This is a genomic window from Erwinia phyllosphaerae, assembly GCF_019132875.1.
Classification (GTDB): Bacteria; Pseudomonadota; Gammaproteobacteria; order Enterobacterales; family Enterobacteriaceae; genus Erwinia; species Erwinia phyllosphaerae.
On the sequence record NZ_JAHSPF010000004.1, the window covers coordinates 1 to 57,111 of the forward strand.

General features: G+C 54.6%; 53 protein-coding genes (1 of these 53 only partly in view). 16 read left to right on the forward strand and 37 right to left on the reverse strand.

Features of this window, described 5'->3' with window-relative positions:
• The 8 genes from KUE00_RS08345 to KUE00_RS08380 all read right to left on the reverse strand — a co-directional run.
• A partial coding sequence (locus tag KUE00_RS08345) for a hypothetical protein (RefSeq protein ID WP_246759312.1) occupies positions 1 to 337 on the reverse strand: 337 nt, incomplete at its 3' end.
• A gap of 277 nt (positions 338 to 614) precedes the next feature.
• Positions 615 to 2,246, reverse strand: coding sequence for a GMC family oxidoreductase (locus KUE00_RS08350; protein ID WP_246759313.1), 1,632 nt, complete (start codon positions 2,244 to 2,246; stop codon positions 615 to 617).
• Positions 2,243 to 2,755, reverse strand: coding sequence for a sorbitol dehydrogenase family protein (locus KUE00_RS08355; RefSeq protein WP_246759314.1), 513 nt, complete (start codon positions 2,753 to 2,755; stop codon positions 2,243 to 2,245). The genes KUE00_RS08350 and KUE00_RS08355 overlap by 4 nt, the downstream gene beginning before the upstream one ends.
• Positions 2,742 to 4,133, reverse strand: coding sequence for a c-type cytochrome (locus KUE00_RS08360; RefSeq protein ID WP_425523571.1), 1,392 nt, complete (start codon positions 4,131 to 4,133; stop codon positions 2,742 to 2,744). The genes KUE00_RS08355 and KUE00_RS08360 overlap by 14 nt, the downstream gene beginning before the upstream one ends.
• A 147-nt stretch (positions 4,134 to 4,280) precedes the next feature.
• Positions 4,281 to 4,991: a hypothetical protein gene (locus KUE00_RS08365; RefSeq protein WP_246759315.1), complete on the reverse strand. Its 711-nt coding sequence runs from the start codon at positions 4,989 to 4,991 to the stop codon at positions 4,281 to 4,283.
• Positions 4,992 to 5,042: 51 nt separating this feature from the next.
• Positions 5,043 to 6,182: a lactonase family protein gene (locus KUE00_RS08370; RefSeq protein ID WP_246759316.1), complete on the reverse strand. Its 1,140-nt coding sequence runs from the start codon at positions 6,180 to 6,182 to the stop codon at positions 5,043 to 5,045.
• Between the two features lie 31 nt (positions 6,183 to 6,213).
• Positions 6,214 to 6,846 (reverse strand): 3-oxo-tetronate 4-phosphate decarboxylase, encoded by a 633-nt coding sequence (otnC, locus tag KUE00_RS08375; RefSeq protein ID WP_246759317.1) that lies wholly within the window; start codon positions 6,844 to 6,846, stop codon positions 6,214 to 6,216.
• 22 nt (positions 6,847 to 6,868) lie between these two features.
• Complete coding sequence (locus tag KUE00_RS08380; protein WP_246759318.1) at positions 6,869 to 8,179, reverse strand: MFS transporter; 1,311 nt, start codon at positions 8,177 to 8,179, stop codon at positions 6,869 to 6,871.
• 214 nt (positions 8,180 to 8,393) lie between these two features.
• Here KUE00_RS08380 and KUE00_RS08385 point away from each other — a divergent pair, with 214 nt between their 5' ends.
• On the forward strand, positions 8,394 to 9,431 hold the full coding sequence (locus KUE00_RS08385) for a LacI family DNA-binding transcriptional regulator (protein WP_246759319.1): 1,038 nt from the start codon (positions 8,394 to 8,396) through the stop codon (positions 9,429 to 9,431).
• On the opposite strand, the gene KUE00_RS08390 is transcribed toward KUE00_RS08385, so the two are convergent.
• On the reverse strand, positions 9,432 to 10,130 hold the full coding sequence (locus tag KUE00_RS08390) for a molybdate ABC transporter substrate-binding protein (RefSeq protein ID WP_246759320.1): 699 nt from the start codon (positions 10,128 to 10,130) through the stop codon (positions 9,432 to 9,434).
• Between the two features lie 12 nt (positions 10,131 to 10,142).
• Positions 10,143 to 11,378, reverse strand: coding sequence for an alpha-hydroxy acid oxidase (locus KUE00_RS08395; RefSeq protein ID WP_246759322.1), 1,236 nt, complete (start codon positions 11,376 to 11,378; stop codon positions 10,143 to 10,145).
• 254 nt (positions 11,379 to 11,632) lie between these two features.
• Between KUE00_RS08395 and KUE00_RS08400 the strand changes: the two genes are divergently transcribed.
• Both KUE00_RS08400 and otnK read left to right on the forward strand, forming a co-directional pair.
• Entirely contained in the window at positions 11,633 to 12,295 is a 663-nt protein-coding gene (locus tag KUE00_RS08400) for an aspartate/glutamate racemase family protein (protein WP_246759323.1), read from the forward strand.
• A gap of 3 nt (positions 12,296 to 12,298) precedes the next feature.
• The gene (otnK, locus tag KUE00_RS08405; RefSeq protein ID WP_246759324.1) at positions 12,299 to 13,594 is read left to right on the forward strand and encodes a 3-oxo-tetronate kinase; all 1,296 of its coding nucleotides are present in this window, start codon (positions 12,299 to 12,301) and stop codon (positions 13,592 to 13,594) included.
• Positions 13,595 to 13,684: 90 nt separating this feature from the next.
• On the opposite strand, the gene KUE00_RS08410 is transcribed toward otnK, so the two are convergent.
• The gene (locus tag KUE00_RS08410) at positions 13,685 to 14,578 is read right to left on the reverse strand and encodes an SDR family oxidoreductase (protein WP_246759325.1); all 894 of its coding nucleotides are present in this window, start codon (positions 14,576 to 14,578) and stop codon (positions 13,685 to 13,687) included.
• A gap of 736 nt (positions 14,579 to 15,314) precedes the next feature.
• Here KUE00_RS08410 and KUE00_RS08415 point away from each other — a divergent pair.
• On the forward strand, positions 15,315 to 17,102 hold the full coding sequence (locus KUE00_RS08415; protein WP_246759326.1) for a glycoside hydrolase family 3 protein: 1,788 nt from the start codon (positions 15,315 to 15,317) through the stop codon (positions 17,100 to 17,102).
• Positions 17,103 to 17,493: 391 nt separating this feature from the next.
• Here KUE00_RS08415 and KUE00_RS08420 read toward each other — a convergent pair whose 3' ends face one another.
• The 11 genes from KUE00_RS08420 to KUE00_RS08470 all read right to left on the reverse strand — a co-directional run bounded on the left by KUE00_RS08420 (position 17,494) and on the right by KUE00_RS08470 (position 30,800).
• Entirely contained in the window at positions 17,494 to 18,174 is a 681-nt protein-coding gene (locus KUE00_RS08420) for an ATP-dependent Clp protease proteolytic subunit (protein ID WP_246759327.1), read from the reverse strand.
• A 137-nt stretch (positions 18,175 to 18,311) separates the two neighbouring features.
• Positions 18,312 to 18,986: a two-component system response regulator KdpE gene (gene kdpE / locus KUE00_RS08425; protein ID WP_246759328.1), complete on the reverse strand. Its 675-nt coding sequence runs from the start codon at positions 18,984 to 18,986 to the stop codon at positions 18,312 to 18,314.
• Positions 18,983 to 21,646: a two-component system sensor histidine kinase KdpD gene (kdpD, locus tag KUE00_RS08430; RefSeq protein ID WP_246759329.1), complete on the reverse strand. Its 2,664-nt coding sequence runs from the start codon at positions 21,644 to 21,646 to the stop codon at positions 18,983 to 18,985. Before kdpD ends, kdpE begins: the two co-directional genes overlap by 4 nt.
• Before the next feature lie 9 nt (positions 21,647 to 21,655).
• Entirely contained in the window at positions 21,656 to 22,228 is a 573-nt protein-coding gene (kdpC, locus tag KUE00_RS08435) for a potassium-transporting ATPase subunit KdpC (protein WP_246759331.1), read from the reverse strand.
• A 10-nt stretch (positions 22,229 to 22,238) separates the two neighbouring features.
• A complete protein-coding gene (gene kdpB, locus KUE00_RS08440) occupies positions 22,239 to 24,272 on the reverse strand; it encodes a potassium-transporting ATPase subunit KdpB (protein ID WP_246759332.1) in 2,034 nt (677 codons plus the stop codon).
• On the reverse strand, positions 24,269 to 25,954 hold the full coding sequence (gene kdpA / locus KUE00_RS08445) for a potassium-transporting ATPase subunit KdpA (protein ID WP_246759333.1): 1,686 nt from the start codon (positions 25,952 to 25,954) through the stop codon (positions 24,269 to 24,271). Before kdpA ends, kdpB begins: the two co-directional genes overlap by 4 nt.
• On the reverse strand, positions 25,954 to 26,043 hold the full coding sequence (gene kdpF / locus KUE00_RS08450; protein WP_246759334.1) for a K(+)-transporting ATPase subunit F: 90 nt from the start codon (positions 26,041 to 26,043) through the stop codon (positions 25,954 to 25,956). Before kdpF ends, kdpA begins: the two co-directional genes overlap by 1 nt.
• A gap of 200 nt (positions 26,044 to 26,243) precedes the next feature.
• On the reverse strand, positions 26,244 to 26,783 hold the full coding sequence (locus KUE00_RS08455; RefSeq protein WP_246759335.1) for a GNAT family N-acetyltransferase: 540 nt from the start codon (positions 26,781 to 26,783) through the stop codon (positions 26,244 to 26,246).
• Positions 26,768 to 27,061, reverse strand: coding sequence for a type II toxin-antitoxin system TacA family antitoxin (locus KUE00_RS08460; RefSeq protein ID WP_246759336.1), 294 nt, complete (start codon positions 27,059 to 27,061; stop codon positions 26,768 to 26,770). The genes KUE00_RS08455 and KUE00_RS08460 overlap by 16 nt, the downstream gene beginning before the upstream one ends.
• 142 nt (positions 27,062 to 27,203) lie before the next feature.
• Positions 27,204 to 29,165 carry a methyl-accepting chemotaxis protein gene (locus KUE00_RS08465; RefSeq protein WP_425523572.1) on the reverse strand — a complete coding sequence of 654 codons (1,962 nt, stop codon included), beginning with the start codon at positions 29,163 to 29,165 and terminating at the stop codon, positions 27,204 to 27,206.
• An 87-nt stretch (positions 29,166 to 29,252) separates the two neighbouring features.
• Positions 29,253 to 30,800, reverse strand: a complete 1,548-nt coding sequence (locus KUE00_RS08470) for a methyl-accepting chemotaxis protein (RefSeq protein ID WP_246759338.1) — start codon at positions 30,798 to 30,800, stop codon at positions 29,253 to 29,255.
• A 452-nt stretch (positions 30,801 to 31,252) separates the two neighbouring features.
• Between KUE00_RS08470 and KUE00_RS08475 the strand changes: the two genes are divergently transcribed.
• From KUE00_RS08475 to KUE00_RS08485, 3 genes are all read left to right on the forward strand, one after another.
• On the forward strand, positions 31,253 to 32,566 hold the full coding sequence (locus KUE00_RS08475; RefSeq protein ID WP_246759340.1) for a CitMHS family transporter: 1,314 nt from the start codon (positions 31,253 to 31,255) through the stop codon (positions 32,564 to 32,566).
• Positions 32,567 to 32,752: 186 nt separating this feature from the next.
• Positions 32,753 to 32,962: a DUF2767 family protein gene (locus KUE00_RS08480; RefSeq protein ID WP_246759341.1), complete on the forward strand. Its 210-nt coding sequence runs from the start codon at positions 32,753 to 32,755 to the stop codon at positions 32,960 to 32,962.
• Positions 32,963 to 33,060: 98 nt separating this feature from the next.
• The gene (locus KUE00_RS08485) at positions 33,061 to 33,456 is read left to right on the forward strand and encodes a YgiW/YdeI family stress tolerance OB fold protein (protein ID WP_246759342.1); all 396 of its coding nucleotides are present in this window, start codon (positions 33,061 to 33,063) and stop codon (positions 33,454 to 33,456) included.
• A 135-nt stretch (positions 33,457 to 33,591) separates the two neighbouring features.
• Here the strand turns inward: KUE00_RS08485 and KUE00_RS08490 are convergent, their stop codons facing one another.
• Entirely contained in the window at positions 33,592 to 34,092 is a 501-nt protein-coding gene (locus KUE00_RS08490; protein WP_246759343.1) for a CinA family protein, read from the reverse strand.
• Between the two features lie 96 nt (positions 34,093 to 34,188).
• Positions 34,189 to 34,512 (reverse strand): hypothetical protein, encoded by a 324-nt coding sequence (locus KUE00_RS08495; RefSeq protein ID WP_246759344.1) that lies wholly within the window; start codon positions 34,510 to 34,512, stop codon positions 34,189 to 34,191.
• A gap of 620 nt (positions 34,513 to 35,132) precedes the next feature.
• Between KUE00_RS08495 and KUE00_RS08500 the strand changes: the two genes are divergently transcribed.
• Positions 35,133 to 35,306 (forward strand): con-10 family general stress protein, encoded by a 174-nt coding sequence (locus KUE00_RS08500; RefSeq protein ID WP_246759345.1) that lies wholly within the window; start codon positions 35,133 to 35,135, stop codon positions 35,304 to 35,306.
• A 635-nt stretch (positions 35,307 to 35,941) separates the two neighbouring features.
• Positions 35,942 to 36,181, forward strand: coding sequence for a hypothetical protein (locus tag KUE00_RS08505; protein WP_246759347.1), 240 nt, complete (start codon positions 35,942 to 35,944; stop codon positions 36,179 to 36,181).
• Positions 36,182 to 36,574: 393 nt separating this feature from the next.
• Here KUE00_RS08505 and KUE00_RS08510 read toward each other — a convergent pair whose 3' ends face one another.
• Entirely contained in the window at positions 36,575 to 38,971 is a 2,397-nt protein-coding gene (locus KUE00_RS08510) for a membrane-bound PQQ-dependent dehydrogenase, glucose/quinate/shikimate family (protein WP_246759349.1), read from the reverse strand.
• Between the two features lie 616 nt (positions 38,972 to 39,587).
• Between KUE00_RS08510 and KUE00_RS08515 the strand changes: the two genes are divergently transcribed.
• Genes KUE00_RS08515 through KUE00_RS08525 form a run of 3 tightly spaced genes read left to right on the forward strand, consistent with a single transcriptional unit; the run spans position 39,588 to position 42,102 of the window.
• Positions 39,588 to 40,610 carry a methionine ABC transporter ATP-binding protein gene (locus KUE00_RS08515; RefSeq protein WP_246759350.1) on the forward strand — a complete coding sequence of 341 codons (1,023 nt, stop codon included), beginning with the start codon at positions 39,588 to 39,590 and terminating at the stop codon, positions 40,608 to 40,610.
• On the forward strand, positions 40,603 to 41,271 hold the full coding sequence (locus KUE00_RS08520; RefSeq protein ID WP_246759351.1) for a methionine ABC transporter permease: 669 nt from the start codon (positions 40,603 to 40,605) through the stop codon (positions 41,269 to 41,271). The genes KUE00_RS08515 and KUE00_RS08520 overlap by 8 nt, the downstream gene beginning before the upstream one ends.
• Positions 41,272 to 41,289: 18 nt before the next feature.
• Complete coding sequence (locus KUE00_RS08525; RefSeq protein WP_246759352.1) at positions 41,290 to 42,102, forward strand: MetQ/NlpA family ABC transporter substrate-binding protein; 813 nt, start codon at positions 41,290 to 41,292, stop codon at positions 42,100 to 42,102.
• Positions 42,103 to 42,167: 65 nt separating this feature from the next.
• Here KUE00_RS08525 and KUE00_RS08530 read toward each other — a convergent pair whose 3' ends face one another.
• The 3 genes from KUE00_RS08530 to KUE00_RS08540 form a co-directional block, all read right to left on the reverse strand.
• The gene (locus KUE00_RS08530) at positions 42,168 to 42,536 is read right to left on the reverse strand and encodes a VOC family protein (RefSeq protein ID WP_246759353.1); all 369 of its coding nucleotides are present in this window, start codon (positions 42,534 to 42,536) and stop codon (positions 42,168 to 42,170) included.
• Positions 42,537 to 42,623: 87 nt separating this feature from the next.
• A complete protein-coding gene (locus KUE00_RS08535; protein WP_246759354.1) occupies positions 42,624 to 43,307 on the reverse strand; it encodes a helix-turn-helix transcriptional regulator in 684 nt (227 codons plus the stop codon).
• A 42-nt stretch (positions 43,308 to 43,349) separates the two neighbouring features.
• Positions 43,350 to 44,045 (reverse strand): B3/B4 domain-containing protein, encoded by a 696-nt coding sequence (locus tag KUE00_RS08540; RefSeq protein WP_246759355.1) that lies wholly within the window; start codon positions 44,043 to 44,045, stop codon positions 43,350 to 43,352.
• Positions 44,046 to 44,088: 43 nt separating this feature from the next.
• Here KUE00_RS08540 and KUE00_RS08545 point away from each other — a divergent pair, with 43 nt between their 5' ends.
• Positions 44,089 to 44,694, forward strand: coding sequence for a helix-turn-helix domain-containing protein (locus tag KUE00_RS08545; protein WP_246759356.1), 606 nt, complete (start codon positions 44,089 to 44,091; stop codon positions 44,692 to 44,694).
• Between the two features lie 37 nt (positions 44,695 to 44,731).
• On the opposite strand, the gene KUE00_RS08550 is transcribed toward KUE00_RS08545, so the two are convergent.
• The 6 genes from KUE00_RS08550 to KUE00_RS08575 are packed head-to-tail and all read right to left on the reverse strand — an operon-like array spanning position 44,732 to position 50,176.
• On the reverse strand, positions 44,732 to 45,769 hold the full coding sequence (locus KUE00_RS08550) for an ABC transporter substrate-binding protein (RefSeq protein ID WP_246759358.1): 1,038 nt from the start codon (positions 45,767 to 45,769) through the stop codon (positions 44,732 to 44,734).
• A 34-nt stretch (positions 45,770 to 45,803) separates the two neighbouring features.
• Positions 45,804 to 46,955 carry an amidohydrolase gene (locus KUE00_RS08555; RefSeq protein ID WP_246759359.1) on the reverse strand — a complete coding sequence of 384 codons (1,152 nt, stop codon included), beginning with the start codon at positions 46,953 to 46,955 and terminating at the stop codon, positions 45,804 to 45,806.
• 9 nt (positions 46,956 to 46,964) lie between these two features.
• Positions 46,965 to 47,774, reverse strand: coding sequence for an amino acid ABC transporter ATP-binding protein (locus tag KUE00_RS08560; protein WP_246759360.1), 810 nt, complete (start codon positions 47,772 to 47,774; stop codon positions 46,965 to 46,967).
• Positions 47,774 to 48,721, reverse strand: a complete 948-nt coding sequence (locus KUE00_RS08565) for an amino acid ABC transporter permease (RefSeq protein ID WP_246759361.1) — start codon at positions 48,719 to 48,721, stop codon at positions 47,774 to 47,776. The genes KUE00_RS08560 and KUE00_RS08565 overlap by 1 nt, the downstream gene beginning before the upstream one ends.
• Before the next feature lie 9 nt (positions 48,722 to 48,730).
• Positions 48,731 to 49,240, reverse strand: coding sequence for a GNAT family N-acetyltransferase (locus tag KUE00_RS08570; RefSeq protein WP_246759362.1), 510 nt, complete (start codon positions 49,238 to 49,240; stop codon positions 48,731 to 48,733).
• 15 nt (positions 49,241 to 49,255) lie between these two features.
• Positions 49,256 to 50,176, reverse strand: coding sequence for an ABC transporter substrate-binding protein (locus tag KUE00_RS08575; protein WP_246759363.1), 921 nt, complete (start codon positions 50,174 to 50,176; stop codon positions 49,256 to 49,258).
• Positions 50,177 to 50,406: 230 nt separating this feature from the next.
• Between KUE00_RS08575 and KUE00_RS08580 the strand changes: the two genes are divergently transcribed.
• Together KUE00_RS08580 and KUE00_RS08585 are read left to right on the forward strand one after the other, a co-directional pair.
• On the forward strand, positions 50,407 to 51,318 hold the full coding sequence (locus KUE00_RS08580) for an MsnO8 family LLM class oxidoreductase (protein ID WP_246759365.1): 912 nt from the start codon (positions 50,407 to 50,409) through the stop codon (positions 51,316 to 51,318).
• A 9-nt stretch (positions 51,319 to 51,327) separates the two neighbouring features.
• On the forward strand, positions 51,328 to 52,647 hold the full coding sequence (locus KUE00_RS08585; protein ID WP_246759366.1) for an LLM class flavin-dependent oxidoreductase: 1,320 nt from the start codon (positions 51,328 to 51,330) through the stop codon (positions 52,645 to 52,647).
• Positions 52,648 to 52,892: 245 nt separating this feature from the next.
• Here the strand turns inward: KUE00_RS08585 and KUE00_RS08590 are convergent, their stop codons facing one another.
• Entirely contained in the window at positions 52,893 to 53,840 is a 948-nt protein-coding gene (locus tag KUE00_RS08590) for a sulfonate ABC transporter substrate-binding protein (protein WP_246759367.1), read from the reverse strand.
• A gap of 314 nt (positions 53,841 to 54,154) precedes the next feature.
• Between KUE00_RS08590 and KUE00_RS08595 the strand changes: the two genes are divergently transcribed.
• Positions 54,155 to 54,565 (forward strand): Exc2 family lipoprotein, encoded by a 411-nt coding sequence (locus tag KUE00_RS08595; protein WP_246759368.1) that lies wholly within the window; start codon positions 54,155 to 54,157, stop codon positions 54,563 to 54,565.
• Between the two features lie 102 nt (positions 54,566 to 54,667).
• Here the strand turns inward: KUE00_RS08595 and KUE00_RS08600 are convergent, their stop codons facing one another.
• Together KUE00_RS08600 and KUE00_RS08605 are read right to left on the reverse strand one after the other, a co-directional pair.
• The gene (locus tag KUE00_RS08600; RefSeq protein ID WP_246759369.1) at positions 54,668 to 56,806 is read right to left on the reverse strand and encodes a beta-glucosidase; all 2,139 of its coding nucleotides are present in this window, start codon (positions 56,804 to 56,806) and stop codon (positions 54,668 to 54,670) included.
• Between the two features lie 9 nt (positions 56,807 to 56,815).
• Positions 56,816 to 57,111, reverse strand: the 3' end of a protein-coding gene (locus KUE00_RS08605) for a glycoside hydrolase family 15 protein (RefSeq protein ID WP_246759370.1). The gene runs 1,522 nt beyond the window's last position; only the last 296 of its 1,818 coding nucleotides appear in the window; the start codon falls outside the window, past its right edge — the gene reads right to left on this strand; its stop codon occupies positions 56,816 to 56,818.

Sequence of the window (57,111 nt, forward strand, 5' to 3'; positions counted from 1 at the left end):
CCAGCTCAGTGAAATCGCTTTTTGTCGCGCAGTTATCCAGACGCGCCGCCAGCTCATTAAAATCGCTTTTTGTCGCGCAGTTATCCAGACTCGCCGTCAGCTCAACGACATCGTTTCTGGTTGCAAAGGTATCCGCCCGACTATCCAGTGAATCAAAGCGAGTGGTCAGGACGGCCAGATCGATCTTTATCTGATGCGTATCCTGTGCAAGCCGTTCAAAACGGTTAATCCTTTTATCCATTTGCGCTACTCTCCCGTTGACGCTATTAGCCCTGTCGATAAATTCCTGGCCAGAAAAGGGCGGCATGTTTCTTTGCAGACTTTTTTCCTGGTACATAGACAATACTCCATTTCTTCCTTGCGGCTGATATTACGCCGCTGCGGTGAGAAAAAAAACAGGAAAAGAACGATCGCGGCATGAAAACGGGGGTTTATTTTCGAGTATTTGAAGCTCGTTCCAGCCTGGCGTTAGTTTTATGTAAGTTGCATTTTTTTTCAGAGATGCATCGCATAATTATACCAGGCGAACGCGTAATAAAAATAAAAGAGAATAATAAAAAGGCAGGCTAAAATTCGCCTGCCGAAATGAATAGCGATAACGCTAATGCGTAACATCAAACTTTAACTGTTTTCAGCATATAGTCAGCAAGCCGCAGGCTTAACGCCGCGCCGGTAAGCGTGGGATTCATGCAGGATGCGGAGGGCATCACGCTGGTTCCGGCGATAAACAGGTTAGGGTGATCGTGGCTCTGGCAATGACGGTTAACGACCGAATCTCTCGGGTTGTCACCCATAATCGTGGTACCCATAATATGCTGTCGATCCTGATAGCTCGTATCAATTTTTGATATTTTTGCATTTAGCAATTGAGCGAAATTATCAAAGTCTCTTAACCCCTGAGCTTTCCCGGCATGCCAGTAATCGGTTACGCTATAATAGATTTCCGGTACCGGAAGGCCTATCGCATCTTTTTTATTTTTACTGGGGATAATGCGGTTTTCTGCTAAAGGTAATGTTTCAAAGTCGATGGCAAAATTAAGCGATCGGGCTGACATCAGCTTTAATTGCTCATCCAGCCTGGAACCCAATACGCCTTTGGCAATTAATGAAGCGGCATAATCCGCAGTCGGTACTGTATTACGTACCTTAATTTTATAACTGGGGAAATCTTTGCGGAAATCACCATCGCGATTATTCAGATATACCAGCAGTTCGGTAGGTCCCTGGCCAGGCCAGACGTCTTCGTTCATCATGACGTTCATGCTGATACCGGTATGGCCCATCAGATTGCGGCCCACCTGATCGGAACCATTCGCCACGCCGCGGGGATAGCGTTCAGAGCTGGACATGAGCAGCAGCTTGGGCGACTCAATGCCGTAGGCGGCCAGCACAAAATAGTTAGCGGTCAGATGATGGTCAGAACCGTCGGGTTTGCGATACCAGATGCCGCTAATTTTCCCGCTGTCGTCCGCTTCAATTTTATAAACCACCGAATTATCCAGTAATCTTGCGCCGTGCCTTTCCGCCTCATCAATATGCATTGAGCCATCATATTTAGCGGCAATCGGGCAGACCGGGTTGCAGTTATTGTTGCCAGCGCACGCCGGGCGCTGGCCATAAGGACGCGTTGCCCGGCCGTTAGGCTCCATTACCGGGTTATAGCCGCCTTTGCCCAGGAGTTCAGAGAGCCTTTTAAACAGATAGCTCGGCTCCAGACCTTTCATCGGAAACGGCGTTGAGCGCGGTGGCCAGGCTTCGCCGCCGTGTCCGCTTTCATCCTGACCATCCATGCCGGAAACCCCCAACTCCTGCTCCGCTTTGCCATACCAGGGTTCAAGCTCCTCATAGCCAAAAGGCCAGTCGCGACCACGGCCATACAGACTTTGCAGTTTGAAATCGTTTGGGATCATGCGCCATAAAGCGGAACCAAAATGCCAGGTTGTGCCGCCCACTACGCGCAGATATTTTGTAGGATATTTTACCGGGCCGCTTTGCTGAAGATAGTCGCCATAGGTAGAGGGCACGTGCGGCAGGTCGGGATAGGGCGAGCCAACGCCCTGCAGTTTCATATTGGTCAGGGACATCTTAAAAGGCGAGTTGCGAAAGCGTTCAACAATATCCTGTCGTTTGATACGCGGCCCGGCTTCCACAATAATCACTGATTTTCCCGCTTTTGCCAGCTGCGTGGCGACCAGTCCACCCATGACGCCAGAACCAATAACAATCACATCTGCATCCACTTTCATACTGACCTCCCTGAAGGGTGTGTGTCGGGATTGTTGCCCCAGGAATCCGGGCCGCTGCCATAAGTGGGCACGACCAGAATGCCGCGCGTAGGTTGATACATCAGCGCGTCGGCGTAGGCGATCAGCTCGCTGTTGGCACCGTCGCCGACCACGCCCGTATACCAGCTGCCGATAATCAGCGAGGCGGTCTGGAACAAGGGCGATGCCATGGCTGTCGCCTGCAAAAAGTCATCAACATGCGGGAAACGTTGCGCGCGCAGATAATCTGCCAGTGCCGCCAGCCGCTGCGGAAAATCAGCGTGGTGATGCGCTAAGGCGGCGTAATAACGCTGGCTGAGTACCGCACTGACGGCACGGCTGACCAGAAACTCAGAAACGGCTGTAAAATCCGCAGATGCCACGGGTTGAGCGGCCAGACGCCCGGGGAATAAGGTGGCGCAGAGGGCGCTTACCGACAGCGCCGCCATGCCTTTAAGTAAGCGGCGACGGCTCAGGTTATCTGGCTGCATATAGCCTCCTTTTTCGGCGGATAAAGAAGATACCTGGCGCTATCACAATGATGACAGCGAAAGAAATCAGCACGGATGGTTGTGTTAGCTTAATCAGTAACGGCGTATCACCACCTTCGCGCAGTTTTTTGACGCGTTCAGCGGTAACGGTAACGGCCGGATTACCAAAATTCTTCAGGACGTAGTTACTGACGTCGGCAATCTGCCGATCGCTTAGCCGGTTGGCGAAATCGGCGTCCGGGCCAAAAGCAGGCATGGCTACGCTCTCGCCATTAACCGTACGCTGCACGCCAAATAAAATAGCGGCAACCAGGTTATCGGGCTGCCCGGCACCGGTAGCACTGTTATGAAACAGAGAGGGGTAGCGCGTATTGCCCTGACCTTCGGGCTGGTGGCAGTTGGCGCAGCTGCCGCTGAACACCTGCCAGCCTGCGTCCGTTTCTGCCGTCTGTCCGCGTAGCCGCTGTTCGGCATCGGAGGCCTGGCCAAAACCATCGCGTGGCCGGGCACTGTCGGTGTTGACGACCGGTAACTGGCGCAGGTAAGCGACCATTGCCCGGATATCCGTATCGCTCAGGTACTGGAAACTGTGCTCAACGGCTTCCGCCATTGGCCCGGCTGCCTGAGCTTTCGCGATATGGCCGGTTTTCAGATACTGCACCAGCTCGGCGCTGCTCCAGCTGCCGATGCCGTTTTGTGCTGGGGTAATATTGGGCGCGTACCAGCTGCCCAGGCTGCTACCGGAAAAAGCGCGATCGTTTTGCTGAGCCATCAGAAAATTACGCGGTGAGTGGCAGGTATCGCAGTGCGCCAGCGCATTAACCAGGTAATCTCCACGATTAACCTCAGCCGATTTGCCCGTTGCAGGCACAAAGCGCTGGTCGTCAGCGAACAGCAGATTCCAGACCGCCATAGAAGCGCGAATGCTGAACGGAAAAGGCAGATGCGTTTGCGGCGCGGCAACGTCCACCGGCGCGACGCCCTGCATAAAATAGCGATAAAGCGCATGAATATCTTTATCGCTAATTTTGTTATAGGCGGTATAAGGCATGGCCGGGTAAAGATGATGACCCTGCTTATCAATGCCTTCCCTGACCGCGCGCGCAAATTCCTGTTCGCTGTAATCGCCAATGCCATAACGTTTCGAAGGCGTGATATTGCTGGCATAGATAGTGCCCAGCGGAGAATGGATGCCGTAGCCGCCGGCCATGGGGGCGCCCTGAAGAGGCGAGCTATGGCAGGCACCACAGTCGGCAGCCGTAGCCAGATATTTTCCCGCGGCGATAAGATCTTTATCAGCGGAATCAGGCGAGGTAGCGGACGCCATTCCGGTCATAAGGATCAGGCTCATCGTCCAGGATCGACAATAGCGTCTCACTTGACATGCTCCTGTAAAATAAAGAAAAAGTTATTTTTATAATGTAAAAAGCCGCATCCATGGGTAAATCCCGGGCGGGCCGCCCGCTGGCAGGCGGCCTGTAAGATTAACAGTGATAAGTCCGGCGCTTAATCTACGGGGCTGGCCTTAAAGCAGTTCGTAATCGTTGAAAATCAGCGGCGTTTCACCACCGTTGGTCAACTCGACTTCGCCTGGCTGGGTCAGTACGGCATCGCCGCGATGCAGCCAGACTTCTTTATTGCGGTTCGGCTGGCCGGGAATCGAGGTCAGCAGGCGGCCTTCGGTAAAGAAAACCCGTACGCCAGGTCCGTGTTGGGTGTAGAGCGTGGTACTTTCGCCCGGTTGCAGCGTAACCTTCCAGCCTTTGACCGTTTTTTGATCCAGCACCTGCTGGAAGGCGGCATTAGCGGGACGAGACGCGCCGCCGAAGTTTTGCGGGCCATGCTGCTTGATTTCAAAAGCGACCTGATGATTCAGCGTGGTGCCGGTATTGGTGACTTTATCGGTTTCGGACTTATCCTGATGCGCGCCAAACTTCACGTTGCCGCTTTTCATCTCGGAATCTTTAGCCGGTTTATCGGGATAGGCGCTGCGTACCAGGCTGCCGTCGATATGGGTGTTCACATAGTCAAGATGCTGTTCATGGAACAGCGTGGACTGGCCCGGACGGATCATTACGCGCATGACGGTAACGTACTGGTTTTCCAAGATGACGTGATGCAGCGGCTCCAGATTAGTTGCGACCACTTTTTCCGCCGCGCTGACCGCGGGGGAAGCCGCAAGCGTGAACAGGCCCGTGGCACAGAGCACGGAAAGTAGGGGGTGTGTGCGTTTCATAAAGTCTCCAGTTATTGCCTGCCAGGCCGGGCCATCCGGCCCGGCATTAAATTACTCGACCAGCGTCACCCAGTTAGCGCCTTTTCCGGTGGGATAGCGGCCCGCCAGCGACAGCGCGCCGGTTGATTTATCAATGGTATAAAGGGAAAGCTGCGTTGATTTTTGTCCGGACTCAATCAGAAACTGACCACTGTTATCAATGGCAAAGCCGCGCGGCTGCTGCTCTGTTTTAATGCTGCTCAGCCAGGTCAGATGCCCATCGTCCGGGCTGACGGAAAAAGAAGAAAGGGTACTGCTGGTGCGCTCCGTCGAGTAAAGGAAACGCCCGTCCGGGGTGAGATGGATATCCGCCTGCCAGATACGCGGCTTGTGGGAAGGCGGCAAATCGTCATCGCCGGTTAACGGTCGTGCTTCACCACGCTGCATATCTTCCTGTGGCGAAACGGAATTGACTACAGTAGCTGGCGTCGTGGTGCCGTTAGCGTTGAGCGTCAGCTGGCTGATATTGCCCGCCATCTCCGTCAAAATATAGACGCTGCGTTTACCCTGTTTATCGGTATTGGGCGCAATAACAAAATGTCGTGGGCCGGTTGCGGCTTCGCTTTGAATATTTACAAACGGCGGATCGTTTGGCGTTACCTTGCCGCTGGCCGCATCAAAGCGATACTGCAAAAGCTGATCGGCACCCAATAAAGTGACAAACAGGAAGTGGTTAGAGGGATCGACCTGAATCGCATGCGCGCGTTTACCGGTATGGACAATCTGCACCGGTTTGGCTTCAACTTTACCGTCGCTATCAATGCGGTTGATGCTAAACAGATCGCCGCCGTAGGACGCGCTCAGTAAAAAATGTCCCTGTCTGTCGGTAGAAAGGTAAGCCATGCTTTCCGGCAGCGGCGACTGGCTGGCTTTAACCAGCTGCCCGTCGGGCTGAATATGATACGCCACGACGCTATAAGGTTTGCTGCGCACGGAGACATACAGCATTTTTTTATCGGGTGAAACCACGGAGGACATTGCTTTTGCACCAGCCGGAAAGCTGCCAATCGGCACCAGCGCTTTTTTGCTTTTATCCAGCTGATAGCCGGTAACGGTGCCGCTGTCGGCGTTAGAGACATAGACCAGGCTTTGCGCCTCTGCCGAGCCTGCCAAAGCCGCCAGCGAGAGCAGCATGCCACAGATTTTTTTCATTATTATTTCCTTTGTAGGGGAGAGAAGTTTGTTACCAGCGGGTGGAAAAGACCTCGCAAAGTTCCGCTACATCGCTATCCGCCAGCGGCTGGGGTTTGCTTACCGCCTGCCGCCATAACCTGGCGGTCTCCTCCAGCTCTTCCAGCGCAAAACAGGCGGTCAATACAGAAGCCCCCCAGACCACCGGGCCAAGCCGTTCGAGCATGACGCCGCGAACTTCGCAGGCCAGCGTGGCGACCTGTTGTGCAACCTGCGGTGCGCCGGGCCGGCAATAGCCAATCAGCGGAATGCGACCCACTTTCATCACCTGGTAAGGGGTGATCGGCGGAAGGATACTGTCTGTTTGCCAGACGCCTTCCAGCGTCAATCCCACCAGGTTGGTGGAATGAGTATGCACCACAGCGTGAACTTGCGGATTACGATCGTAAACCTGGCGGTGCAGCAGCAGCGTTTTGGATGGCTTATCGCCGGACAGCCACTCGCCCGTGCGGCTGACCTTTGCAATCTGCTGTGGTTGCAACCGCCCCAGACAGGCGTCGGTTGGCGTAATCAGCCAGCCATCCTCCAGGCGGGCGCTGATATTTCCGGCGGTGCCGACGGTATAGCCTCGTGCATACAGGCTCTGGCCCGCCTGACAGATCTCTTCGCGTAGCTGTTGTTCCATTTTTCTCTCCGGCTTACTCGCGTTAAACATCAGAATCGGCAGCGGCTGCGCCAATCGTATTCACTTCTTTGATCGCCAGCGGCTCAACTTTACCCATTATGAACATGAAGTTAAGCGCGCCGAACAGGCAGATACCGCCGGCCACCAGCAGCGGCACCACGAAAGAGCCGTGGCTGAGGGTCAGCATCAGGCCGGTAAAGGAAGCGGTAACGATACCGGCCAGATTACCGGCGAAATTCTGGATGCCGCCGAGCGTGCCGACATAGCCTGAATGGGGTGCGACGTCCGCCGGTAACGTCCAGATATTGGCGGCGGTGAAGGCCAGACCGGCGTAGGTCAGTGAGAAAAGCGTCAGGATCAGCGCGACGCTATTGGTAAAGGCCGCAAAGGCGATCACGGAGGAGAGCAGCATCCCGGCAATTAAACAGGATTTGCGGGCCGTGGTAAGCGAGAAACCTTTGCGATAGAGCCAGTCCGAGGTGATACCGCCCAGCAGACTGCCGGGAATACCCATCAGCGCGGGAATAGCGCCCAGCGTGCCCAGCTCTTTGAGCGAGAAGCCGTGCGCCATGGTCAGATAGGTCGGGAACCAGGTCACAAAAAAGTAGGTGGCAAAGTTCATGCAAAAAAAGCCAATCATCATTCCCCATACCGTGCGGTAGCGGAACAGGCCGAGAATATTAACCTTTTCGCCTTTACCCTGCGCTTGCGCGCCACGGTCGGCCAGCAGGTTTTGACGCTCATCCTCCTGCACATTTTTCATTTTTTCCGGTTCGCGGTAGAACAGCAGCCAGATGGCTACCCAGACCAGGCCTAACGCGCCGGTGACGACAAAAGAGGTTTCCCATCCCCAGGTGCTGATTAGCCAGCCGACCAGCGGCAGGGCAAGGGCGCTGCCCGCGCGCGGCCCGGCATCAAAAATACCGCTGGCGGTAGCTCGCTCTTTTTTCGCAAACCAGGAGTAGACCACTTTTGCACAGCCCGGATTACCGCCCGACTCGCCCAGCCCCAACATCAGGCGCGAGAGGAATATAGAGGTGAAGCCCCGACCAAAGGCGGTAAAGACGGTGAACAGCGACCACCAGCCAACGGCAATGGCCAGACCGGCGCGCGCGCCCATCCGGTCAATCAGCCGGCCTGCGGGGATCTGCATTAACGCATAGGTCCAGAAAAAAGCGCCTAAAATCAGCCCCATGCTGGTGTCATCCAGGCCAAGATCTTTTTTAATATGGGGCGCGGCAATAGCCAGATTGATACGATCGATATAGTTGATGGCGATGGCGAAAAAGCAGAACGCTATCATCAGCCAGCGGATTCGTGGGTATCTACGCATACTGAATTCCTTTATTATCCCGATGCTTTTCCGGACGGCAAGGTCCGGGCGATTGTTATGGTTTGGTAAAATTTCTGCGGTTTCTGATAATATGATGTTAAAAGTAAGCGATTACAAAATTCAGTCAAGTAAAAAGTAAGCGCTTTCAATTTGGCTTTTTATCTGTCTGCGAATTTTGTGGGCGGTATCACTAATTTCACTCTGGAGTCTGAAGATGTCCGATAAGCCTGCGCTGTCTGGCCGCGTATCGCTGGAAGATGTTGCCCTTCTGGCGGGCGTATCCACCGCCACGGTATCAAGAGTGCTGAACGGCAGCGCCACGGTGCGCCAGTCGCGCCGGGAGGCGGTAGAACGAGCCTGTGAAGAGCTGGGCTATGTGATTAACCGGGCTGCCCGCACGCTGGCTTCGCGCCGTAGTATGTCTATTGGCGCAGTGGTGCCAACGCTGGCGACGGAAACCTTTTCCCGCCCGCTGGCCGCCTTCCAGCAGAAAATTCACCAGTCTGGCTATACCCTGCTGCTGGCAAATTCAGATTTTGATCCCGATACCGAGCTGAAAGAAGTTAACAAGCTGGTGGAGTACGGTATTGATGCGCTGATGCTGGTGGGCAACAGCCACCATCCGCGCCTGTGGGAGCGGATTGAGCAGCAGGCTATTCCCTGTATACAGACGTTTTCCGTGGATGAGCGCTACCCTGGCGTAGGCTACGATAACGAGCAGGCCGCAGGCGTGTTAACGACGCATTTGCTGGCGCTGGGTCATAAAACGTTTGGCGTGATTGTCGGTACGCCGCCATCAAACGATCGCGTTTCGGATCGCCTGACCGGCACGCGGCAGGCGCTGGCAGCAGCCGGGCTGAACCTGCATGAAGCCAATCTCATTAACTGCGCGTTTACCATGAACCAGGCGCGTCAAGCGATGTTCCGGCTGCTGGACGGGCCGCATCCGCCGACGGCGGTTATCTGCGGTAACGATCTGCTGGCGTTTGGAGCGATGCGTGCGGCCAGCGAGCGCTATCTGCGTATCCCTGGCGATATTTCGATTACCGGCTTCAACGACTATGAATATGCCGAACATCTGGAACATCCTCTGACCACCATGCGGGTGGAGCTGGATCGCATTGGCGAGATTGCCGCCGACTATCTGCTGGCCACGCTCAATGGCGAGCCTGCCGCGCGGCAGACGCTGCTGCAACCGGAACTGATCGTGCGTGGCAGCACCGGCTCTGCGCCCCGTGCCGCCATCCGCTAATCAAACGCGCGCCGTCAGCCCCCAGGCGTTAAAAGCCTGCATCGCTTCCGGCGAACGCAGAAAATCGAGCAGGGCGGCAGCCTGCTGTGGCCTTGCTGCCCGGGTAAACACGCCGCCGGAAAAGGAGAGTATTTTCTGCGCGCCTTCCGGCAGCGGGCCGATGACTTTGATGCCTTCGACCATCAGCAGTTCGCTTATCTGCTGCACGGCAATATCCGCTGTTCCATCCAGCAGCTGAGCGGCAGTGAAACCTTCGTTAATGGTAGTGGCGCGCGCGTTGATCTCCTGCTCAATAGCCAGTTCTTTCAACAGCTTTTGAAAATAGATGCCGCTTGCGCCGCCCAGCGAGTAGGCCACGGATTTTGCCTGTAGCAATGCCTGCTTAAAAGCGGCCACGTTGCTGATATCGGGCGCGACGGCATCGCGCAGCATGGCCAGCCCCAGCGGCGAGTCCACCAGCTCAACCCGGCTGCTGGCCGCGACATAACCCCCTGCAATCAGTTTGTCCATCGCTTCAGCAGTCACGATTACGGCATCTGCCGTTTCACCTGCGGCAATCTTTTTCTCAATCACGGAGGTCGGATTCCAGTCGATAGCCAGCGGCAGGTTGCTGTGTGTGCTTTGCCAGTTTTTTTCCAGCCCGACAAAGGGCGCGCGTATCGCCAGTACGCTAAACAGGCGGAGTGTACTCTCTTTCATCACGTTTTCCTTTTAGCTTATTTTTCGTAGGTAGCTGGCATCGAGTTCGCCCGGCGTTCGCACGCCAATCAGCGCCAGATCGCGATCGATCTCGTCACGTAGAATATGCATGGCGTGTTCCACGCCAGCCTGGCCGCCAATGACCGCGCCATACAAAAAAGGCCTGCCCAGAAAAACGAAGTCCGCACCCAGCGCCATCGCTTTCATTACGTCAGTACCGCGCCGGATGCCGCTGTCGATGATGACCTTCATCGATCCTTTTTTCGCTGCGATTTCAGGGAGCGTCACCAGCGGCGGCACGGTGTGATCAAGCTGGCGTCCGCCGTGGTTAGAAAGAATCACCGCGTCCGCGCCCAAATCACGAGCGATAAAGGCATCCTCCGGCGACATCAGCCCTTTAACGACCAGGTTTCCCTTCCATTTTTTGCGAATCGCCTCGACATGTTTCCAGCTGAGTTTGTCACGCGCGTTGGTATTGCGTACTTTGCTCGACATCATCGGCGGGCCACGTTCCGCATCGGTGTTTTCAAAGTGTGGCGCGCCGTGACGCAGGAAAGTTTGCGCCACCGTGCCCAATAGCCAGCGCGGGTTCATTGCGCTTTGCAGCGCGACTTTAGGCGTGATCTTAATCGGCATGCTGAAGCCGCTGCGGGTATTGTGTTCGCGGTTGCCCAGCATTGGCGTGTCGCCAGTGACCACCAGCGTCCTGTAACCCGCGGCGGCAACGCGATCCAGCAGGCGATCGATACGCGGCTGATCGCCCGCCAGATAGGCCTGAAACCAGGCGTCAGGATTGGCCGCGTGGACATCTTCCAGTTTTACCAGCGAAGAGGCGCTAAGGATCATCGGGACATTCATGGCTTTTGCCGCTTTTGCCAGTGCAATATCCGCCTGATAGGCGACAAAAGAAGCGCCGCCAAGCGGGGCAACGCCAAAAGGATGGTGATAAGCGTGGCCAAACAGCGTGGTGTGCTGATCGCGGCCTGAAACGTCGCGGAACATGCGCGGGACAAAAGTGTACTGACGGTAGGCTTCAAAATTACCCGCGATACCGCGTCCCGTTTCGACGCCGCCAGCTACGTACTGGTAAATCATCTCCGGCAGTCGGCGACGAGCATGACGTTCAAAATCGTCCAGCGCCAGCAGATCGCGAAAATGACGCGGTACTTTTTTCAACGCGGGATTCCCCACGGTCGGTGCCGCGCCGGGTATGGCGTGCAGTGAAGAAGAATCAACAGGTGAAGTCATAGGCGTTCTCGCTTCCGTAGAGGGGTTAACACACAGCGCCATGAATAAGCATGACGAATAACGCACTTTATTTTGTAAGCGCTTTCAATCATGGCTAATACCTTCTAACATTTCAATAACAGTTCGGCCAGCACAGAACGGTTTTCTGTGATCAACTTCACTTTACAACCGCATTTGTAAGCCCTTACATTTGCATATAACCGTTCAGCCCGTTTGCTGAACTTCATCGGGCATATGTCTTTCAGGAGATCAGGATGAGCAGAATTGTATTACTCCACGCCACGCCGGTAGCGATGGCGCCTATTCATACCGCCTTCAGCGAGGTCTGGCCCGAGGCCGAAACCGTTAACCTGCTGGATGATGGGCTCTCTCTGGATCGTGCGAAAGAGAGCACGCTCTCTGAGGGGATGATCGATCGTTTTGTCAGGCTGGGCCGCTACGGCTATGAAATGCAGGCACAGGGTATTCTGGTGACCTGTTCCGCTTTTGGGCCAGCCATTGACCAACTGGCGCAGACGCTGCCGATTGCCGTACATAAACCAAATGAAGCGATGTTTATGGAGGCGGTAGCCCAGGGGAAAAATATCGGCATGCTCGCAACCTTTGGCCCGGCGGTGGAAACCATGACCGAGGAGTTTAACGACTATGTTGCACAGCACGGCTCACCGGCAAAACTCACCACGCTGCTGGTGGCCGACGCTATCGATCTGCTGAAGAAAGGTGATGCAGAAAGCCATAACCGTCTGGTTGCAGCCCGCGCGCGTGAGCTGAAGCATTGTGATGTCATTATGCTGGCCCATTTCTCTACCTCGCGCGCGGCGGCCAGCGTGCGCCAGCTGGTTGATATTCCGGTACTGACCGCGCCGCACGCGGCGGTAAAAAGAATGAAGGCCAGCGTGCTGGCTACAAAGGGGTAAGCTATGTTGATTGGCGTAATAGCAGATGATTTTACCGGTGCCAGCGATATTGCCGTAACGTTGGCGAAAGGCTTGCCCGGCGAGGGCGGCCTGCAAACCACACAGTATGCGGGTATTCCCTGTGAACCCGCAGCAGCCGACGTTGAAGCAGGCGTTATCGCGCTTAAAAGCCGCTCAATTCCGGCCAGCAGCGCGGTTGAGCAGGCGCTGGCCGCCTGTCGCTGGCTGCTGGAGCAGGGCTGTGAACAGATCGTTTTCAAATACTGCTCCACGTTTGACTCTACCGACAGCGGCAATATTGGCCCGGTGACGGATGCGCTGGCCGAGTTGCTGGCGGTACAGAGTGTGGTCATCTGCCCGGCTTTCCCGGCTCTGGGCCGTACGCTGTATCAGGGACATCTGTTTGTGCAGGATCGCCTGCTTAGCGAATCCGGGATGGAACATCATCCACTAACACCAATGAAGGATGCGGACGTGCGTCGCGTACTGCAACGGCAAAGCGTTAATCGCGTTGCGCATATTCCGTGGCAAACGGTGGTTGCTGGCAGTGCCGCGCTGCAAAAAGTGCTTAATGACCAGCCGGTGCGTACTTTGCTGGTGGTTGATGCCATTAGCGAGCACGATCTTACGACGATTGGGCGGGCCTGTAAGGGCGCCAGGCTGGTTACCGGCGGGTCAGGAATTGCGCTGGCGCTTCCCCATAATTTTATTGCGCAGCGAAGAGCCTCTGGCAAACAAGCCCGTGCGCCGCTTATTGAAGGGCCTGAAGCTATTCTGGTTGGCAGCTGTTCCGGCGCAACCCGGCAACAGATCCTTGAGCATCAAAAAGCCCATCCGGTCATGAAAATTGAGGTCAGAGACGTACTGGAAGGCAACGTCGGGCCGGAGCAGCTAACCGCTTTTATTCATCAACATCAGGGTAACGCGCCGCTGGTTTACTCTTCTGGCGATCCGGCTGCCGTACAGAGCATTCAGCAACAGTATGGCCGTGAAAAGGTGGCTGAGGCGCTGGACAACCTGTTTGGCAAGACGGCGCAAAAACTGGTGGCCGAGGGCACGCGCCGTATCGTGGTTGGCGGCGGTGAAACGTCGGGTGCGGTGGTCAGCGCGTTAGGTTTGGTTGCGTTAACGATTGGCAAAGAAATTGATACTGGCGTACCGGCGATGGTCTCACCAGGCGATAAGCCGCTGGCGCTAGCGCTAAAGTCGGGAAATTTTGGTGAAAAAGACTTTTTTGCACGCGCGGTAGAAGCGCTGCGGGGGAGCGCAGAACGTTCTGCCGTTATAAATCAGGCATAGTTAGCAGGCAACCCAAAAGAAACCCCCGGCAAGCCGGGGGTTTCAAACTGCTTATAAATCTAAAGCAATAGGGTATGCAGCTACGCTAAATTACAGCGTGCCGGTACCACCATCGGAACACCATACCTGACCGGAAGAGTAGCTGTTTTCAGTCGAAGCAAGGGTTACATACAGTGGAGCGATTTCGGCTGGCTGGCCAGGACGGCCAAGCGGAGCAGTACCGCCGAACTGTTTCACTTTTTCCTGTGGCTGACCACCACTGGACTGCAGCGGCGTCCAGTATGGACCTGGCGCTACGGCGTTAACACGAATACCTTCTTCACCCAGCTGCTGCGCCAGCGCTTTAGTAAAGGCGGCAATAGAAGCTTTGGTCTGCGCATAGTCCAGCAGGATAGCGCTTGGGCTATAAGCCTGTACGGAAGAGGTATTGATGATAGCGCCGCCGCGTGGAATATGATCTACGGCCGCTTTAGTGATCCAGAACAGCGCATAAACGTTGGTTTTAAACGTAGCGTCAAAATCTTCCGTGCTCAGGGTACGGATCGATTCGTTGTACTGCTGGCGTCCGGCGTTATTCACCAGAATATCAAGGCCGCCCAGCTGGCTTACGGCATCGCTGACCAGCTTCTTACAGAACTCTTCGGAACGGATATCGCCCGGCAACGCAACGGCTTTACGACCTTCTGCTTCAATCAGCTTAATCACTTCCGCCGCATCTGATTCTTCTTCAGGCAGATAGCCAATAGCCACGTCGGCACCCTCACGGGCATAGGCAATAGCCACCGCACGGCCGATACCAGAGTCACCACCGGTGATCAGCGCTTTACGACCCTGCAAGCGGCCGGAGCCACGATAGGTTTTTTCACCATGATCGGGCTGTGGGATCATTTTACTGGCAAGACCTGGAGCCTGCTGCGGCTGTTCCTGGAACGGAGGTGCCGGATAATCAACGGTCAGTAACGATTTTTTTGTTTGTTCGCTCATGATGTGCTCCTTCATCTTGGTTAATTCACTCAACAAGCCTGGCACAAATGTGATGGTTGTCACGTTAGACGACGAAAAAAATCAAAAGGGAAAAAATGTTTTTGCTGTAATTTATATTTTTAAAGTAACGTTTTCTGGTAATATCCCCGCCGGATTAGTAAACCTAAAATAAAAAAATTCTTATATTTCACTAATGGCAACCCGCTGTTAACTATTATTAACTTTTTGCTAAAGACAGGTTTTCCAGGTTAAAAATGTATGATTGCAAAAAAAGGGATAACCCGGGGTTTGACGACGCCGCTGCGCGCTCGCTTACTATTTTGTTAAGTTGGCTTAATCTTATTGTTCATTTTGTTGCGATATTTAGTGTATTGAATAACATAACCTACAGCGACGCGTTCCTTTTACCGCTGACCATTGTTATTCTTACGTTAGTTATAGCGTTAACGCTACTGGCTTTTTGTTGTCTGGATATCAAAAGATTAACATTCAGAATCAAGGGTTTATTTGGTATTATCCCTTCGCTGGTTATTTTGGTTTCTTCACTTTATATGCTGTTTGTACTTATTGATTTAATTTTATATTAATTTATTTCGCCAGCAATGTTAGCGTTTGCAGGTGGATTTATCGAACGGTAGCGCAATTTTATGTAAAAGAGAATCATTATTAAATAACCGGATGGCTTCTTCCATGTTGGCTGCTGGATGATGGTTGCTAAATGAAAAGGATAGCGGAAATGGATATTAAAGAAAGAGTGCGGGCTATGTCTCTGGAAGAGAAGCTGGGACAAAAAATAATGTTGGATTTTCGTTATTGGAACGCATCCGCTCACGTGCCGATAGCAATGACGCAACCGGAAGCGGATATCGCCGCTATTCTTCTTGATCATCATATCGGTGGCATCATTCTGTTTGCCGATAACCTGATAAATAAACAACAAATAGCCACGCTTACCGGTTGGTATGCCGCGTTAAAAACAGCTGGCGCGATCCGGCTGTTTATTGCAACCGATAACGAAGGCGGTGCCGTTTTTCGTTTGCCTCGCAGCGACTACGCTTCCTTTCCCGGTAATATGGCGCTGGCCGCTGTGCAGGACTGTACAGAGAAAAAACTGGCATTTGAGCAGGGAGCCTGTATGGCCCGGGATATGCTGTCGCTGCATATTAATACCAATTTTGCGCCGGTAGCGGACGTGAACAGCAATCCTGCTAATCCGGTTATCAACGTGCGCGCCTTCGGTGATAGTGTGTCACAGGTAACTGCGCTGGCACAGCAGGTAGCTGCGGGCATGCAGCAGCAGCAGTTAATGGTGGCTTATAAACATTTCCCCGGCCACGGCGATACCGCAACCGATTCCCATACTTCACTACCGCGGGTCAACCGCAGCCGGGAAGACGCACTGGCTATTGATATTGCCCCTTACAGACAGGCGATAGCGTCTGCTACGCCGCCGGATATGATTATGACGGCGCATATCCAGTATCCGGCGCTTGATAACAGTCTGGTCACAAACCAGAACGGCGAGAAAATTATTGTTCCGGCCACCATGTCCAGAGAGATTCAAACCGTTATCCTGCGCGACCAGCTGGGTTTTCAAGGGGTAACCGTTTCTGATGCGCTGAACATGGGGGCGATCGCAGATAATTTTAATCAGCAGGACGCGCTGCTGAAGGTTTTTGCCGCAGGGGTGGATATCGCTCTCATGCCCGTGAGCGTGACGTCGTCTCAGCAGGCAAAAAACCTGACGGCGTTAATCGCCAGCGTGGTAAAAAAAGTACATGAAGGCGTGATTAGCGAGGCGGAGATTGACCGTTCCGTTGAGAGGATTTTGACCTTAAAGCAGCATTATGGCCTGCTGGCGGATGAAAAAACGTCGCGGGGCGTTGATGGCAATAAGGGTCGCGAGCTGGAGAAGCAGATCGCCGATGGCGCTATTACGCTGGTAATCAATAAGCAAGCAGCCCTGCCGCTAAAGCCGACGCAGCGCTGCTTTATTCTTACGCCCGCGCAGGAGCAAGGCGCAGGCATTGCTGCCGTCATGGCTGAACAGGGTTATCAGGTGACGGCAGCGGACTTCAGCAGCCTGAACGAGGCGAATATCAGAGCGCAAATCGCGAGGTGTGACGTCTTTCTGTTTGGCACGCTGTCAACCAGCTATACGCCGGTTGAAGCCAGTGCCGATCGTATCAACGCGGGCGGTAACGGCGTGTCCGGCTGGCTGAATTACGCTGCGGAACAGCACAAAAAATGCGTCCATCTTTCGCTACGCGCGCCTTACGATATCGCTAACTATGCCGATCGAGTGGATGCCGCGCTGGCGGTTTATTCTTTCTATGGACTGGATAACGGCGTCTGGCGCGGCCCGGCCATGCGTTCGCTGGCTGAAATCCTGACGGGAAAGCGCGAGCCGCAGGGCAGGCTGCCCGTTACCGTGTGGAAAGAATGGGATGCAGCAACCGGCAGTGGTACCGTGGCTTTCCCACGAGGATATGGGCTTGGCTGGGAGCATCAGAACAAGCTATAAGATACGCTTTGTTATACGTTAAACGGCCTGTCCTTTTTAGCGTTATACGTTAAACGGGCTGTCCTCTTCGGCGGGTACGGCAAGCCGGAGCGCGCTACAGCGTTATCCGGCTACCCGAATCGGCGATTGTTTAGTGCCAGATATTACTTTTTAAGCGGTCGCGATCTGCCAGGGATGGTTACTTCGCTCCAGTCCGGCTTTCCGCCCGACATAATAGCTTCACGCTGCTGCTTGCTGGGTTTGGCGTTAATGACTGGCTGAGAAGGTGGAGAGCCTGGCCGTACGCTTTCCGGCTTAAAATTTTCTATAGCGCAGCCGGAAAACAGCCAAGGGGTAAACACTATGACGGAAAAGAAGCATTTCATTCAGTTATCCTTATCTGAACGTAGAGTTATTTTTTTTCATCGCTAATGGTGAGCGAAATATCTGCCTGTTTTAAAACGTCCGTGATGCCGGTAGCCATTTTCTTTGCTATAGCCTGTCTGGCATTTAACAGGACGCTTGACGATTCGCTGTAAACCAAAGCATCTGTTTCGCTATCGCTTAAATTAGTACACTTCTTATAAACGCTTTTGAACAGCTGGTTGCTCCGATCGTTCATTTCTTTTAATCGCGCAAGCTCATCAGGTTTCAAATACTGCCGGTTGATATTTTCTACCGAAGCCGGGTGGAGTAAAAACATAGCAGCAGGCATCACGAGACGCTGCTTTGCTGCACAGTACATCAGCGTGGCGGCGGAGGCCGTCATTGACAGGTTTACGGTAACAACTGGAATAGCGGAACTTTTAACGGCCTGAAAAAGCATATAGCCACTGTCCATGTCGCCGCCATAGCTATTGATGTAAAGGGTAATATCCTTGAGCGCCGGATAGTTGTGGTTCAGTTTTTCAAGCGACTCAATCAGCTCGAGAGAGTTATCGGCTTCGATGGAACCGTTGAAAATTATTCGGGCGTGCGTAAATTTGGCAGGTTTAATATCCGTTCGTTGCGAGAAGGAAAGCGCCGCGTTGGCGATGGAGGTAAAAGTGAGGATAAGGCCGGAGATGGTCGCTATGGTTGTTTTCCATTTCATATTAATCCTTAAAGACTTCTTTTTTAGCATCCAGTTTCGGGTGCAAAAGAGTAGCATTGAAGCGTTAATATAAAGTGTGATGGCGAGCCAATATTATTTTTTCTTTGTATTGCTGTGGGTAACAATAGCAGGTGATGCTAAAGCATAAAGCGATAGCCTATGCCTGTTTCCGTAAGTAAATGGCGCGGCCTTGCCGGATCGGTTTCCAGCTTCTGCCTTAAATGGCCCATATAAATACGCAGGTAGTGGCTGTGTTCGGACGCGTTAGGTCCCCAGACCTGTAATAATAGCTGGCGCTGGGTCAACACTTTGCCATGATTATTTAACAAGACGGTTAGCAGCCTGAATTCGGTCGGTGTTAAATGTAGCTCCTGCCCGGCGCGAGTAATACGCCGTGCGGCCAGGTCAACCTGCACATCGGAGAAGGTATAAAGCGGGTCCTGCGTATCGGAAAACGTGCGGCGCAGCGCCGCGCGTAGCCTGGCCTGCAACTCGCCAATGCCGAAAGGTTTACTCAAATAGTCATCTGCGCCAGCGTCCAGCGCGGCAATTTTATCCTGTTCGTCACTGCGGGCAGACAGAACAATCACTGGCCGCTGGCTCCACTGACGGAATTCCCGGATAAAAGTCAGGCCGTCGCCATCCGGCAAGCCTAAATCAAGAATGACCAGATCGGGTTTGCGGGTGGCGGCTTCCAGCAGGCCACGTTGCAGGGTCGGCGCTTCAACGACGCGCATCTCGTCATTTTCCAGCGCGATGCGCAGAAAACGGCTTATCTCTTTTTCATCTTCAATAATTACAATGGTTGTCACAGTTCTTCACCTGGGCTGGCAAACTCCGGTAGCGGCTCCTGCGGCAGCGTAATAACAAAGCTGGCGCCGCCCTCGGGTCGATTATGCGCGACAATAGTGCCGTTGTGTACTTCTACGATTGCCTGACAAATTGCCAGCCCCAGCCCGACGCCAGGGATCGCGGATTCCTTATCGCCCCGCGAGAATTTTGCAAACAGCGCCTGTTCCTGTCCCGGCGGCAGGCCGGGGCCGCTGTCCCACACCTCAATCTGCATCTCGCCCGCGCGGGTATAGCCTCTGATACCCACGCGGGCCTGTGGCCCGGCGTATTTCAGCGCGTTCTCCAGCAGATTCAGCAAAACACGCTCAAACAGCGGCCCGTCAACGTGGATCAGCGCCAGCGGGTCGGGCATCTCCAGTTCAATGTTATGGCTGCTGCGGCCCGGATCCAGCGTCGCCAGCGCGCTGCCCAGCATCTCTTCAAGCGTTAGCCACTCCTTGCGCAGATAGATGCCGCCCGTTTGCAGGCGTGCCATATCCAGTAGATTGTTAACCAGGCGCGTCAGCCTCAGCACGTACTGACGGATCTCGCTGGCCTGTCTGGCGTGAACAGAGCCTTCAGCGGCCAAATCCAGCGTCAGAATTTCCGCCTGGCCAAACAGTACGGTCAGCGGCGTACGTAAATCGTGAGAGAGCGCCGCCAGCAGCGAATGGCGCAGCTGTTCTCGCTCACCGGTCATGCGCGCCTGCTCTTCGCTGGCGGTAAGCTGTAATCGCTCCAGCGCGCTGGCGGTCAGCAGGATAACGGTATCCAGCAGCCGTACCTGTTCCGGGATCAGCTGCGGCTGCCTTTTCAGTTCAATCACCAGCACGCCAAAGGTCTTTCCCTCCGCACGCAGCGGCAAGATTTGATAAGAGACGCCGGGCAGGGTGTCGGTTCCCGCCCCGGCTGGCTGACCATGCTCATAGCTCCAGCGGACAATACCTTCATCCCACTGCAGATCGGAAGGCGGCGATTGCGGCACTAAACGGTCATGTTCATCAGGCAGCAGCAGTTCGCTGGTGGCCTGAAAGAGGGTATAGATAGCCTTCTGGCTTGCCGTGGCGATAGCCTGCGGCGCACGCGCTTTCGCCAGCGAGCTGGAAAGTTCATAAAGTTGCCAGGTGCGTCGTTCCCGATGGCGGGCGATGCGGGCCTGATAGCGCACGCCCGCCGTCAGGTTCCCTACAATCAGGCCGATGCTTAGCATCACGCCGAAGGTAAGCAGATACTGTGCGTCAGATACGGCCAGCGTGCCTTTTGGCGAGACAAAAAAGAGATCGAAACTGGCCACGTTGATCAGCGAAGCAAATACCGATGGCCAGCGACCGGCCAGCAACGCCACAATCACTACCGCCAGCAGATAGAGCATTACCAGGTTGGCGGGGTCGAAGGCGGATAGCCACCGGCTGGCGACAAAGGTTATTAACGCGCAGAGCAGCACCGCCAGCAGACAGCCGCGGATCCCTTCCTGCCATTTCTGGGCCGTCCTTGCCGTATTTTTTAAGCCGGACGAATCGACCGTTTTCTCGCCGGGCGCAACGACGATCAAATCCAGCTCGGGCGCGCGGGACGCCAGCCGTTCGGCCAGCGAAAGTTCGAACCAGCGTGTGCCGCCGCGCCCGATAACGACTTTGCCAAGATTATGCTCGCGTGCGTAACGCGTTATCGCCTTGTCCGCAGAGGTATCGGCCAGCACGGCGCTTTCCGCACCGAGCTGGCGGGCCAGCTTCAGCGCATCAAGCGCGTTGCTGCGCTGGTGTCTCGATCGCCGCCAGCCAGGGGTTTCAACGCAAACCGCATGCCATTCGCTGCCCAACTTCGCGGCAAGTCGCGCCGCCGTACGCACCAGCTTTTCATTGCCCTGGCTATGGCTGACGCAGAGTAAAATGGCATCTCGCGTATGCCACACTTTGTCCTGCACGCGCTCATCGCGCCAGGCCTGCATCTGGTTATCTACCCGTTCGGCAGTTCGCCGCAAAGCCAGCTCGCGCAGGGCGATAAGATTGCCTTTGCGAAAGAAATTTTCGGCGGCCTTGTCGGCGCGTTCGCCGCTATAGACTTTGCCCTGCTTAAGACGCAGCAGCAGATCGTCCGGCGGTAAATCGACCAGGATAACTTCATCCGCCGCATCGAAAACCGGATCGGGCAAGGTTTCCCGAACCTGAATGCCGGTTACGCCGTTGACCACATCGTTGAGGCTTTCCAGGTGCTGAACATTAACGGTAGTCAGCACGTCAATCCCGGCGGCCAGTAGCTCTTCCACATCCTGCCAGCGTTTGGGATGACGAGAACCGGGCGCGTTGCTGTGCGCCAGTTCATCCATCAACATCACCGCAGGATGGCGAGCCAGCGCCGCATCAAGGTCAAACTCTTCCAGCACGCGCTCACGGTACAGGCGCTGCCGGGCAGGCAGGTGGGGCAGGCCCTGAAGCAACGCCGCCGTTTCCTGGCGGCCATGGGTTTCCACTACGCCGATTAACACGTCCAGCTGTTGCGCTCGCAGACGCTGCGCTTCCTGTAACATTGCCCAGGTTTTCCCTACGCCAGCGCAGGCGCCAAAGAAAATTTTTAGCCTGCCGCGCTGGCGCTCGGTCTGTAGCAATAGCCTGTCGGGATTGGGGCGGAGCGAATCAGCCATGCCGGTTCCTTATTTTGCCTGGAGCGTATCCAGCGCCAGATTCAGCTCGGCTACGTTGACAAAAGGCTGGCCGCTGAAGCTGAACAAAGGATAGTGGGTATGGGCGGCGATCAGGCCGTTAAGTGTCTCTGGCGTCAGCTGACGGCTCTGCGCCACGCGCGCCACCTGCCAGCGAGCCGCTTCAGGCGAGATACCGTTATCCAGCCCGCTGGCGGAAGCGGTCACGAGGTCGGCTGGTACGCGACCAACGGCATCCGGATTCTCCTGGCGGGCGCGGGCGATGCGTTCGGCAATCATTCTGTTCAGCGCCGGATTGCCGACGGATAAATTACTGCCGCCGCTTGCCAGCGGATTATACGGGCTATCGGCGGTAACAGAAGGGCGGCCGTGAAAATATTTCGCTTCGCTGAAGGCCTGGCCGAGCAGGCTGGAGCCGCGAATGCCGTGCTGCTCCAGCAAAGAGCCGCCAGCCTGATACGGAAAAAACCACTGCCCCAACTGGGTGGTAAGCAGCGGATAGAGTCCGCCAGTCAGTAGCACCAGCAACAGCATAACCATCAATGCAGGACGTAATTGCGTCATGGAGAACTCCCTATAGCTGTAGCAGCAGATCGATAAGTTTAATGCCGACAAACGGCACCACCAGACCACCCAGACCGTAAATTGCCAGGTTACGGCGCAGTAGCGCGGCGGCGCTAAGCGGTTTATAGCTGACGCCTTTAAGCGCCAGCGGGATCAGGAAGATAATGATCAGCGCGTTAAAGATCACCGCGCTCAGGATAGCCGAGGAGGGCGAGTGCAGATGCATCACGTTCAGCGCCGCGAACTGCGGATAGCTGGCGGTAAACGCAGCCGGAATAATGGCAAAGTATTTTGCTACGTCGTTGGCAAGGCTGAAGGTCGTCAGCGAACCGCGCGTCATCAGCATCTGTTTGCCGATATGCACCACTTCGATAAGTTTGGTCGGACTGGAGTCCAGATCGACCATGTTGCCCGCTTCCCTGGCGGCCTGCGTACCGGAGTTCATCGCTACCGCCACGTCCGCCTGCGCCAGCGCCGGGGCATCGTTGGTGCCGTCGCCGGTCATCGCGACCAGCCGACCTTCGGCCTGATACTGGCGGATTAGCGCCAGCTTTGCTTCCGGCGTGGCCTCGGCCAGGAAATCATCCACGCCTGCTTCGGCGGCGATAGCGGCTGCGGTCAGCGGATTATCGCCCGTGATCATCACAGTACGGATACCCATTTTGCGCAGTTCGGCAAAGCGCTCCCGAATGCCGCCTTTAACGATATCCCGCAGAGCAATAACGCCCAGCACGCGGCAATTTTCCGCCACCACCAGCGGCGTACCGCCCTGGCTGGCAACGCGCTCAACCAGCTCGTCAATTTCTGCCGGAAAGGAGGCGTCGTTAGCGGTAACGTGGCGGCGAATAGCGTCCGCCGATCCTTTACGAATGCTGCGCTCCGGCAGGTTAATACCGCTCATACGCGTTTGGGCCGTAAAGGGGATAAAAGTAGCCTGTAGCTGCTCCAGGTTGCGTTCACGCAGCGCAAAGCGCTGTTTCGCCAGGATGACGATACTGCGGCCTTCCGGCGTTTCATCCGCCAGCGAGGCCAGCTGGGCCGCATCGGCCAGCTGTTGCTCTTCCACGCCTGACGCGGGAAAGAAGTCGGAGGCCTGGCGATTGCCCAACGTAATGGTGCCGGTCTTGTCCAGCAGCAGAATATCCACATCGCCTGCCGCTTCCACCGCGCGACCGCTGGTAGCGATAACGTTAGCGCCGAGCATGCGGCTCATTCCGGCCACGCCGATAGCCGACAGCAGGCCGCCGATAGTGGTAGGGATCAGGCAAACCAGCAGCGCAATCAGCACCGTGACGTTGACCGGCGTTCCGCTCCAGCCGGAAAAAGGCCATAGCGTTGCCGTTGCCAGCAGAAAGACCACCGTCAGCGCAATCAGCAAAATAGTCAGCGCGATTTCGTTAGGCGTTTTACGGCGGTTGGCTCCTTCGACCATCGCGATCATGCGGTCCAGAAAGGTTTCGCCGGGGTTAGCGGTGCAGCGAATGACCAGCCAGTCGGAGAGAATGCGCGTGCCCCCCGTCACCGAAGCAAAATCGCCGCCGGACTCGCGTATCACGGGAGCCGATTCGCCGGTGATCGCGCTTTCATCAACGGATGCGCCACCTTCTATAACCTCGCCGTCGCAGGGAATAATTTCGCCCGCGCTGGCCAGCACGATGTCACCTTTACGCAGATCGCTGGCGGCAACCTGTTCAGAAGGGGCGTCATGGCGGCCCTCCTTTAAGCGACGGGCAAACGAGGTTTTTTGCACGCTCTTCAGGCTGCTGGCCTGCGCTTTACTGCGGCCTTCCGCCAGCGCTTCGGCAAAGCAGGCAAACAACACGGTAAACCAGAGCCATACGCTGACGGCGGCGGTGAAAACGGCGTCGCCAGCCATGCCGCAGGCCATAGCCACGGCCAGCAGCGTGGTCAATACGCTACCGATCCAGACGATAAACATCACCGGATTTCGCCACTGCGCGCGCGGGTCGAGCTTACGCAGCGCATCAAACAGCGCCCGGCGCAGCATCGCAGGTTCAGGCAGCGCCTTTGGTTGACGACTCATCGAACAATCTCCGTATTCAGCAGGTGATCCGCAATCGGGCCTGAAGCCAGCGCGGGAATAAAAGTCAGCGCGCCCGTTAAGAGCACGGTGCCAACCAATAGCCCGATAAACAGCGGGCCGTGCGTGGGCAGCGTACCGGCGCCCACGGGCTGATGTTTTTTCGCGGCCAGCGAGCCGGCCAGCGCCATCACGGGAACAATCACCAGAAAACGGCCGGCCAGCATGCAGAACGCCAGCAGCAGGTTCCAGAACGGTGTGTTGGCAGACAACCCACCAAAGGCGCTGCCGTTGTTGTTGGCGGCAGAGGAAAGGGCGTAGAGCACCTCGCTGAAGCCGTGCGCGCCGGGGTTGAGCATGCCCGCACGCCCCTCAGTGGTCATCATCGCCAGCGCGCTGCCGCACAGCACCAGCGCGGGCGTGACCAGGATCGCCAGCGCCGTCATTTTCATTTCGCGGACGTCGATCTTTTTGCCCAGATACTCCGGCGTACGGCCAATCATTAGTCCGGCAATAAATACCGCCAGCAGGACAAACAGCAGCATGCCGTAAAGGCCGGAGCCAACGCCGCCAAACACCACTTCGCCAGTCTGCATCAGCCACATCGGCAGCAGGCCGCCCAGCGCGGTCAGCGAATCGTGCATGGCGTTGACCGCACCGCAGGAGGCCGCCGTGGTCACAACGGCATAAAAAGCGCTGGCAAGAATGCCAAAGCGGCTCTCTTTCCCTTCCATGTTGATATTCACCGCGCCAGCCTGGACCAGCGCCGTATTGCCCTGGCTTTCGGCCCAGAAGATGGCGGCGGCGCAAACAACAAAAATAATGGTCATGGCCGCGAGGATTGCCTTGCCCTGGCGTATATCCTTCACCACTCTGCCAAAGGCAAAGCAGAGCGCGGCAGGGATCAGCAGAATCGCCAGCATCTGCATAATGTTGCTAATGTCCGTCGGGTTTTCAAAAGGATGAGCAGAGTTGGCATTAAAGAAGCCGCCGCCGTTAGTGCCCAGCAGTTTAATCGCCTCCTGCGAAGCCACCGGCCCCATTGGCAACTGCTGGCGTGCGCCTTCAATGCTGGTGAAGGAAAGATAGGCAGAAAAATTCTGGATAACGCCTTGCTGAATAAGCAGTAGCGCAAACAGCAGCGAAAGCGGCAACAGCAGCCACAGCGTAATGCGCACCAGATCTTGCCAGGCGTTGCCCAGCGTAGTGGCTGACTGGCGCGAGAAGGCGCGCATCAACGCAAAAGCAACGGCAATGCCGCTGGCGGCCGAAAAGAAGTTTTGTACCGTAAGTCCGGCCATCTGGCTGAAATAACTTAGCGTCGACTCACCCGCATAGGCCTGCCAGTCGGTGTTAGTGATAAACGAAACGGCGGTATTCAGAGCCAGGTCCCACTTCAGACCGGGAAAATGCTGTGGATTGAGCGGAAGGTTCCCCTGAAAAAGCAGAATAGCCAGCAGCAGCAGAAAACCCAGCGCGTTAAACAGCAGAACAGCCAGCAGATAAGTTTGCCAGCGCATCTCACCGCGCAGGCCAGCTATGCGCCAGATAGCGGCTTCAATACGGCCCAGCAGCGGCAGCGGCCTGACGTCCACCAGCCGGGCGATAAGCCGTCCCAGCGGCCAGGCCAGCAGCAACAGCAGCAGCAGATAACTGGCCACCAGTAAAAATGCGGAAGCCGCCATCAGAAGGCCTCCGCATAAATCAGGGCATAAATCAGATAGGCCAGCAGCGTTACTACCAGCAGGACGCCGATGATTACTTCAGCACTCACGGTTCACCTCATTATTAGAAACCATCCGGTGAGTGTAAAAATCGGGCTGCAAAGATGTTGTAAAAATAAAAGGAGGGAATATAAAAAAAGTATAAAAATGCGGGGTGAGCGAAGATTGGCAGGTTAATATAGTTCAGGCATAGCTCAGACATTACCTGGCCAAATAAACATCATTTAATTTTGGCCAACATGCGCTGGAGTCAGAAAGGGAATCGTGATGCCAGACCGGAAAGTGTATTAGTGGGATAGAAATACATCAGGCGTGAGTCAGTCGTAGCGATTTTGATAAAACCAAGCTTTGCATAAAAAGCGCCGGCATTTTCATCCTTAGCTTCAGCAAAAAGAGAATAAACACCGATAGCCTGAGCCGCCACATAGGCTGTTTTTGCGGCATGCGCGACTAAAATTGCCCCTATCCCTTTACCCTGAAGCCGCCGGTCAACAGCAAGCCGACCTAAAAGGATGCAGGGCGTATTTTGGTAAGGTACCTGGCGCTGACGCGTTCCGCTCATACCCGACTTTTCATAAGATCCACTGGACAGAGTGTAATACCCCATGATTTCGGGAATGGGATCGTCAGAGAGAATGACCTGAGCACGCAGCATATTATTATTTTGCTGTCGCGCCAGACCAGTTTGCAAAAAGGTATCCAGTTCAGGACGACCACAGCTGAAATTGTCAGTGTTATAATGGGCCGCCGTGTTATAAGGGAAAATGCCGCGTTTTAGTTGTCGTTCCATTTCCAGGTTGATTCCTCATCCATGCGTTCAACTGCACGTTGAAAACGTTCATTAGGTGCCGGCATGCTATCAATTGCATGCATAACCTTATTCCATGATTCTTCCGTGAGCTTAATCCGACCGTTCTCTTGAATAACGGTTTCCGCACGCTCAATCGCTGACTCTGCAACGAATTGCGAAACAGTAACGCGCCGAAGGCTGGCCGCAGTCTCTATGCTGGCTTTAGAATCAGCAGATAGCCGCAGTTCAAGACGCTCTTTTTTAGCCAAAGCAGGCATTTTATGTACCCCGTGGTATAGAGATGACTCAAAGTATGTACGGCACTTTGCCGTACATACTCATTCTATGCGAATTGTCTAAACCGGGGCAAGATCTGTTGAGGATTTAGCCAAAGAGTGGCGTAGCCTCATCCTTAACGCATCAAGAACGAACCAGCTCCTGAAGAACCGTCAGCTGCGCGACAGCTCTGTGCATCGCATCCATACCGTCGGCGGCGTTCTTTAACCGATCGATATTCTCTGCCATGCCGTTACGTTCGGCGCTGTTTTGCTCGCTGAGGGTCGCAATCTGGCCGCGAGCGGAAAGGCTTTTTTGCGCCATATCTTCGGTAGTCGCAACGGTTTTAGACGCCGTTTTTTTAATCCGTGCGATGGTGGCGACCGTTTCGTTGATGCTGGCACGGGTGGCGTCAGCCTGCTCTTTCGACGAGCGGGCCAGGCGACGAACTTCTTCCGCCACCACGGCAAAGCCGCGTCCGGCTGAACCGGCGCGTGCCGCTTCTACCGCTGCGTTCAGCGCCAGTAGGTTAGTCTGGTCGGCAATGGTGCTGATACCGCTGGTGATCTGCGTAATGCCGTGCGAGATCTTCTCCAGCTCGCCAATTTCCCAGCCCAGCTCGTCCTGCGCCTGTAGCGTCACCGTAGCCGCATCGCCAATTTCACCAATATTGATCCCGGCCATATCCAGCGCTTCGCTCTGACGGCTGGTAGCTTTTTCCAGCAGCGGGAAGGTTTTAATAACCGGACTGATCTCCTGCTGATAGTCGATAACCTTATCAATAACTTCTGTTTGTAGCGTATGTAACGCTTCCCAACGGCGCAGAGAGCGCTGGGCGTAATGCCCTGCGTAGTCCGCATACTCAATAGGAAAGCGGCTCATAGCCTTAACGTCATGGTCGAAGAAGGCGAGGGCGGAAAGCGTCTGGTTGATCGGCACGCCAAAAATTTCGCCAAAGCTGGAGAAACCGGCAGCCGGTACGCCGTCGAACAGTTCCGCCGCAGGCAGGCTTTCCGGGTTGTTCAGTCGGCGCAGCAGACAGTCATTGAGCAGCAGACCCACAGGTTTCCCTTGTTTCGCCACAAACTTATCCCAGTCTTTACGCGTGGCGGCAACAAAATCGCCCGCTTCCAGCAGGTAAAGGCGATCGCCGAACTCCAGGTCACAGAAGAACGACAGGCTATCCGCATCGATTTTGGCGACAGAACGGATAAAATATTCGTCCGCAACCTTCACGCCAAAAGTTTTGCCCCTGAGCTTTTGCTCCAGCTGTTCCGGCTGGCAGCGCAGGTATTCTGCCAGAACTTTAGTGACCGGCTGCTGGCGGCCCTTAGCGTCAAACAAAGAGTTTACCGTACGTGCGACCGGATCGGCTTCCGCCACCAGCCAGCTTTGCGAAGTGGGCTGGAAGTTCTGGCTTTTAAAGGGTGCAAAGGATTTCCCTTTCGCCATCTGGCAGAAAACGATGACCGCTTTGTTTTGCAGCAGCTGGTTACCCGTCGCCATCCAGGTATCCTGGAAATCGGTGCGTCCACCGGCTGAACCGCCAATGGCCAGGCAAGGGAAGCGCCCGCTGTCATACCAGGCCTGCATTAAAAAGCCTTCTGAAGAGGAAAGACCATCGCAATAAATCATGGCAAACGTCTGCTCTGCGGAAAGCGGCATACTGACCTGCAGGCGGTCGAGCTGAGCGCGGATCCCGGCAATACGCTGGCTGACGCCCGCGCCGCGCGGGGCCTGCAGGTCAATGATATGCACCTCATGACGGGCGACGATCTGTTCCGGCAGCCACAGCCAGCTTCCCTGCGGGCCATTGGTGGCGCAGTAGGCGGAGCGGCCTTTCTGCGCACAAAGCGCGCCGGTGGAGGAAATAGCCATAACGGTACGGCCGGGCGCACTCAACTTTTGCCAGGCATCATTCACTTTGGCGAAGTTGGCTTCAGGCGGGACAAAGACCATCATCAGGCCTTTTCCCGCACCCGCGCCCAGCTTGCCAAAAGAGGTTGGCAGCTCGCGGCAGTCATAGGTTTTACTGACTGGTCGGGCAGCCAGTGGATTGATTCTTTTCGGAATCAGAGCGTTCCAGAAATCAGACAGTTTAGCCATGGTGGTCTCTTAAAATAGATGGCCCGTGACGAGCGGAGCCTGTTGTTATAGTCAGTACCCGGCGATGCTCTGCCGGGGCAGGTAAAATTAAGCGTCGGCAAGGCGGAAAGTGGAAACCGAATGGTTAAGGTGATGAACCTGCTCTTCCAGCGAGGCGGAAGCCGCTGCCGACTCCTGCACCAGCGCCGAGTTTTGCTGGGTCACGCTGTCCATCTCGGTGACAGCCTGTTCAATCTGGCTGATACCGCGACTCTGCTCGTCAGAGGCCGTAGAGATATGCTCCATCAGTACGTCAACCTGGCTAACAGAGGCGATAATTGCGCCAATGGCTTCGCCCGTACGGCTGACCTGTTGCGAACCCGCTTTGATATTAATGACCGATTCGGCAATCAGGTTTTCGATCTCTTTGGCCGCCACGGCGCTGCGCTGCGCCAGGTTGCGAACTTCACCAGCAACGACGGCAAAGCCGCGTCCCTGTTCGCCCGCGCGCGCCGCTTCTACCGCCGCGTTCAGCGCCAGGATATTGGTCTGGAAAGCGATGCTGTTGATCACGCCGGTAATGTCTTCGATCTTCTTCGAGCTGTTGTTAATCAGCCCCATGGTGACGATAACCTGTTCCGCGACCTGTTCACCGGTTTTGGCATTTTTCACCGCTTCGCTGGTCAGGCGGCTGGCTTCAAAGACGTTTTCAGTGTTCTGCTTAACCGTTGCGCCCAGCTCTTCCATACTGGCAGCGGTTTGCGTTAGCGCGGCCGCCTGCTGTTCGGTACGGGATGCGAGATCAACGTTACCTGCCGCAATCTCCTGCGAAGCATGCGCCACGGTCAGCGTAGAGTTACGTACCTGGCTAATAATGTCGGTCAGCGAACGGCGCATCTGCTCCATAGTGCGCATCAGATCCTGAATTTCACTGCGGGAGGAGGCCTGCACCGGCACCGGCGTATCCAGAATGCCTTGGGCAATCTGGCTGCAGTGCGTTTTGGCGCTGTCGAGCGGGCTAAGCACATAGCGTTTCAGGAACAGCAGCACGCCCGCGATGACCACCAGAAACAGCACGCCAAACGCGATAATCAGACCAATACCGAAGGTAAAATGCTCTTGCGCTTCGCTGTTCAGGCGTTTTGCATACTGCTCATGCAGCGCCAGCACCTTGTCGAGCACGATTTCATATTGCCTGTCGAGACTAATCACCACAGGAATCTGCGCCTTAAAGCGTTGCTGATCGTTTGCCCTGGCGGCGTCCATCATCGGATCGATACCCTGATGGCGATAGGCTTCATAAGTGGTGCGGTACTCATCAGCCAGGCCAGCCTCGTCAGCCAGTTTTGGCGCGGCCAGATAAGCCTGGAAAGCTTTATCCGCTTTGCCCAGCACCTCGTTTAGCCCGCTCATAGTCTGTTCAGACTGCAGGTTGCCGCTGTTTTCCATCGTTTTCATATATTCCATCAAACGCACGCGCAGCGTTCGGCTGTGGTTGATAGGGTCGATGATGGAAAGTACAACACGAATCTCTTTATTCACCGCATCAAGCGACGTATTGCTGCGCGTCAGCAGCCAGACGTTGGCAATCATGCTGGCGAAAAAAATCACAAACAGGAATGAGAGCACCAGCAGTGATGATCTTTTTAACGACATCTTAAGAACCTTAAAAGGGGATTTGATGCCTTGTCTATCGGCATATTGCGGCAAAGATTTAGCCAGACAGCGTGTTAAGCAGAAGAATATATTGCGTATTACGTATTATCAGGGATTTAAGCAACGATGACGCCGTCGCAGAGGGGGGTTAACACGGATGGGCAGTGAGGGCGTTACGGGGTTAACGACGTCGCTGTTGATCCTTATCACAATAACGGGCTCTGGCGACGTAGAAAGCCGATCCACATCACCCTTCTTTGTTAAAAAAATGATGAAATTTTATTACAGATTATTATCAGGTTTTACAGGGTAGAGCCTTAAAACAAGGCGTTACCTGATAAGGAAGTAACAGAAATCGTTTGTTTTTACATCTTATTACGTCTGACCGATAACTTTTACTGATGGTAACCAGGTCGGCAGATTTTATGAGCATCCGCAAGAGGGGAAGTAATGTGCTGACCATACTGGGTTTTGCGATGGTGACCTGCTTTATGTACCTGATTATGACCAAACGTATGTCGGCGCTGATTGCGTTGATCATCGTGCCGACGGTGTTTGCGCTGGCGGCAGGTTTTTATCACGGTCTCGGGGAAATGATGCTGAACGGCGTAAAAGCGCTGGCGCCGACGGGAGTGATGCTGACTTTTTCTATCCTCTATTTTGGTCTGATGATTGATGCCGGCCTGTTCGATCCGCTGGTACGTTTTATCCTGAAAATTGTGCGTGGCGATCCGCTTAAGGTACTGGTGGGAACGGCAATCCTGACGCTGCTGGTTTCGCTGGACGGCGACAGTTCCACTACCTATATGATTGCCGTGGCGGCTTTTTTACCGTTGTACCGCAAGCTGGGGATGAACGTGCTGGCGATGACTTGCCTGGTGAATCTGGCCAGCGGCATTATGAATCTGTCGCCGTGGGGCGGGCCAACGGCGCGCGCGGCTGCCGCGTTGCGGATCGATGCGCTGGATATTTTTATTCCCATGCTGCCAGCCATGTTTCTTGGCTGTATGACGCTGGTGGGTATGGCAGTACTGTTTGGCCTGCGCGAGCGCAAACGGCTGGGCGTGATAAAGCTTGATAGCCAGCATCTGGAAAATATTGAGCTGGGACTGGGCGATGCGCAAGAGTGCGCAGCCAACAGGCGGCCAAAAATGTTCTGGCCTAACTTTATTTTGACAACGGTACTGCTGGTGCTGTTAGTCATTGGGCTGATGCCAATTCAGATTCTGTTTATGCTCGCTTTTGCGATAGCGGTGATGCTGAACTATCCGTCGCTGGAGCAGCAGAAAGCGCGCATCAATACGCATGCGGGCAACGTACTGGCGGTAACATCGCTGATTTTTGCCGCCGGTATTTTTACGGGCATTCTGTCCGGGACCGGCATGGTGGATGCGATGGCGAAAAGCCTGCTGGCGATTATCCCTCACAGTTTCGGCCCTTATCTGGCCGTGTTTACCGCGCTGGTGAGCCTGCCTTTTACCTTTTTTATGTCTAACGATGCCTTTTATTTTGGCATTCTGCCGGTTATTGCCCAGACGGCGGCAAACTATGGTATCTCGGCAGAAGAAATTGCCCGCGCTTCGATTATCGGCCAGCCTTTTCACCTGCTCAGTCCGCTGGTGCCCTCGGTCTACCTGCTGGTAGGGCTGGCAAAAGTGGATATTGGCGATCACCAGCGCTTTGCCATCAAATGGGGGATTCTGGTCAGTATGGCTCTGCTGGCCGGGGGCTTACTTTTCGGCGCTTTCCCTTTCTATAATCGCTGAGTTTTATGGTTGTGAAGCCGTTATTTAAATAACGGCCTCCGCTATCGCCAGCTGAAGATGTGATCTGCCTCACACCATGCAGGCGCAGTCAGGCTGGCAGATGGCGGCATTGCTTCACCGGCGCAATACTTTTGATTGGTTTTCTTCTGCTAAGGGAACCACGAAGGTAAAATTCAGCGAGGCGCTATGAAACGTGACGTATTAAGTGAAGAGTATTATGACGAAGTCTGTCGGGTAATTGGCGATGCGGCTATCGTGCTGTCGGAAAGCGGCTATAACACCAGCCGGGACGTGCTGGCGGAGCTGCTGGTCAGAACACGCCACGATCGTACCGATGCGGATCGCGATGAACAGAAGGTTCTGGAGCACGCTATCCGGTTGATAAAACCTGATTAATTTCAATTTTTTTCATTTATTACCAGAAAATTGGCTGCTTTCTGCCAGGCTTATCTCATGAAAGGTTTAATCGGATTGTCATGTAGAAAGGAGTTACGATGAAAAAAGTGCTTACGCTGGCCGCACTGCTTGCCCTGAGCCTGAACGTAATGGCAGAAGATAAAGGTGGTTTTAAAGCGGGAGAGACGCCGCCGCCGCCGCACAAGCAGGATGCGGGTTATAAAGGTTCTGAAGATACTAACGAGAGCCAGATTAAACAGATCCATGCGCTAAAAGATGGGTCGTGGGTGACGCTGGAAGGTAACGTCATTAAGAAGGTGGCGGGTAATACCTATGCCTTCCAGGATAAATCAGGAAAGATTAACCTGGTGATCCCCGATACCGCCTGGGGCGGGAAAAAATATGATGCCAAAGATTTGATTCGCGTCAGCGGTTATGTGAAACACAAAGGCAAGCATACCGAAGTGGCAGTGAAAGAGATCGGCGATCCTTGATCGGGGCATAAGAGGGCGGTTTAAGGCCGTCATCGGTTTTTGCTTAAAGCTAAAAGGCGAGCCTTCGGGTTCGCCTTAATTTTGGGGCAACAGTCTGGAACATAGACGCCTTGTCATCTGTGAAAACATTTTCTGTTACTGGCAATTATTGCCGCCCAGCAGTTCTGTGAGATGCTCTAAAGCAAAAAGGGCGGCCTGGTTGACGACCTCTTCACAGTCGCCGGTAAAATGGCGCTGCAAGCTGTAAACTTTCGCGTCAGGCAAGCCCCAGCCAAACCAGACGGTACCGGCCGGGGTGCCGTCTTCGCCGCCGTCAGGGCCGGCATAGCCGGTCACCGCTATACTGACGGCCTCACCTGATACCTCTTTTGCCCCCGTCGCCATTTCCCGAGCGGTGGCCTCGCTGACTGCTGTATGGACCCGTAGCGTTTTCTCGCTAACGTGCAGAATGCGGTGCTTGGCGCTGTTCGTGTAGGTTACGAATCCGCTGGTGAAATAGCTGCTGCTGTCGCCTGCCGCCCCTAAAGCGGAGCTGATCAGGCCAGAAGTACAGGACTCGGCTGCGGCAACGCAAACGTTTTTTTCTCGCAATAGTTCGCCGAGCTTTTCGGCTGCATTTACCAGTTCCTTATTCACTCAAATCCCCCCACTTGGTCTTGATGAGTTCAGCGTACGCAAAAAGTATAGATAATTTTTTCTGATATCCCTGGCGGGTATAGGGCAAAATGCGCCTCAGGTAACCAATCCCGCCGTTTTCTTCGGCTCCAGGCTAAGCCATTCTTCAGGCAGAAAAATCTCGGTTTCCTGTAGCTCGCGTGACGGAAACCCATAATTTAGCTGAAATTCTGTTAGCCAGACGCTGTAACGGGCAAGCGCCGCTTCGCTCTCCTCGACAGGCACGGAGCCTACAAAAAGCCAGCAGGGGGGATCGGCGCTATCGCGCACGTAGAGTTCGGGGTAGGGTTTACCAGTATTTCCAGAAGGAATCAGACAAAGGTCTGTAAACCGGATTTTAGGCCATTTGCCCATCAGGGTAAAAAAGCGCTCTTTATCCATGCTTCACCCGCTTCTGCACAGTTAAGGGACTGGCCTCAAAGCAATAAATGCCGAGGTCAGCGTCGCTATTCCCTGGAGCAAGCCGGCAAAGCCGGTGAAAAAGAGCAAAAGTCGTTGTTCGGCTGGCCAGAGGCCAGCATGCGGTATGGCGAAGATAGTGTAAGAAGACGTTAATCAAGTCCAGCTGTTTGTGAGGTTTTTATCAGTTTCAGGAAATTTCTGAAAACATTTCTATGGCCTTAATTACGCTGCCTGAACTGCCTAAAAAACGCAGGAAATAAAAAAATGACGAAGCGGCAAGGGGTTATAACGAAGCGGCAGCGCTTGCTCTCCTTAATCTTTATTTAAGCAAATAGTTATTCAGCTAATATATAAAGCAACAAATTAGAGTTTGCCTGTATTAATAAAATAGTCTCCATGTGATTTTATTCCATTAATATGATACTTATCAACGGGTTGGGTGGAGATAATTTTTTCTTATATTTCTTCTGCCGTTTCCTTGCATTTATAAGCGCGACTGCTAGATTTAAATACGCAAGACGTTCACTGATATTTAACTCCCTGTGGGATTTATTTTAAAAGAAATCAGTGGGTTTATTTAACACGAAGAGGACATATGTATGACTCAGCATCGTGGTAATTCAAATTCGGGTAATTTTTCTGAAGATCGTGAAAAGGCGTCAGAAGCTGGTAAAAAAGGCGGACAGAGCAGCGGTAGCGGTAATTTCAAAAATGACCGTGAAAAAGCGTCTGAAGCCGGTAAAAAAGGTGGCGAGAAGAGCCATCGCAGCTAAAGAGTAAAGCGCCTGCCAGCGGGCAGGCTCACCGTCATCGCGTGACTCTCACGCGATGACGGTTAAGAGGTTTCCCTCAACGTTTTCTGCCACACTTTCCTGCCCTGATTCGTCTGCTCGTTCACATTTGCTATTCAGCTTACTTCTTCGATTCGACTCACTCTTTCTACAGAATTCGCTCTGTTGCATGCTTCGCTCTTCCTGCATGGCTTGCTCTGTCACATGTTTCACTGTTTATGCATCACTTACTCTGTTACGTGCTTAATTTTTTTTGCATAACTTACTCTATTGCATGCTTAATTTTTTGCATAACTCACTCTGCTGCATGCTTAATTTTTTGCATAACTCACTCTGCTGCATGCTTAATTTTTTTGCATGACTTGCTCCGTTGCATGCTTAATTCTTGTTGCATGACTTGCTCTGTTGCATGCTTAATTCTTTCTGTATGACCGACGCTGTAGCCTGCTTTACTCTTTCTCCTGAACGCACTTTACCCGGGCAGCCCTTGGGTTAGCGCCCGGCCTCCGCCGCTTCGTTTTCGCCAGGTTACGCTATACTTCGCATGCTATTAAGTGCGCAGAGCAGAGCGCGAGGAAATATGGGCAACTATCAGGCCCTGAAACAAGGAGCACAGAATGCTGAAAATGATCGCCAGCCTGTTTGCCAGCCCGGAGAGGTTGTTGAACGTAATGTCGCGGAACGATATGCAGGAAGCGAAGGATGATGGCGAGCGGATACTGATTGATGAAGATGGTGCCGCCTCGGTAAACCTGCAAAGCGCCGAGGTGCATGAAGACTTCGCCCGTCATGTCGAAATGCTCAGGCACACGCGCAAGACACCGCTTGACGACAATGACCAGCATCACGTTGAGTAACACCCAGGCTATACCTGAAAAAGCAGGCTATAGCAGCCAGTCATCTTGTCTTCTTGCCAGAGCCGCTACAACATCCTGCCTGCCTGCCTGCCTGCCTGCCTGCCTGCCTGCCTGCCTGCCTGCCTGCCTGCCTGCAGGCGCAGTAGGTTTCGTATAGCTTATGTCGTCCGCCAAACTTACTAGCGGTAGCGTTCGGCATTAGCTGCAAAAATTTGTTGTGCGGTTTATAGGCAATTCTGCTTTGTCCCCCCTTTGAAAACTAAAACCTCACGTAAAAAGTGAGGTTTTAGCTACTACTGCATTTCGGGTTTATTACAGGCTGACCTAAGAAAACATGCGCAGTCAGCCTGCGAAGCTAAGCTCTCCATCGGGAAGCTTCACCCTGATTAATAATCAGCTTTTCGGGAGCGCATAGGCGACCAGCGCATCGCCCGAGGTGGTGCCAAGGCCACCGTGACCACCCGCAGCAATGACCACATACTGACGACCATCTTCGCCAGTATAGGTAATTGGCGTTGCCTGGCCGCCCGCAGGAAGCTTCGCTTTCCACAGCTCCTTGCCGGTTGCTTCGTCAAAGGCGCGCAGGTAATTATCCGCCGTTGCGCCCATAAAGATCAGGCCGCTACGGGTAATGATATTGCCACCCATCATAAAGATACCGGTCGGCAGCGGGGCGTTGGTATGCGTGCCGAAGATATTCATATTCCGTGTGGTGCCCGCTGGTCTTTCCCAGGCGATTTTACGGCTGTTAAGATCGATAGCCACCAGCTTGCCCCACGGCGGTGCGCTACAAGGCGCGCCCAGTGCGGTCAGCCAGGGTTTGACTACCGCAGCCCAGCCGGTGCCATACTGCGGGCCGACAGCAAACTCTTTAGGTTTTGGATAGGACTGCCCGCTGGCCCAGCCAGCCCACTGCTTCATTAACCCCTGTTTGATAGCCTTATCGTGCGTCATCATCTCCATAAGGAAAGGAATGTAGCTGGTATTGGCAATCAGCAGGTGACGCTCTGGATCTACCGATGCGCCATACCAGTCCATCACGCCGTCAAAAGCGGGATAGGCGATAGAGGTACCTTCGGCTGGCGGCGTATACTGCCCCTGATAGCGATAGCGATGAAATTGAATACGGCATACCAGCTGATCGACTGGCGTGGCACCCCACATATCGGTATCTTTCAGGTTCGGCGGCGAAAGGTTCGGCATGCCGACAGAGTCTGGCTGGGTGGGTGAAAGGTGCTCGCCGGGCAGGGAAGGCGAAGTCGGAACCGGTTTCTCATTAACCTGCGCCAGTGGTTTTCCGGTGCGGCGATCCAGCAGGAACAGCTGACCCATTTTAGTGGTCTGCACCAGCGCCGGCACGGTTTCGCCGTTTTTACCCGGCAGGTCTACCAGCGTCGGGCCAATCGGTAAATCAAAGTCCCATACGTCATGGTGCACGGTCTGGAAATGCCAGCGCTCCTGGCCGGTGTGGGTATCCAGCGCCACCAGCGAAGTGGAGTACTTCTCGTCAAACGGACGACGTTTGCCACCGTAATAGTCCGGCGTTGCGTTGCCCAGCGGAATATAGATCAGCCCCAGCTTTTCATCAGCCGTATAGGTGCCCCAGCCGTTTGGCGTGCCGTGCGTGTACTCTTCGCCCGGCTTCAGCGGTGCATTTTGCGGCGTCCTGCCTAAATCCCATGCCCAGGAAAGTTGGCCGCTGTTTACGTCATAAGCCCGCACCACGCCGGACGGTTCGCCGGTGGTTTGATTATCATAAATCCAGCCGCCCAGCACAATTCGGCCATCCATCACCATCGGCTGCGAGGTAATAAAGTGGAAGCCCGGTGGCACCTGGCCCATATGATCGGTCAGGCTCACGTAGCCCTTATCGCCAAAGGAAGCACAAGGCTCACCGGTCTGCGCATTCAGCGCCACCATCCGCGCATTGCTGGTGGTGGTGATGATTTTTTCCGGACAGGTGGCGTCATCTATCGCCTTGCTGTAGGCCACGCCACGACAGGCGAGGTATTCATTAGCCGAAGTATCGACTTTAGGATCGAACTTCCAGCGCTGTTTGCCGGTGGTGGCGTCAAGCGCTATCACTTCACGGTGCGGCGTACAGATAAAGAGAGTGTTGTTTACCTTAATCGGCGTGACTTCAAAGCTGAACTCACGGCCCGCTTTGTCTTCACCTTTACGCATGGTGTCGCCGGTATGGAACTGCCAGGCGGGCTGAAGCTTGCTGACATTGGCGGGCGTAAGCTGCGTTAGCGGCGAAAAGCGCTGGCCTTCGGTCGTACGGCCGTAGTGCAGCCAGTCGTTACTGGTATCCGCTGTTGCTGTGCCGGTTGCTTGCGGTACGGCTTCGTGATGCACAAAACGAGTGGCGGTAACGTGCCAGCCAGACCAGAAAATGCCAACGATGGCGAGCAGATAAACAATGCCGGCGAGGGTTGCGGCACGGCGTTGTCCATGCATAACCGGACGAACAATCCACGGCATACTGCACCAGACGCCCAGCACGGCAAGCGCAAACAGGCGCGGCATTAGCTTCCAGCCGTCCATACCGACTTCATACAGTGACCAGGCTACGCAGATAAGGAAGGAAATCAGATAAAGCCACAGGCCAGCAGGGCGGCGTTTAACCATAAAAATGCCGCTCAGGAAGAAACCGGCACCAAAAACTACATACCAGGGCGTGCCGCCCAGCGCCGCCAGCCAGCCGCCGAGGATCAGAAAGGCCAGCCCAAACAGGCCGACCACAACCCCGGTAACGGATGGCCACGAAAACCATGAATTTTTTTGCATAGCGTCTTATTTAATGAGTTACAGGTAAATCAAGGATATAGCGTGAAAAGATTTGCAAAGTTACGTGGCGGCAAATAGTCGGGTTTTTGAAAAAAAAACACCAAAGAATCAATAGGATATTTTGTAAAGATTATTGTCTCAAAATCTTACGGTACGCTTAACGGCCGTTGATAGAGAGTGAATGGCCGCGGGCGTGGATGCAGTCAAGATGAGCATTTATGGCCGAACGCCATTTGTTCAGCCGCGCTGTCTGCACTACAAAGATTATCTTCATGGCGTCATTGCCTGTAAGTCAGCACCCTGAGCACTTCCGTGGCGGTTTTTTCGGCATTTAAGCCACTTATGACGCATTTCTGCCCAACTGATAGCCGTCCGGATGGCAATAACCTACAAAGCAAACGATTTACTGGTAACATTGCGCGTCGGTTAGCGCCACTTTTGGCAGGAGACTTCTAATCAATTCCTTTTGGTTATATGTCATGAGATTTGAATCTTGCACAATTCGGGACGGGCTAACCCGCATCACGTATTATACGCTTCACCAATAATATATTAAAAAATAGTCAGTTTATTACTCAGCTAAAGGCTGAACAACACGGGAAAAAACAGGCGACAAATGATAGTTTTGCGTAATGTTTCCAAAACCTTTGATGCCGCTACTGGCCCTGTGACGGCGGTTGATAACGTCAACCTGCAGGTGGCGCAAGGTCAGATCTACGGCATTATTGGCTACAGCGGCGCGGGCAAAAGCACGCTTATTCGCCTGCTGAACGGCTTAGAAAAACCGACCTCCGGCAGCGTGGTCATTGCCAATAAAGATATCGCGCAGGCTAAAGGCGAAGCTCTGCGTCAGGCGCGGTTAAAGATCAGCATGGTGTTTCAGCACTTTAACCTGCTCTGGTCGCGTACCGTCAGCGAAAACATCGCGTTTTCGCTACAGATTGCCGGTGCGCCAAAAGCCGCAATTAAAACGCGGGTGCAGGAACTGATTGAGCTGGTTGGCCTGAAAGGTAAAGAAAACGCTTATCCTGCTCAGCTCAGTGGCGGACAGAAGCAGCGCGTCGGCATCGCTCGCGCGCTGGCGAATAACCCGGAAGTTCTGCTGTGCGATGAAGCAACGTCAGCGCTGGATCCGCAAACGACCGACGCTATCCTCGATCTGCTGCTGGATATCAACCGCAAGCTGCAGCTGACTATTGTGCTGATCACGCACGAGATGCACGTGGTGCGCAAAATCTGTCATCGCGTGGCGGTAATGGAAGCGGGCAAAATTGTGGAAGAGGGCGAAGTGCTGTCGGTATTTACCCATCCGCAGCAGCCGATCACCCGCCAGTTTGTTAAGCAGACGACGGAATACAGCAACGCCGATACGCCTTTCAATCCTGAGCTGATTGACCGTGCGGCGGGCAGCGTGCTGAAGCTGACCTTTGTGGGTCAGAACACGCAGCAGCCGATTGTTGGCGCGCTGACGCTTAAGTACGGACTGCCGTTTAATATCCTGCACGGCAAGATGACGCAAACCACCAACGGCACCTTTGGCGAGCTGTGGTTACAGGTTGCCGCCAGCGGCGACAGGCTGACAGCTATCCTGGCCGATTTACACGCCCACGCCATTACGACCGAGGTGGTTCATGATTGAGACTCTTTTTCCACACCTGAAGCTGGACCAGCTTTGGGACGCAACCTGCGAAACCCTGTACATGACCGCGTGGTCCGGCGTGGCAACTTTTGTGCTGGGGATTATTTTTGGCCTGGCGCTGTTCCTGACCGCGCGCGGTGGACTGTTTCAGAACCGCGCGGTCTATTCCGTGATCTCGGTGCTGGTAAACGTTTTCCGCTCTATTCCTTTTATTATCCTGATCGTATTACTGATTCCGTTCACCAAAACGCTGATCGGCACCATCCTGGGTGCGAACGCGGCGCTCCCGGCGCTGATTGTTGGCGCGGCGCCATTTTATGCGCGTCTGGTGGAAATTGGGCTGCGTGAAGTGGATAAAGGCGTTATTGAGGCCTCTCGCTCGATGGGCGCACGGCTCAGCACGCTGATTTTCCGCGTTCTGCTGCCGGAATCTTCTCCGGCGCTGGTTTCCGGTATTACGGTAACCCTGATCGCGCTGGTCAGCTACAGCGCAATGGCTGGCGTTATTGGTGCAGGCGGTCTGGGGAACCTGGCTTATCTGGAAGGTTTCCAGCGTAACCACAGCGACGTTACGCTGGTGGCGACGGTTATGATCCTGGTCATCGTTTTTATTATTCAGTTTCTGGGCGATTTCATCACAACACGGCTCGATAAACGCTAACACTTGAAGGATTAAATAATGAAAAAAACACTGACGCTGCTGGCTGCGGCAACGCTGGGCGCACTGAGCCTGAGCGCATGGGCTGATACCCTGACCGTTGGCGCATCTAACGTGCCGCACGCGGAAATTCTGGAGCAGGCGAAGCCGATTCTGGCTAAGCAGGGCATCGATCTGGAGATTAAACCTTTCCAGGACTACATCCTGCCAAATACCGCGCTGGCCAGCCACGATATCGACGCCAACTATTTCCAGCACGTGCCGTATCTTAACAGCGTGCTGAAAGATCACGCCGACGACAAGAGCTATGACTTTGTCAGCGCGGGCGCTATCCACATCGAGCCAATCGGTATCTACTCTAAGAAATACAAGTCGCTGAAAGACCTGCCGCAAAACGGCAAGGTCATTATGCGCGACGCGGTAGCTGAAGAAGGCCGTATCCTCTCTATCTTTGAGAAAGCAGGCGTGATCAAGCTGAAGCCTGGCGTAAGCAAAGTTGACGCGCGTATCAGCGATATCGTTGAAAACCCGAAACACCTGAAGTTCCTGGCGAACGTCGAAGGCGCTCTGCTGCCGCAGATGTATAACAACGACGAAGGCGACGCGGTGGTGATCAACGCTAACTACGCCATTGACGCGGGTCTGGATCCGGTAAAAGATCCTATCGCGGTAGAGAGCGGTGAGAACAACCCGTATGCCAACATCATTACCGTGCATCGCGGCGATGAGAACAAGCCGGATATTAAAGCGCTGGTAACCGTGCTGCACTCTAAACAGATTCAGGACTGGATCCGCACCAAATATAAAGGCGCGGTGATCCCGGTTAATAACTGATTATTTTAAAGAAAGGCCGGGAAACCGGCCTTTTTTATCCCGCTCGCTTTACCTTTAGCGCACTTTTATTCCAGACAACAAACCCGAATCCGCTGCCCATCGGGATCGATAGCCACAAAGGTATAGCCAAAATCCAGCGCAACCGGCTTTTGAATCATCGTAACCAGCTTGTTTCCCCATTCGATAAAAGTGTCATCAACCTCTTGTCTACTGCCTGCCGTAATAAACAGCTCGCCAGAACTTTCCTGCCTCTGCGGAGCCAGCGGCTCGGCGGTGTATTTTGACCACAGTCCCAACTGAAAGCCGCCTGGCAGGGTTATCTGACAAAAGGTGGGAAAAGCTTCTTCGTGCTGAAGATGAAAAAGGTCGGCATAGAAGCGTGCGCTTTTAACGGGATTAGCAACGTACAGGATGGTCATAGTGGCAGAAATCATCTTTTTTCCTTTCGGGGTTAAGTAGTTTTCTGCACTATAAAATTATCGAGTGACAGTTTCTGTCAGTAGCCTTACGCCTTTCTCACGTCAGGTGGTTATTTGCTGCTGCTTTTTCCATGCCATCAGCAGTTCATGATGCTGACGGGGATAGCGCTCCGGTAATATCGACAGCTGGCGGATGCGGTCAGTACGAAAATGCCGCAGCTGCTGACGACGTTCGCACCAGGCCGCCAGCAGGCGCACGGTATCGAAATAACCCAGCGCGATGGGCCAGATAATGCGGGTGGAGCAATCTCCCTGGAGATTTTCATAGGCTATTTCAACTTTATTACACTGGCGGATAGCCCGACGCAGTTCGGCCAGATGCGTTTGCGGAAAGAAGCGTTCTGCGGGGCCGACCAGCAACGCCTGATTCTCAATGGCAGGTTTTAGCGAGGCAGGAATAACGCTATGGATTTTTGCCAGCGCAGCGCTGGCCGCCGCCGTTAATTCCGTATCGCTACGCTTTTGTACCCAGTGAAGGCCAAGCATCAGCGCTTCGATCTCCATACGGGTAAACATCAGCGGCGGCAGCAGGTAATCTTCACGCAGCACATAGCCCATGCCTGCTTCCCCTTCAATACAGGCACCTTGCTGTTTCAGGCTGGCGATATCGCGATAAAGCGTTCGAACGTTAACGTCCAGCTTTTCCGCCAGAAAGGCTGCCGTGACCGGATAGCGATGGTTGCGCAGGAGTTGAATCAGGGTCAATAAACGTTCGGTACGGTTCATCGCGTTCGCTTCTTTTGTGTGAATTGCGAGGCTTAACTTACATTAAGGCACGCCAAAACCGAGCAGGTTTTTTGTCGTTTTGACGCCGGGCATCATCAATTCCAGACCGCGAATCAGTTCGTTACCCGCTTCCTGCAACGCTTCCAACGGCATCGACGGCAGGCTTTCCAGAATAAACCACATCCGTTGCGCGTTGGCATCCAGCCGGGTTCTGATACCCTGACGCCAGTTCCAGCGACGGCAGGTCACGCCTCGATCGTCGCGCCAGATAACTTCGCCAGGTTCGGGCGATTCACAGACAATATTTCCCTCTTTCTGGGTATCAAACGGTTCGCTGCCGTCGGCAAGAAGCAGCCGTGGCTGGCCGATATAGGCGGCAAAGTTTTCACCACCAACCGGAATCGCATAGCGAAGGCTAATGGCGTTGTAGAGATCGACAACGGGATCGATAGCCGCCAGCGTACCGTCGCGCTGCACGCGCTTACGCAACGCTTCGGCGGAACAGGGGGTGCGTTTTGGCTTAGCACCAAACTTTTTAAAGGTTGATGACCAGTCTGCCAGATGGGCTTCGGCCCAGGGAATGCTATCGGCAGTAACCGCACCGCAGGCAAGCGCGAGAAACTCGGCGGCCACTTGCGGACGAGAGACCGGCGCGGCTTCTACCACAATACTTAAGGCACGAAACCCGGGAGCCAGTTCGGCGACAGCGGGATCGATTGACGGCGTAACTGTAAACATTCCATAATCCTTTAGTGACTAATTTATCCTATAGTAGTGACCAATGACCAAAAAAGTCAATAAAACGACCGAGGCGGGGGCCGATCTGCACAGCGTTAGCGCCGCCGTTTCCCGCAGCATTAAAACCCACCGTAAAGCGCAAAAGCTTTCGCTGGACGAGCTTGCCCGCCGGGCGGGGGTCAGTAAGGGGATGCTGGTGGAGACAGAAAAGGGCACGGCAAATCCCAGCATCGCCATTCTGTGTAAAATTGCGGCTGCACTTGGTTTGTCGGTAGCAGATATCGTTAACGTGACCGATTCACCTTCTGCATGGCTGATTGCCAGCGAAGAGATACCGACACTATGGCAAGGCGAAAAAGGCGGATCGGCGCGGCTGCTGGCCGGCACCAGCGGACCGGATATGATCGAGCTGTGGCGCTGGGAAATGTATCCCGGTGAACTTTTTGCCTCGCCGGGACATCCGGTGGGAACGCTGGAACTGCTGCATGTGGAAAAGGGCACGCTAAGCCTGCAAACCCAAAGCGCTATACTGACAATTAAAGCGGGTTGCTCGGCGGTCGCCAGAACGGACACGGCGCACCATTATGCCAATCAGGGCGTAGAGACCCTGATTTTCACTATGTCCGTTGCGGAGCTGCACCGCAGTTAAACTCGTTCGTTTTTTAGCGCTAACGGCTTTAAAGTCGTTAGCCCATAGCATGATGTTGTGAATGTGATGAAGGCAGCAGGTCCGGTACATAGTGTTGGGCAAACAGGCGGGCATTGGTGTCCGGGCGGATAACGTTGATGGTTTTCAGCTCGTCAACGTAGATGGCAATTTCTTTACGCAGCTGCTCGCCGGTGGAATGGTGCTGATGCGTGTGCTCGCGAAGCATGGCGGTGATATCGGCAATCGGCACCTGGCCCGGCACGAAAGGCGCAAAGATCTTCGCCGTTTCCGCCGGGTTATCGGCCGTCCACTGCTGGGCATCCACAATCGCCTGAGTAATGGCCCGGGCTACTTCAGGATTATCGCGCACCAGCGATCCACGCAGGCCAAGCACGCAGCAGGTCATCTGACGGTATTCATCGCTGAGGTTATTATCCACTTCAATCAGGCCGTCACGATGTTTGATCAGCCAGCCTTGCGGATCGTCCGTTGCCAGCGCCTGAACTTCGCCTTTACGCAGCGCTTCGCCAAACAGGTCGGCGGGATACTGTAGCCAGTTCACCTGCTTATCAGGATCGATACCCAATTTTGCCAGCTTGATAGCAAAGAAATTGCGGATCGGGCTGGCCTGATCGGTGACCGCCACGCTTTTTCCCACCAGGTCTTGCACGCTGTTGATCCTGGCTGAAGAGGGGGCCAGCAGCCGCATACAGCCGCCGTGTGTGCCAACGGTCAGATCGACATCGAAGCCTTGTTCCAGCGGCTTAAGCCAGCGCAGCGCCATGCCGATGCCGCCATCTGCCTGGCCGGTCGCAATGGCCTGCAATAGCGCATCGGTTGGCCCGCTAAAATTCACCGGTTCGACGTTCAGGCCATATTTTTTAAAGAAGCCCTGTTTTAGCGCTACGGAAATGGGCGCCTGGCAAACGGCGGTTTGTCCCCAGGCAAGCTTGACGGTTGTTAATTTGTCGCTCTCGGCCGCCCGGAGAGAAAAGGTTGGAGCGAGCACCGTGCCCGCCATGATTAGCCCTGTTTTTTGCAGAAAGGAACGGCGTGAGAAAAAAGCTTCGGCCATGATTAATTCCTTGTGTTGCCGATGATAAAGAGCGCTAAACCGTGACAGGCTGTCGCTCGGAAGCAGAAACTTTTTCCAGCGCGCGTACGGCTAACCCACTGAAATAATGAGCGGCAGGCGCAAGGATGGCTTCATCTGGCGCAAAGCCCGGATGATGCAGGCCATAGTGACTGGCGCTGCCGATACTGACGAAAGCGCCCGGGATCTGCTGCAAATAGAAGGCAAAATCTTCGCCACCCATTTGCGGTCCGATGGGCTCAACGTGGTAGCCGCTTTCTACCGCCGCCTGCAGGCAAAATTCTGCCCATTCCGGCGTATTGTTTAGCACGGGCGGGCCAGCCTGCCAGATAAGCTCCGCTTCTGCGCCCATTGAGGCGGCCACGCCTGCAATAAGCTGGCGCATCTGTGGCTGAATATGCTGGCGAATAGCATCATTGTGGGTGCGTACCGTGCCTTCCAGCTCAACGGACTGCGGCAGCACGTTCCAGGTATTGCCGCCGCTGATGCGCGTAACGCTGACCACTACTGATTCCAGCGAGCTGTAGGTACGGCTGGGCAGGGTTTGCAGTGCGGTAACGATGGCGCTGGCAGTGACGATAGTATCAATGCCTTCCTGCGGACGAGCCGCGTGCGCGCCTTTTCCGGTAACCTGAATGGTAAAGCGGTCTACGTTGGCATAAAAAGCGCCGCCGCGCGTGCGCAGCGTACCGAGCGGCGTATCAGGTGCGTTATGCATACCGAAAATGGCCTGCACGCCTTTTAATGCGCCAGCGGCCAGCACCTGTTTAGCCCCGGTAAAAATCTCTTCGGCAGGCTGAAACAGAATGCGCACGCGGCCCGGTAGCGATTGCTCTTTGGCCTTCAACAGGCGTGCCGCGCCCAGCATAACGGAAGTATGTAAATCGTGGCCGCAGGCATGCATCACACCGGTATTGACCGATTTAAACGATGAGGAAACGGCTTCCTCGACAGGGAGCGCGTCAATATCGGCACGCAGCGCGATCAGCGGTTCACCTGAACCCATTTCTGCCACTACGCCCGTTTTCAGACCAAAATCGATTTCGCGAACGTTTTCCTGCTGTAGCCATTGGCGGATCCGGGCCGTCGTGGCAAATTCCCTGTCGGACAGCTCCGGATGCTGATGGAGTTCCCGCCGCCAGGCAATTAACTGCTGCTCAAAATCCATCTTTTCCTCCTACAGGACGCGTTCCAGAAAGCGTTGCGTACGTTGGTGACCAGGGCGATTCAGCACCCGATCGGCGCTACCGCTTTCAACAATTTTGCCGTCGACCATAAACACCACGCGGTCGGCAACCTGTCTGGCAAAGCCGATTTCATGCGTGACCACCACCAGCGTGACGCCGGAGCTGGCCAGTTTTTTAATCACTTCCAGCACCTCGCCAACCAGCTCCGGATCCAGCGCGGAAGTTGGCTCATCAAACAGCATGACTTTAGGGTTCAGCGCCAGCGCGCGGGCGATAGCGATACGCTGCTGCTGGCCGCCGGAGAGCTGGCGCGGCCACGCGTGCGCTTTTTCACGCAGACCAACGGTGTCCAGCAGCTCAAAAGCTCTGTTGATAGCCTCACGCCGCGTCAGTAGCCCGTGAACAATGGGGGCTTCAATAATGTTATCCAGCACGGTCATATGCGGGAACAGGTTGAAATTCTGAAACACGTAGCCAACCTGAATGCGCTGTTTCAGAATCGCCCGCTCTTTTAACTCATACAGTTTGTTGCCTTTACGACGGTAGCCGACGTAGTCGCCATCAATTTGAATAAAGCCTTCATCGACGCGCTCCAGATGATTAATGGTGCGCAGTAACGTTGACTTACCGGAGCCGGAAGGGCCGAGGATCACCGTTACCGTGCCGGGTTCGATAGTCAGGCTAACGTCGTCCAGCGCGGTAAACGCGCCGTAACGCTTGCTGATATTGGCGATCTCAATTTTTCCCACGCTGGCCTGTGCCGATGCGGTACGTGGATATAACTCAAGCGCTTCTGACATCACGATTCTCCTTCAGCGTTGGGCACCGCGCGGCGAAAAAACGGAAAGCGAGCGGGGCGAACCTGCCGCACTACGCCGCGCGAAAAATAGCGTTCGACATAGTGTTGCAGCACGGATAACACGGTGGTGATCAGCAGATACCAGATGCTGGCGACCATCAGCAGTGGAATAACCTGCTGCGTACGGTTATAGATAACCTGAACGGTGTAAAACAGCTCCGGCATCGACAGCACGTAAACAATTGAAGTGCCTTTAGCCAGGCTAATCACCTCGTTAAAGCCGGTCGGCAAGATCGCACGCAACGCCTGGGGAAGAATAATGCGGAAAGTACGACGATGCGGTGGCAATCCCAGCGCGGCAGCCGCTTCATGCTGGCCTGGATCGACGCCGGCGATACCACCGCGAATAATCTCCGCGGTATAGGCCGCCTGAACCAGCGACAGCCCCAGTACGGCAACCGAAAACTGATCCAGCAGGTCGGTAGTACTGTGGGTAAAGAACACCAGAGAAGTAAAAGGAATACCCAGCGACAGGCTGTCGTACAGGTAAGAGAAGTTATACAGAATAATCAGAACCAGCAGCAGCGGCAGTGAGCGAAACAGCCAGATATAGGCCCAGGCCAGCGTCTTTAATAGCCAGGATTTGGAGAGCCGTGCCAGCGCCAGCCCGGTGCCAAGAACCGAACCAAACAGCGTGCCAAAAAGCGTTAGCAGCAGCGTTTTGCCTAGCCCGCTTAAAATAGCCGGATCGAAAAACCACTGGGCGAATACGTTCCATTCCCAGCGCGGATTGGTGGCAACTGACTGCACAATTCCGGCAATGATAAACAGCGCAAACAGCGCGCCCACCAGTCGCCACGGATAGCGTGCCGGAACAACTCTTAAGGTAGCGTGCTCGGCGTGGACGTGAGGTTCAGCGCGGCCTGCATCATAATCGGGATTTCTCATCGCTTTTCCTTACGCGCTGCGTTTAACCGGCTGCCTGAGCAGCGTTTTGGTAAAAGGTAAGCGACCATCGAAAGGCGGTTGTGAATAGCGTTCTGGATCGACACTGGTGTCAAACTGCGGCTGGTAGCCGTGCGACAGATAAAGCCTGACCGCTTCCGGCTGGCGAAAGCCGGTAGTCAGAAATACCGATTCATAACCTTGCAGCGTGGCCAGCCGCTCAAGTTCCGCCAGCACTCTTTGCGCAAGGCCCTGACGGCGCATGCTGCGGTGCGTCCAGATACGTTTCAGTTCGGCAGTAGTGACGTTGTAACGCTTGAAGGCACCCATCGCAATGGGGGTTTCATGGCGCAACAGTACGATAAAAGCGCCATGCGGTGGCGCATAGAGATCCAGCGGTTCCTCTTCCTGCTCGCCAAAATAGTCGCCATAGCGGTCACGATATTCCTGGAATAAGCCATCAATAATCGGCTCAATGAGCGGGTCGGTCGGTGTGGTATGGATAAAGGTATCTTCAATCATCTGCTGCTCCCGAAATCAGTCGCCGAGGCCCGGCGGGTTGATTTCTGAACGATCAATTTTATCGACGCTCTCGCCCCAGCGTTCCAGCACCTGGGCATAGCTGCCGTTGGCGATAGCGCTGTTCAGCGAAGCCTGCACGGCCTGGACAAGGCCGCCGTCCTTCTTCAGCGTCACGGCGACGTTAGCGGTTTTTGGCCAGCCGCCCGCCACCACGCCTACCAGTTTGGTTCGGCCGGTGAGTTTGGCTTTATAGGCGCCGGTTGGGTTAGGAACGAAGGCGGCGTCGGCACGTCCGGACTGAAGAGCCAGCGTGGCGGCAGCATCGTCGGTGACATAAAGAGGCTGCACGGCGGCGAGGCCTTTAGCGCGGTTTTCTTTATCCCACTCCAGTAAAATCGCTTCCTGGTTAGTGCCGGAGCCAACAATAATGCGCTTCCCGGCGATATCCGGTGCGGAATCTATTTTGGTAATTTTGCTGGTGCTTTTAACGTAAAAACCGATGTTATCTTTACGATAGGTGGCAAAGTCATAGCGCGCTTTGCGATCCTTAGTCACGGTAATATTATAAATAGCCGCGTCATATTTTCCGGAGGTCACGCCAAGCGGCCAGTCTTCCCAGGCGGCCGGAACAATTTTCACTTTTAATCCCAGTCCATCCGCTACCAGGCGAGCAATATCCGCTTCGCTACCAATCACCGTTTTATTATCGCGGGCAAACAGGCCAAACGGCGGCGCGCTGCCTAATACCGCCGTAGCCAACGTCAGCGTGCCGGGCGTCACAAATTTATAATCAGCCGGGATCAGGGAAGCCGCCTGCGGATTTAACGGGGCATGAACGGGTTTTTCATTGGCAATCAAGTCGATACCCGGCGCAGCCTGCGCGCTCAGGCTAAGGCCCAGCAAAAATGCCAGCGTGGTTAAGCGGTTGCTATTCATCCTTTTTCCCTGCGATGTGTTTTTTGTGCACTATTGCGGATGGCGGAATTGAAGTAAAACAACAAAAACAAATAAAGATAGCGGGAAATAACAATTGATTATGGCGAGATTAAAAGGAGTGATAATTTTCTTTCTAATATTAAATAATGCAAATGCAAAGCTGTATTTAATATTTAGCCCTGCCGTTTTTATATGAAATTCTCGCTGTAAGCATCCAGAGGGAATTTATTATGCCTTATCAATTAAGTCTTTTAGACCAAAGTCCGGTCGCGGAAGGACAAACGCCGCAGGCCGCACTGGCGGCCACGCTGGCTTTTGCCCGCGAGGCGGAACGGCTTGGCTATCGGCGGCTGTGGGTTTCAGAACATCACGACAACGAGCGTCTGGCGGGCAGCTCGCCGGAAGTGCTGATAGCCTGGCTACTGGCGCATACCAGCCGTCTGCGCATCGGCTCCGGCGGCGTGATGCTGCAACATTACAGCCCGTATAAGGTGGCGGAAAACTTTCATCTGCTGGCGTCGCTGGCTGATGACCGTGTTGACCTGGGCGTCGGCAAAGCGCCGGGCGGATTACCGCTGTCGACTAAAGCCTTACAGGGTGCGCTGGCCGGGAAAAAAGACTTCGTCTCGCAGCTGGCGGAATTAACCGACTATCTGAACGCCGCCGCGTCTCCGTCTGCTGGTGAAGTGGCCAGAGCGCTTCCGGTGCCGTCCCATCAGCCGCAGCGTTTTTTACTGGGTGCCAGCCCGGAAAGCGCCAGGCTGGCCGCGCAGCTGGGCTGGAATTTTGTGTACGCCGGTTTTATCAACGCTGATGAACAGACGATGCGCGAAGCGGTGCTGACCTTTCAGGAGTATGGCAAAGGCAAGGCGCTGATTAGCCTGGCGGCGGTGGCGGCGGATACGCAACAGGAGGCCGCCTCGCTGCTGGCCGAGCAGCACAACTACCGCGTCATCCTTGGCGACAGACACGTTACCGTCGGCAGCGAAGCGCAGGCGCAGGCCTTTGTGCGTCAGGCGGGCGCGGTTGATTACCGCATCGAAAAACAGGCGCTGAACGTGGATGAATTTATTCTGCATACGCCGCTAAATAATCCCGATCGGCGTCTGCGTTCCATTACTCTGCTGGCAGGCCAGCAATAAGGAGATCGAATGAGCAAATCCATTAAGTTTGGCCTGATGCTGCAAGGCGCGGGCGGCCATATGAATTCCTGGCGTCACGCCAGCGCGCCAGCCGATGCCAGCGTCAATTTTCGCTACTTTACCGATTTAGCACAGCGTGCAGAAGCGGCCGGTTTCGATTTTGTTTTTGTCGCCGACGGTCTGCATATCAATGAAAAATCGCTGCCCCATTTTCTTAACCGTTTTGAGCCGATCGCGCTGCTGTCGGCGCTGGCCTCGGTGACGCAGCAGATAGGGCTGGCCGGAACCATCTCGACCTCTTACAGCGATCCCTTTACCGTTGCCCGTCAGCTGGCAACCCTGGACAATATCAGCGGCGGTCGTGCGGGCTGGAACGTGGTGACCTCGCCGCTGGAGGGGTCGGCAAAAAACTTTGGCAAGGTTCATCCTGCGCATTCGCTGCGTTATGAAATCGCCGAAGAGTATATCAACGTGGTGCAGGGCCTGTGGGATTCCTGGGAGGATGATGCTTTTGTCCGCGATCGCGACAGCGGCGTGTTCTTTGACGCTGCCAAACTGCATAAGCTCAACCATCACGGCAAATTTTTCTCGGTCGATGGTCCGCTAAATATTCAGCGTTCACCACAGGGCCAGCCGGTTATTTTTCAGGCGGGCGCCTCCGATACAGGAATTGAGCTGGCCGGAAGATCCGCCGATGCGGTCTTTACCAACGCGCGGGCGCTGGCAGAAGCGCAAAACTACGCACGCAAGCTGCGCGCAGCCAGCAACGGCCGCGATCCGGCGGCTATTTTCCCAGGCATCAGTCCGATAATCGGCAGGACGCCAGAAGAGGCCGAAACGAAATATCAGCATCTGCTGTCGCTGCTCTCGCTGGATGACGTGCTGGCCTATTTAGGCCGTTTCTTCGATCATCACGACTTTAGCCAGTACGATCCTGATGGACCGTTTCCGGAAATCGGTGAGCTGGGGCAAAATACGTTCCGTTCCACTACCGACAGCATCAAGCGCCGCGCGCGGGAAGGCAACCTGACGCTGCGCCAGATTGCTTATGAAACCACGTTACCGCGCGGTGAATTTTTTGGCACGCCGGAACAGGTTGCCGACGCGCTGATCACCTGGGTAGAACAGGGCGGCGCGAGCGGCTTTATCATCAGCGGGCCGGTACTGGTTGAGGCATTTAACGACTTTACACGCTACGTGCTGCCCGTGCTGGCGGAACGCGGCTACTGGCAACCGTCAGACGAAAAAACGCTGCGTGCTCGCTTAGGGATTCCGTTTAAAGCTAACCGCTATGCGGTACAAGCGCCGGAACTCGCTGAAGTCAAATAACGGCACGCCGTGCATCAAAAAATATTACGGGCGGCCTTGCGCCGCCCGCTGCTATTGCTGTTGATCCCCGGGCGTGCTGGCGTGAATCCTTGTCCTGGGGCGATAGCCTGTGAACAGTCATTCGCATCGTCCATGATGCAGGTCGGAACCAGAAAGCGAGCGCTATAAGTGACACTGTCACCTGGAGTTTATGCCAGAGCAGTCAGTACTGGCGCTATCGGCTGGTCTTGAAATGGTAAACGAGTTTATTTTTTATCCAGCGACCAGGTGGCGCTGTTAACGTTTATTTTTACCGGCAGCAGCCCGATTTGCGTGAACTTATCGGCCAGCGCCTGCTGCTCTTTAAACACTTCCGGCGTCATTCTTTCTGCGCCAAAGGGCATTCTGGCAATCGCTCGCTGCCAGACAGGCTGCGGCAGGCCCGTAGAGGCGGACAAGATTTTTGCCGTTTCCTGCGGGTTTTTATTGGCCCAGTCGCTCAGCGTGCCCAACTCGGTTAATACTTTTTCCGCCGTTTGCGGGTGTGCTTCCGCAAATTTACGACTGGCAAGGTAGAAGGTGTAGTGCGGCACCAGACCTTCAGCATTTTTTACCAGCCGGGCCTTAGCATTGGTTTCAACTTCGGCATAATAGGGATCCCAGATAACCCAGGCATCGACCGCGCCGCGCTGAAAGGCCGCACGGGCGTCGGCTGGCGGCAGGTAGACCGGCTTGATATCTTTATAGCTTAATCCCGCTTTTTCCAGCGCGGCGATCAGCAGGTAATTAACGTCCGAACCCTTATTTAACGCCACGCGTTTGCCTTTCAGATCGGCCACGGTGTTAATTGTTGAATTCTGCGGCACCACAATAGCTTCCGTTTGTGGATTGGCAGGCGAATGACCCAGATAAACCAGGTCGGCCTGTGCGGCCTGAGCAAAGGCGGGTGGCGCGTCACCTGTAGCGGCCAGATCGATACTGCCCACGTTTAATCCTTCCAGCATTTGCGGCCCGGCGGGAAATTCTACCCAGCGCACGCTGATTCCCTGTTTTTTAAATTCGCTGTCCAGCGTGCCGCGATATTTCAGCAGGGCAAAAATATTAGCCTTTTGATAGCCAATATTGACAGTCTCCGGCTGAGTTTCTGCCAGTGCCGGTTGAGCAATAGCCGCAAGTACCAAAGCGGCAACGCCGCTAACAAGATAATTTTTCATGCTTTTCCCCGTAATTAAAATCAGTCAGGGCAACATAGCAAATCGTTACGCATTGGCTTAGCGAGTAAAAGGCATAAACTTAGCTGAAAATGTTATGCGGACCATTGCCGTTGCTATTTTCAGCTCATGAATAAAAGCAGCGGCTTACCTTCAGCAAACAGGACCAGGGTAAATAAAATTATCGAGAGAGCTCACATTTCAACCAAAACCAGCAGGCCAGGCGTGTGAAACAGATGAAATAATAAGACTCAGCGACGGCATTTATTTAAATCGATTCGCTGAAAAACAAGGAATAATTAAACAAGGAAGGAATAATGAAAATGATTTTACCCTATTTATGGCTCTGTCTGCTGGTGCTGTTTTTAAACGCCTGTGCCCCACAAAGCAGCGTCGATCGGCACGCGGTCCACGTCGCGCATCAGCTCTCTGAAGCTAACTTCGATCCCCATACCCGCCTGCTGCTGGCTGACAGCATTCGCCAGATGCGTCCATGCCTGCAAACCGTCTACGATCAGGGGGTAAAAGATCGTGCCGCGGGTTTATCGAGGGCACAAATGGAAGAGAAGGTAGCCAGCTATCTCGACCCGGAAAAATTCCCGGAGGAAACGGTCAAGCATCGATTCCTGCAGCAGGTCTACAGCGCGGATAAGCCAGCGCTGGAACGTAAAATCCTGACGGAGGCAATGGCGTCTGTTTATCGGGACGGTTATGAAGGGCGACCATAGGCTGCCTGACGGCATGAAGTTAAGCCCGTCAATATTTATCACAATACTGACGGGGAGGGATCAAAGACACGCTTCGGCGTCAGAAGGTGTTTTCAGGGCGGCTCAATAACTGAACTGCTGCGCCGCCAGCGTCAGGTTAGCCTGCAGGCTAACATCTTCCGCATGGCGGCCGGCAACGATGTCATAGTCGCCCTGGGCAATTTGCCAGGCGGATTGCGTCGTATCCCAACAGGCAATCACTTTTGGCTCCAGCGTTAGCGTCACCACCCGGCTTTCGCCCGGAGCCAGCTCCGTGCGCGCAAAAGCGACCAGTCGCGGCACATACGCTTTGTTTTTTGGCTGAATATAAAGCTGTACCACATCGGCACCGGCACGCTCGCCGGAATTAGTAACGGTGAGCGACGCTTCGATTGCTGCTGCATTCGGCGTCACCTTGAGATCGCGCCAGTCAAAAGTGGTATAGCTCAGACCAAAGCCGAATCGGAACAGGGGTGTTTGCTGAGTGCGCGAATACCAGCGATAGCCCACGTCCGAGCCTTCAATATCGTAATTGATATGCACGATATCGCCTTTGACCGGTACGCCAGGCATTGAGGTGGTCGTAGCAGGATCCAGCTGTTCAGGATTGGGCAGCTGCTGTTCGCTGGCGGGAAAGCTTACCGGCAGGCGACCTGATGGATTGACGCGCCCAAACAGCACGCCAGCAATCGCTTCAGCACCGCCAGAGCCGGGATACCAGGCGGCCAGTACCGCCGCCACTTCGTCAAGCCACGGCATCGTTACCGGGCCGCCGGTTTCCAGAACGACGACCGTGTTTTTATTAACGGCGGCCAGCTTGCTAATCAGCTGGTTTTGCTCGTCGTTTAACGCCAGCCCCTCAGCGTCAAGCGCTTCGGAACGCCACTCTTCGGCAATGAAAATAACCGCATCGGCTTTTTGTGCCAGCTCGGTCACTTTTCTGACATCTTCGCCACTGGCGTAGTCGACCTCTGCCGAGCCTGATTCCGCGCGGATTGCGTGCAGAGGGGACGAAGGATGATAAATTTTATCGGTAGCAATCCCCATAAAATCAACGCCAGGCAAACGGAGGCTACCTACAGGCGTCACGGAAGAGGAGCCGCCTCCGGCCAGTACGCCAGCGTCAGCGTGGGCCCCCACCACCAGTAGCCGTTTGGCACCTTTGGGCAGCGGCAGTGCCCGGGCGTTTTTCAGCAGTACAATTCCCTGTTCCGCTTCGCGCTGTGCCTGCAGCCGATGTGCCATATAATCAATATCTCCGCCCGGTCTGGCGGGATAGTCGATTGCGCCCACGGCAAACAGGCTGCGTAAGATGCGCCGCACCATATCATCGATGCGGGCCTGAGGCACTTCTCCGGATGCCACCGCCTCGCGCAGCGGTTTATCAAACCAGGCTTGCTTATCCAGATTGGCGCCCGACTGTACGTCCAGTCCCGCCAGCGCGGCTTTGGCCGCCGAGTGCGTAGCGCCCCAGTCGGACATTACCCAGCCCTGATAGCCCCAGTCGCCTTTCAGTACTTTATTCAGCAGAAAGTCGTTTTCCGACGCCCACGTGCCGTTCACCAGGTTATATCCCGGCATCACTGCGCCAGCCTGACCAATCTCCAGGGCGATTTCAAACGCCAGCAGGTCGGACTCACGCATTGCCGCCTCGCTGAGATCTGAACTGACCACCACGCGGCCGGTTTCCTGTGCGTTGACCGCGAAGTGCTTAACGGTCGATACCACGTGCTCAGACTGGATACCGCGCACGGAGTGCCCGGCCATGATGCCGGTCAGCAAGGGATCTTCGGAAAGATATTCAAAGTTTCTGCCGCCGCGCGGTTCCCGGATCAGGTTCGCGCCACCGGCAAGCTGTACGTTAAAACCTTTAGCAAAGGCTTCGCGTCCAACCAGCTTCCCGGTCTCTTCAGCCATTTGCGGGTTAAAGGTTGCGGCCAGCAGCAGGCCGGAAGCCAGCGCGGTCGCATTATCGCCGGGACGTATGTTGCCCAACGCCGAAACGCCAAGGCTGGCGTCTGACTGCTGCATCGCGGGGATACCCAGGCGGGGAATAGCAGGGTAGTAAGCGGCTGAACCGATAGCGCCTTCCGGCAGCGGCTCGTCGCCCAGAGGGATCGCCATCGGTCCCGAAAGCCAGGCAAATTTTTCCTCGTTGGTCATCGCCTGCAGAACGAGTTCGGCCCGTTCGTCCGGCGTCAGGTTTAATGGTTTATTGCTCACGGAACCTCCTTATTCGTTAGCGACAGTCAAAGCCTGCGCCGCGCAGACCAGCGCAAGATGGCTCAGCCCCTGCGGCAAATTACCGCGCCAGCTGCCCGTACGCGTATCAAACATTTCATTGAAGATTTCGACGTTGCCGCGATCGCAGATGCCTTCCAGAATTTCATTCATCGCTGCTTCGGCCTTTTTGGTTTCGCCCATTGAGGCCCAGGCTTCCACCAGCCAGAACGAGCAGGCGACAAAAGTACTTTCCTCCTGCTCTACGCCGCTGTAGCGATAGAGCATGGCGCTATTGTGGCCCAGCT

Bases quoted from the DNA above. Each gene is read 5' to 3' on its own strand.
- KUE00_RS08350 (WP_246759313.1), bottom strand. From the start codon at position 2,246: ATGAAAGTGGATGCAGATGTGATTGTTATTGGTTCTGGCGTCATGGGT.
- KUE00_RS08355 (WP_246759314.1), bottom strand. From the start codon at position 2,755: ATGCAGCCAGATAACCTGAGCCGTCGCCGCTTACTTAAAGGCATGGCG.
- KUE00_RS08365 (WP_246759315.1), bottom strand. From the start codon at position 4,991: ATGAAACGCACACACCCCCTACTTTCCGTGCTCTGTGCCACGGGCCTG.
- KUE00_RS08370 (WP_246759316.1), bottom strand. From the start codon at position 6,182: ATGAAAAAAATCTGTGGCATGCTGCTCTCGCTGGCGGCTTTGGCAGGC.
- otnC (WP_246759317.1), bottom strand. From the start codon at position 6,846: ATGGAACAACAGCTACGCGAAGAGATCTGTCAGGCGGGCCAGAGCCTG.
- KUE00_RS08380 (WP_246759318.1), bottom strand. From the start codon at position 8,179: ATGCGTAGATACCCACGAATCCGCTGGCTGATGATAGCGTTCTGCTTT.
- KUE00_RS08385 (WP_246759319.1), top strand. From the start codon at position 8,394: ATGTCCGATAAGCCTGCGCTGTCTGGCCGCGTATCGCTGGAAGATGTT.
- KUE00_RS08390 (WP_246759320.1), bottom strand. From the start codon at position 10,130: ATGAAAGAGAGTACACTCCGCCTGTTTAGCGTACTGGCGATACGCGCG.
- KUE00_RS08395 (WP_246759322.1), bottom strand. From the start codon at position 11,378: ATGACTTCACCTGTTGATTCTTCTTCACTGCACGCCATACCCGGCGCG.
- KUE00_RS08400 (WP_246759323.1), top strand. From the start codon at position 11,633: ATGAGCAGAATTGTATTACTCCACGCCACGCCGGTAGCGATGGCGCCT.
- otnK (WP_246759324.1), top strand. From the start codon at position 12,299: ATGTTGATTGGCGTAATAGCAGATGATTTTACCGGTGCCAGCGATATT.
- KUE00_RS08410 (WP_246759325.1), bottom strand. From the start codon at position 14,578: ATGAGCGAACAAACAAAAAAATCGTTACTGACCGTTGATTATCCGGCA.
- KUE00_RS08415 (WP_246759326.1), top strand. From the start codon at position 15,315: ATGGATATTAAAGAAAGAGTGCGGGCTATGTCTCTGGAAGAGAAGCTG.
- KUE00_RS08420 (WP_246759327.1), bottom strand. From the start codon at position 18,174: ATGAAATGGAAAACAACCATAGCGACCATCTCCGGCCTTATCCTCACT.
- kdpD (WP_246759329.1), bottom strand. From the start codon at position 21,646: ATGGCTGATTCGCTCCGCCCCAATCCCGACAGGCTATTGCTACAGACC.
- kdpC (WP_246759331.1), bottom strand. From the start codon at position 22,228: ATGACGCAATTACGTCCTGCATTGATGGTTATGCTGTTGCTGGTGCTA.
- kdpB (WP_246759332.1), bottom strand. From the start codon at position 24,272: ATGAGTCGTCAACCAAAGGCGCTGCCTGAACCTGCGATGCTGCGCCGG.
- kdpA (WP_246759333.1), bottom strand. From the start codon at position 25,954: ATGGCGGCTTCCGCATTTTTACTGGTGGCCAGTTATCTGCTGCTGCTG.
- KUE00_RS08455 (WP_246759335.1), bottom strand. From the start codon at position 26,783: ATGGAACGACAACTAAAACGCGGCATTTTCCCTTATAACACGGCGGCC.
- KUE00_RS08460 (WP_246759336.1), bottom strand. From the start codon at position 27,061: ATGCCTGCTTTGGCTAAAAAAGAGCGTCTTGAACTGCGGCTATCTGCT.
- KUE00_RS08465 (WP_425523572.1), bottom strand. From the start codon at position 29,165: ATGGCTAAACTGTCTGATTTCTGGAACGCTCTGATTCCGAAAAGAATC.
- KUE00_RS08470 (WP_246759338.1), bottom strand. From the start codon at position 30,800: ATGTCGTTAAAAAGATCATCACTGCTGGTGCTCTCATTCCTGTTTGTG.
- KUE00_RS08480 (WP_246759341.1), top strand. From the start codon at position 32,753: ATGAAACGTGACGTATTAAGTGAAGAGTATTATGACGAAGTCTGTCGG.
- KUE00_RS08485 (WP_246759342.1), top strand. From the start codon at position 33,061: ATGAAAAAAGTGCTTACGCTGGCCGCACTGCTTGCCCTGAGCCTGAAC.
- KUE00_RS08495 (WP_246759344.1), bottom strand. From the start codon at position 34,512: ATGGATAAAGAGCGCTTTTTTACCCTGATGGGCAAATGGCCTAAAATC.
- KUE00_RS08500 (WP_246759345.1), top strand. From the start codon at position 35,133: ATGACTCAGCATCGTGGTAATTCAAATTCGGGTAATTTTTCTGAAGAT.
- KUE00_RS08505 (WP_246759347.1), top strand. From the start codon at position 35,942: ATGCTGAAAATGATCGCCAGCCTGTTTGCCAGCCCGGAGAGGTTGTTG.
- KUE00_RS08510 (WP_246759349.1), bottom strand. From the start codon at position 38,971: ATGCAAAAAAATTCATGGTTTTCGTGGCCATCCGTTACCGGGGTTGTG.
- KUE00_RS08515 (WP_246759350.1), top strand. From the start codon at position 39,588: ATGATAGTTTTGCGTAATGTTTCCAAAACCTTTGATGCCGCTACTGGC.
- KUE00_RS08520 (WP_246759351.1), top strand. From the start codon at position 40,603: ATGATTGAGACTCTTTTTCCACACCTGAAGCTGGACCAGCTTTGGGAC.
- KUE00_RS08525 (WP_246759352.1), top strand. From the start codon at position 41,290: ATGAAAAAAACACTGACGCTGCTGGCTGCGGCAACGCTGGGCGCACTG.
- KUE00_RS08530 (WP_246759353.1), bottom strand. From the start codon at position 42,536: ATGATTTCTGCCACTATGACCATCCTGTACGTTGCTAATCCCGTTAAA.
- KUE00_RS08535 (WP_246759354.1), bottom strand. From the start codon at position 43,307: ATGAACCGTACCGAACGTTTATTGACCCTGATTCAACTCCTGCGCAAC.
- KUE00_RS08540 (WP_246759355.1), bottom strand. From the start codon at position 44,045: ATGTTTACAGTTACGCCGTCAATCGATCCCGCTGTCGCCGAACTGGCT.
- KUE00_RS08545 (WP_246759356.1), top strand. From the start codon at position 44,089: ATGACCAAAAAAGTCAATAAAACGACCGAGGCGGGGGCCGATCTGCAC.
- KUE00_RS08550 (WP_246759358.1), bottom strand. From the start codon at position 45,769: ATGGCCGAAGCTTTTTTCTCACGCCGTTCCTTTCTGCAAAAAACAGGG.
- KUE00_RS08555 (WP_246759359.1), bottom strand. From the start codon at position 46,955: ATGGATTTTGAGCAGCAGTTAATTGCCTGGCGGCGGGAACTCCATCAG.
- KUE00_RS08560 (WP_246759360.1), bottom strand. From the start codon at position 47,774: ATGTCAGAAGCGCTTGAGTTATATCCACGTACCGCATCGGCACAGGCC.
- KUE00_RS08565 (WP_246759361.1), bottom strand. From the start codon at position 48,721: ATGAGAAATCCCGATTATGATGCAGGCCGCGCTGAACCTCACGTCCAC.
- KUE00_RS08570 (WP_246759362.1), bottom strand. From the start codon at position 49,240: ATGATTGAAGATACCTTTATCCATACCACACCGACCGACCCGCTCATT.
- KUE00_RS08575 (WP_246759363.1), bottom strand. From the start codon at position 50,176: ATGAATAGCAACCGCTTAACCACGCTGGCATTTTTGCTGGGCCTTAGC.
- KUE00_RS08580 (WP_246759365.1), top strand. From the start codon at position 50,407: ATGCCTTATCAATTAAGTCTTTTAGACCAAAGTCCGGTCGCGGAAGGA.
- KUE00_RS08585 (WP_246759366.1), top strand. From the start codon at position 51,328: ATGAGCAAATCCATTAAGTTTGGCCTGATGCTGCAAGGCGCGGGCGGC.
- KUE00_RS08590 (WP_246759367.1), bottom strand. From the start codon at position 53,840: ATGAAAAATTATCTTGTTAGCGGCGTTGCCGCTTTGGTACTTGCGGCT.
- KUE00_RS08595 (WP_246759368.1), top strand. From the start codon at position 54,155: ATGAAAATGATTTTACCCTATTTATGGCTCTGTCTGCTGGTGCTGTTT.